The 55,934-nt window shown below is 72.1% G+C and carries 52 protein-coding genes and 1 pseudogene (1 of these 53 cut by a window edge); 27 read left to right on the forward strand and 26 right to left on the reverse strand.

Annotation, left to right across the window (positions count from 1 at the left end):
* The first annotated feature begins 11 nt into the window (after positions 1-11).
* The 6 genes from ACIP67_RS07455 (at position 12) to ACIP67_RS07480 (ending at position 5,952) form a co-directional block, all read left to right on the forward strand.
* Positions 12-1,427, forward strand: a complete 1,416-nt coding sequence (locus ACIP67_RS07455; RefSeq protein WP_401688758.1) for an aminopeptidase — start codon at positions 12-14, stop codon at positions 1,425-1,427.
* A 224-nt stretch (positions 1,428-1,651) separates the two neighbouring features.
* Complete coding sequence (locus tag ACIP67_RS07460) at positions 1,652-1,726, forward strand: putative leader peptide (protein WP_385062605.1); 75 nt, start codon at positions 1,652-1,654, stop codon at positions 1,724-1,726.
* Between the two features lie 127 nt (positions 1,727-1,853).
* A complete protein-coding gene (locus ACIP67_RS07465) occupies positions 1,854-2,945 on the forward strand; it encodes an LLM class flavin-dependent oxidoreductase (RefSeq protein ID WP_401688761.1) in 1,092 nt (363 codons plus the stop codon).
* Between the two features lie 31 nt (positions 2,946-2,976).
* Positions 2,977-4,278: an ABC transporter substrate-binding protein gene (locus ACIP67_RS07470; protein WP_401688764.1), complete on the forward strand. Its 1,302-nt coding sequence runs from the start codon at positions 2,977-2,979 to the stop codon at positions 4,276-4,278.
* Positions 4,253-5,143 (forward strand): carbohydrate ABC transporter permease, encoded by an 891-nt coding sequence (locus tag ACIP67_RS07475; protein WP_401688767.1) that lies wholly within the window; start codon positions 4,253-4,255, stop codon positions 5,141-5,143. Before ACIP67_RS07470 ends, ACIP67_RS07475 begins: the two co-directional genes overlap by 26 nt.
* Positions 5,140-5,952 (forward strand): carbohydrate ABC transporter permease, encoded by an 813-nt coding sequence (locus tag ACIP67_RS07480; RefSeq protein ID WP_401688770.1) that lies wholly within the window; start codon positions 5,140-5,142, stop codon positions 5,950-5,952. The genes ACIP67_RS07475 and ACIP67_RS07480 overlap by 4 nt, the downstream gene beginning before the upstream one ends.
* A gap of 105 nt (positions 5,953-6,057) precedes the next feature.
* Here ACIP67_RS07480 and ACIP67_RS07485 read toward each other — a convergent pair whose 3' ends face one another.
* From ACIP67_RS07485 to ACIP67_RS07495, 3 genes are all read right to left on the reverse strand, one after another.
* Positions 6,058-7,059 carry a LacI family DNA-binding transcriptional regulator gene (locus ACIP67_RS07485; protein ID WP_401688773.1) on the reverse strand — a complete coding sequence of 334 codons (1,002 nt, stop codon included), beginning with the start codon at positions 7,057-7,059 and terminating at the stop codon, positions 6,058-6,060.
* Between the two features lie 226 nt (positions 7,060-7,285).
* Positions 7,286-9,202 (reverse strand): glycoside hydrolase family 3 protein, encoded by a 1,917-nt coding sequence (locus ACIP67_RS07490; protein ID WP_401688776.1) that lies wholly within the window; start codon positions 9,200-9,202, stop codon positions 7,286-7,288.
* A 468-nt stretch (positions 9,203-9,670) separates the two neighbouring features.
* Complete coding sequence (locus ACIP67_RS07495) at positions 9,671-10,585, reverse strand: LysR family transcriptional regulator (protein ID WP_401688779.1); 915 nt, start codon at positions 10,583-10,585, stop codon at positions 9,671-9,673.
* A gap of 88 nt (positions 10,586-10,673) precedes the next feature.
* On the opposite strand from ACIP67_RS07495, the gene ACIP67_RS07500 reads away from it, so the two are divergent.
* From ACIP67_RS07500 to ACIP67_RS07515, 4 genes are all read left to right on the forward strand, one after another.
* Complete coding sequence (locus ACIP67_RS07500) at positions 10,674-11,759, forward strand: EamA family transporter (protein WP_401688782.1); 1,086 nt, start codon at positions 10,674-10,676, stop codon at positions 11,757-11,759.
* A 274-nt stretch (positions 11,760-12,033) separates the two neighbouring features.
* The gene (gene aroA / locus ACIP67_RS07505) at positions 12,034-13,275 is read left to right on the forward strand and encodes a 3-phosphoshikimate 1-carboxyvinyltransferase (RefSeq protein ID WP_401688785.1); all 1,242 of its coding nucleotides are present in this window, start codon (positions 12,034-12,036) and stop codon (positions 13,273-13,275) included.
* On the forward strand, positions 13,272-13,901 hold the full coding sequence (locus ACIP67_RS07510) for a GNAT family N-acetyltransferase (protein WP_401688787.1): 630 nt from the start codon (positions 13,272-13,274) through the stop codon (positions 13,899-13,901). The genes aroA and ACIP67_RS07510 overlap by 4 nt, the downstream gene beginning before the upstream one ends.
* 381 nt (positions 13,902-14,282) lie before the next feature.
* Entirely contained in the window at positions 14,283-14,885 is a 603-nt protein-coding gene (locus tag ACIP67_RS07515; protein ID WP_401688790.1) for an RBBP9/YdeN family alpha/beta hydrolase, read from the forward strand.
* Between the two features lie 337 nt (positions 14,886-15,222).
* Here ACIP67_RS07515 and ACIP67_RS07520 read toward each other — a convergent pair whose 3' ends face one another.
* From ACIP67_RS07520 to ACIP67_RS07535, 4 genes are all read right to left on the reverse strand, one after another.
* Positions 15,223-16,566 (reverse strand): MFS transporter, encoded by a 1,344-nt coding sequence (locus tag ACIP67_RS07520; RefSeq protein WP_401688792.1) that lies wholly within the window; start codon positions 16,564-16,566, stop codon positions 15,223-15,225.
* 172 nt (positions 16,567-16,738) lie between these two features.
* Positions 16,739-17,539 (reverse strand): sugar phosphate isomerase/epimerase family protein, encoded by an 801-nt coding sequence (locus tag ACIP67_RS07525; protein WP_401688795.1) that lies wholly within the window; start codon positions 17,537-17,539, stop codon positions 16,739-16,741.
* A gap of 30 nt (positions 17,540-17,569) precedes the next feature.
* On the reverse strand, positions 17,570-18,166 hold the full coding sequence (locus tag ACIP67_RS07530; RefSeq protein ID WP_401688798.1) for a dihydrofolate reductase family protein: 597 nt from the start codon (positions 18,164-18,166) through the stop codon (positions 17,570-17,572).
* A gap of 197 nt (positions 18,167-18,363) precedes the next feature.
* Positions 18,364-19,410, reverse strand: coding sequence for a LacI family DNA-binding transcriptional regulator (locus tag ACIP67_RS07535; protein ID WP_401688801.1), 1,047 nt, complete (start codon positions 19,408-19,410; stop codon positions 18,364-18,366).
* Between the two features lie 309 nt (positions 19,411-19,719).
* On the opposite strand from ACIP67_RS07535, the gene ACIP67_RS07540 reads away from it, so the two are divergent.
* The 8 genes and pseudogenes from ACIP67_RS07540 to ACIP67_RS07575 all read left to right on the forward strand — a co-directional run bounded on the left by ACIP67_RS07540 (position 19,720) and on the right by ACIP67_RS07575 (position 25,654).
* Entirely contained in the window at positions 19,720-20,871 is a 1,152-nt protein-coding gene (locus ACIP67_RS07540) for a Gfo/Idh/MocA family protein (RefSeq protein WP_401688804.1), read from the forward strand.
* On the forward strand, positions 20,868-22,019 hold the full coding sequence (locus ACIP67_RS07545; protein ID WP_401688807.1) for a dihydrodipicolinate synthase family protein: 1,152 nt from the start codon (positions 20,868-20,870) through the stop codon (positions 22,017-22,019). Before ACIP67_RS07540 ends, ACIP67_RS07545 begins: the two co-directional genes overlap by 4 nt.
* Before the next feature lie 35 nt (positions 22,020-22,054).
* Positions 22,055-22,855 carry a sugar phosphate isomerase/epimerase family protein gene (locus ACIP67_RS07550; RefSeq protein WP_401689274.1) on the forward strand — a complete coding sequence of 267 codons (801 nt, stop codon included), beginning with the start codon at positions 22,055-22,057 and terminating at the stop codon, positions 22,853-22,855.
* Between the two features lie 358 nt (positions 22,856-23,213).
* Positions 23,214-23,573 (forward strand): hypothetical protein, encoded by a 360-nt coding sequence (locus tag ACIP67_RS07555; protein WP_401688810.1) that lies wholly within the window; start codon positions 23,214-23,216, stop codon positions 23,571-23,573.
* Positions 23,574-23,918: 345 nt separating this feature from the next.
* Positions 23,919-24,050 (forward strand): annotated as a pseudogene (locus tag ACIP67_RS07560) (sugar phosphate isomerase/epimerase); the annotation flags it as partial.
* A gap of 199 nt (positions 24,051-24,249) precedes the next feature.
* The gene (locus ACIP67_RS07565) at positions 24,250-24,642 is read left to right on the forward strand and encodes an AAA family ATPase (RefSeq protein ID WP_401688813.1); all 393 of its coding nucleotides are present in this window, start codon (positions 24,250-24,252) and stop codon (positions 24,640-24,642) included.
* A gap of 25 nt (positions 24,643-24,667) precedes the next feature.
* On the forward strand, positions 24,668-25,135 hold the full coding sequence (locus ACIP67_RS07570; RefSeq protein ID WP_401688815.1) for an AAA family ATPase: 468 nt from the start codon (positions 24,668-24,670) through the stop codon (positions 25,133-25,135).
* Positions 25,136-25,216: 81 nt separating this feature from the next.
* Positions 25,217-25,654, forward strand: a complete 438-nt coding sequence (locus ACIP67_RS07575) for a hypothetical protein (protein ID WP_401688818.1) — start codon at positions 25,217-25,219, stop codon at positions 25,652-25,654.
* A gap of 21 nt (positions 25,655-25,675) precedes the next feature.
* On the opposite strand, the gene ACIP67_RS07580 is transcribed toward ACIP67_RS07575, so the two are convergent.
* A complete protein-coding gene (locus ACIP67_RS07580) occupies positions 25,676-26,338 on the reverse strand; it encodes an O-methyltransferase (protein ID WP_401688821.1) in 663 nt (220 codons plus the stop codon).
* 2 nt (positions 26,339-26,340) lie between these two features.
* A complete protein-coding gene (locus ACIP67_RS07585) occupies positions 26,341-26,679 on the reverse strand; it encodes a hypothetical protein (RefSeq protein WP_401688824.1) in 339 nt (112 codons plus the stop codon).
* Here ACIP67_RS07585 and ACIP67_RS07590 point away from each other — a divergent pair.
* Positions 26,657-28,078: an alpha/beta hydrolase-fold protein gene (locus ACIP67_RS07590; RefSeq protein ID WP_401688825.1), complete on the forward strand. Its 1,422-nt coding sequence runs from the start codon at positions 26,657-26,659 to the stop codon at positions 28,076-28,078. The two genes, ACIP67_RS07585 and ACIP67_RS07590, sit on opposite strands and share 23 nt — an antisense overlap.
* Before the next feature lie 283 nt (positions 28,079-28,361).
* Here the strand turns inward: ACIP67_RS07590 and ACIP67_RS07595 are convergent, their stop codons facing one another.
* Complete coding sequence (locus ACIP67_RS07595) at positions 28,362-29,630, reverse strand: DUF3500 domain-containing protein (protein ID WP_401688828.1); 1,269 nt, start codon at positions 29,628-29,630, stop codon at positions 28,362-28,364.
* A 672-nt stretch (positions 29,631-30,302) separates the two neighbouring features.
* On the opposite strand from ACIP67_RS07595, the gene ACIP67_RS07600 reads away from it, so the two are divergent.
* Entirely contained in the window at positions 30,303-31,133 is an 831-nt protein-coding gene (locus ACIP67_RS07600) for a hypothetical protein (RefSeq protein ID WP_401688830.1), read from the forward strand.
* Here ACIP67_RS07600 and ACIP67_RS07605 read toward each other — a convergent pair.
* Positions 31,123-31,347, reverse strand: coding sequence for a DUF397 domain-containing protein (locus ACIP67_RS07605; protein WP_401688833.1), 225 nt, complete (start codon positions 31,345-31,347; stop codon positions 31,123-31,125). The genes ACIP67_RS07600 and ACIP67_RS07605 overlap by 11 nt on opposite strands.
* On the reverse strand, positions 31,334-32,158 hold the full coding sequence (locus ACIP67_RS07610) for a Scr1 family TA system antitoxin-like transcriptional regulator (protein ID WP_401688836.1): 825 nt from the start codon (positions 32,156-32,158) through the stop codon (positions 31,334-31,336). The genes ACIP67_RS07605 and ACIP67_RS07610 overlap by 14 nt, the downstream gene beginning before the upstream one ends.
* Positions 32,159-32,446: 288 nt before the next feature.
* Between ACIP67_RS07610 and ACIP67_RS07615 the strand changes: the two genes are divergently transcribed.
* Positions 32,447-32,794, forward strand: a complete 348-nt coding sequence (locus tag ACIP67_RS07615; RefSeq protein WP_401688839.1) for a hypothetical protein — start codon at positions 32,447-32,449, stop codon at positions 32,792-32,794.
* Positions 32,795-32,821: 27 nt separating this feature from the next.
* On the opposite strand, the gene ACIP67_RS07620 is transcribed toward ACIP67_RS07615, so the two are convergent.
* Positions 32,822-34,039, reverse strand: coding sequence for an esterase/lipase family protein (locus ACIP67_RS07620; protein WP_401688842.1), 1,218 nt, complete (start codon positions 34,037-34,039; stop codon positions 32,822-32,824).
* A gap of 257 nt (positions 34,040-34,296) precedes the next feature.
* Positions 34,297-34,743 (reverse strand): RbsD/FucU domain-containing protein, encoded by a 447-nt coding sequence (locus ACIP67_RS07625; RefSeq protein ID WP_401689276.1) that lies wholly within the window; start codon positions 34,741-34,743, stop codon positions 34,297-34,299.
* Here ACIP67_RS07625 and ACIP67_RS07630 point away from each other — a divergent pair.
* Together ACIP67_RS07630 and ACIP67_RS07635 are read left to right on the forward strand one after the other, a co-directional pair.
* On the forward strand, positions 34,639-36,822 hold the full coding sequence (locus ACIP67_RS07630) for an ATP-dependent RecD-like DNA helicase (RefSeq protein WP_401689279.1): 2,184 nt from the start codon (positions 34,639-34,641) through the stop codon (positions 36,820-36,822). The two genes, ACIP67_RS07625 and ACIP67_RS07630, sit on opposite strands and share 105 nt — an antisense overlap.
* 241 nt (positions 36,823-37,063) lie before the next feature.
* Positions 37,064-38,353 carry a citrate synthase gene (locus ACIP67_RS07635; protein ID WP_385062554.1) on the forward strand — a complete coding sequence of 430 codons (1,290 nt, stop codon included), beginning with the start codon at positions 37,064-37,066 and terminating at the stop codon, positions 38,351-38,353.
* 786 nt (positions 38,354-39,139) lie between these two features.
* Here the strand turns inward: ACIP67_RS07635 and ACIP67_RS07640 are convergent.
* The 3 genes from ACIP67_RS07640 to ACIP67_RS07650 form a co-directional block, all read right to left on the reverse strand.
* Positions 39,140-41,398 carry a heavy metal translocating P-type ATPase gene (locus ACIP67_RS07640; protein ID WP_401688845.1) on the reverse strand — a complete coding sequence of 753 codons (2,259 nt, stop codon included), beginning with the start codon at positions 41,396-41,398 and terminating at the stop codon, positions 39,140-39,142.
* A gap of 88 nt (positions 41,399-41,486) precedes the next feature.
* Entirely contained in the window at positions 41,487-41,726 is a 240-nt protein-coding gene (locus ACIP67_RS07645) for a heavy-metal-associated domain-containing protein (protein WP_401688848.1), read from the reverse strand.
* An 87-nt stretch (positions 41,727-41,813) separates the two neighbouring features.
* Complete coding sequence (locus ACIP67_RS07650) at positions 41,814-42,491, reverse strand: TetR family transcriptional regulator (protein WP_401688850.1); 678 nt, start codon at positions 42,489-42,491, stop codon at positions 41,814-41,816.
* Between the two features lie 182 nt (positions 42,492-42,673).
* Between ACIP67_RS07650 and ACIP67_RS07655 the strand changes: the two genes are divergently transcribed.
* Positions 42,674-44,926: an MMPL family transporter gene (locus ACIP67_RS07655; protein WP_401688853.1), complete on the forward strand. Its 2,253-nt coding sequence runs from the start codon at positions 42,674-42,676 to the stop codon at positions 44,924-44,926.
* A gap of 66 nt (positions 44,927-44,992) precedes the next feature.
* Positions 44,993-46,036, forward strand: coding sequence for a zinc-dependent alcohol dehydrogenase family protein (locus ACIP67_RS07660; protein WP_401688855.1), 1,044 nt, complete (start codon positions 44,993-44,995; stop codon positions 46,034-46,036).
* Here ACIP67_RS07660 and ACIP67_RS07665 read toward each other — a convergent pair.
* The 9 genes from ACIP67_RS07665 to ACIP67_RS07705 all read right to left on the reverse strand — a co-directional run bounded on the left by ACIP67_RS07665 (position 46,017) and on the right by ACIP67_RS07705 (position 52,999).
* Positions 46,017-46,580 (reverse strand): GNAT family N-acetyltransferase, encoded by a 564-nt coding sequence (locus ACIP67_RS07665; protein ID WP_401688858.1) that lies wholly within the window; start codon positions 46,578-46,580, stop codon positions 46,017-46,019. The genes ACIP67_RS07660 and ACIP67_RS07665 overlap by 20 nt on opposite strands.
* Before the next feature lie 343 nt (positions 46,581-46,923).
* The gene (locus tag ACIP67_RS07670) at positions 46,924-47,175 is read right to left on the reverse strand and encodes a hypothetical protein (protein ID WP_401688860.1); all 252 of its coding nucleotides are present in this window, start codon (positions 47,173-47,175) and stop codon (positions 46,924-46,926) included.
* A complete protein-coding gene (gene fabI / locus ACIP67_RS07675) occupies positions 47,172-48,002 on the reverse strand; it encodes an enoyl-ACP reductase FabI (protein WP_401688863.1) in 831 nt (276 codons plus the stop codon). The genes ACIP67_RS07670 and fabI overlap by 4 nt, the downstream gene beginning before the upstream one ends.
* Complete coding sequence (locus tag ACIP67_RS07680; protein ID WP_401689282.1) at positions 47,999-48,709, reverse strand: SDR family oxidoreductase; 711 nt, start codon at positions 48,707-48,709, stop codon at positions 47,999-48,001. The genes fabI and ACIP67_RS07680 overlap by 4 nt, the downstream gene beginning before the upstream one ends.
* Positions 48,709-49,953 carry a beta-ketoacyl-[acyl-carrier-protein] synthase family protein gene (locus ACIP67_RS07685; RefSeq protein WP_401688866.1) on the reverse strand — a complete coding sequence of 415 codons (1,245 nt, stop codon included), beginning with the start codon at positions 49,951-49,953 and terminating at the stop codon, positions 48,709-48,711. The genes ACIP67_RS07680 and ACIP67_RS07685 overlap by 1 nt, the downstream gene beginning before the upstream one ends.
* Positions 49,953-50,204, reverse strand: a complete 252-nt coding sequence (locus ACIP67_RS07690) for an acyl carrier protein (RefSeq protein WP_401688869.1) — start codon at positions 50,202-50,204, stop codon at positions 49,953-49,955. Before ACIP67_RS07690 ends, ACIP67_RS07685 begins: the two co-directional genes overlap by 1 nt.
* A gap of 115 nt (positions 50,205-50,319) precedes the next feature.
* Positions 50,320-51,318 (reverse strand): beta-ketoacyl-ACP synthase III, encoded by a 999-nt coding sequence (locus ACIP67_RS07695; protein ID WP_401688872.1) that lies wholly within the window; start codon positions 51,316-51,318, stop codon positions 50,320-50,322.
* Positions 51,315-52,031, reverse strand: a complete 717-nt coding sequence (locus ACIP67_RS07700; RefSeq protein ID WP_401688878.1) for an HAD family hydrolase — start codon at positions 52,029-52,031, stop codon at positions 51,315-51,317. The genes ACIP67_RS07695 and ACIP67_RS07700 overlap by 4 nt, the downstream gene beginning before the upstream one ends.
* Entirely contained in the window at positions 52,031-52,999 is a 969-nt protein-coding gene (locus ACIP67_RS07705) for an AfsA-related hotdog domain-containing protein (protein WP_401688881.1), read from the reverse strand. Before ACIP67_RS07705 ends, ACIP67_RS07700 begins: the two co-directional genes overlap by 1 nt.
* A gap of 433 nt (positions 53,000-53,432) precedes the next feature.
* Between ACIP67_RS07705 and ACIP67_RS07710 the strand changes: the two genes are divergently transcribed.
* Positions 53,433-54,923 (forward strand): FAD-dependent monooxygenase, encoded by a 1,491-nt coding sequence (locus tag ACIP67_RS07710; RefSeq protein WP_401688884.1) that lies wholly within the window; start codon positions 53,433-53,435, stop codon positions 54,921-54,923.
* Positions 54,924-54,939: 16 nt separating this feature from the next.
* On the forward strand, positions 54,940-55,934 hold the 5' portion of the coding sequence (locus ACIP67_RS07715; RefSeq protein ID WP_401688887.1) for an aldo/keto reductase. Its footprint extends 4 nt past the window's final position; only the first 995 of its 999 coding nucleotides appear in the window; it begins with the start codon at positions 54,940-54,942; its stop codon lies off the right edge, out of view.

A 55,934-nucleotide genomic window follows, 5' to 3' on the forward strand; every position in this document is an offset into this window, starting at 1 on the left:
GGTGCACGCGCATGCGCATCGCGCTCAGATGGCTGCTGGCGCTCACCGTGCTCATAGGCACGCTGAGCGGCACGGCGGGGGCGGCCACCGCTGCCGGGCCGGACGCCACGGACATCAAGGACCGGCTGCTCTCCGTACCGGGCATGAGCCTGACCGAGGAGAAGCCGTACCCCGGCTACCGCTACTTCGTCCTGACCTACACCCAGCCGATCGACCACCGGCGCCCCGCCGCGGGCACCTTCCAGCAACGGATCACCGTGCTGCACAAGGACGTCAGCCGCCCCACCGTCTTCTACACCGGCGGCTACCACGTCTCCACCACCCCCAGCCGCCGCGAGCCCACCCAGATCGTGGACGGCAACCAGGTCTCCATGGAGTACCGGTTCTTCACCCCCTCCCGTCCCGACCCCGCCGACTGGTCCAAGCTGGACATCTGGCAGGCCGCGAGCGACCAGCACCGCATCTTCCGGGCGCTGAAGGGCATCTACCCCGGGAACTGGATCTCCACGGGCGGCTCCAAGGGCGGTATGACCGCCACCTACTACGAGCGCTTCTACCCCAAGGACATGGACGGCGTCGTCGCGTACGTCGCCCCCAACGACGTCGTCGACACCGAGGACTCGGCCTACGACCGCTTCTTCGCCGGCGTCGGCACCGAGGAGTGCCGCGACCGCCTCGAGGCCGTGCAGCGCGAGGCGCTCGTGCGCCGCGAACCCCTGGAGCGCAGGTACGCCGCGTACGCCGCGGCCGAGGGCTACACCTTCGACACCATCGGCAGCCTCGACCGCGCCTACGAGGCCGTCGTCCTCGACTACGTCTGGGGCTTCTGGCAGTACAGCCTGCTGTCGGACTGCGACACGATCCCGGCGGACGCCGCGCACGCGACCGACGACGAGATCTGGACCTCGGTCGACACGATCTCCGGGTTCTCCTTCTACACCGACCAGGGCCTGTCGCCGTACACGCCGTACTACTACCAGGCGGGCACCCAACTCGGCGCCCCCACCATCCACTTCCCGCACATCGAGCGGAAGTACATCCGCTACGGCTACCAGCCCCCGCGCAACTTCGTCCCCCGCGCCATCCCGATGAGCTTCCAGCCGCGGGCGATGCGTGACGTCGACACCTGGGTGCGGCACAACGCCCGCCACATGCTCTTCGTCTACGGCCAGAACGACCCGTGGGGCGCCGAGCGGTTCCGCCTCGGTGACGGCGCCGAGGACTCGTACGTCCTCACGGCGCCCGGCATGAACCACGGCGCGAACGTCGCCGGCCTCGTCCCCGACGAGAAGGCCCTCGCCACCGCCCGCATCCTGGAGTGGGCCGGCGTCTCGCCCTCCGCCGTCGACCGGGCCGAGCCGCTGGCGGCGTTCGACGCGCGACTGGACGCGCGGGACGTGGAACGCGAGCCAACGCTGCGGCCGTGACCTCCCGCTGACCCGACCACCGATCACGACCACCGATCACGATCACTGACCACCGACCACCGACCACGATCACGATCACTGACCACGACCACTGATCACGATCACTGATCACGATCACTGATCACGACAACTGACCACCACTGATTCACGGTCACGACGGCCGGCCGGCCCGCATGCCGGTCGGCCGTCGTGCCATCGGCCGACGGTGTGTATAGTCCCGGCCCATGGAATCCGGTGTCGAGCTCGTGAAGCGCGCGCACGTCGACCTGCTCAGGGTCGCCACCGCGCTGTGTAGCTGACCCGCGCGCCCTCCCACCGGCGCCTTTCCCCTCTTTCTCCTGCTCCTCCCTCCTGTGCCGATCCACGCCCGGGACGTCTTCCCGTCGGCGTGATGCAACGTTGCACCTCCTCCCGCTGGAGAGCCCCATGACCGTGCGCACGCACTGGTTCCTGCCCACCACCGGCGACGACCGCACCGTCGTCGGCGTGACCGCCCGCGACTCCCTCCAGTCCCGCTCCACGGCCCGCCCGCCCACGCTCGACTACCTCGCCCAGGTCGCGCGGGCCGCCGAGTCCGCCGGGTTCGAGGCCGTCCTGACCCCGACCGGCAGCGACTGCGAGGACTCCTGGCTCACCACCGCCGCCCTCGCTCCGCAGACCACCCGTCTGAAGTTCCTGGTCGCCTTCCGCCCCGGCGTCATCGCCCCGCCGCTGGCCGCCCAGATGACCGCCACCTACCAACGCCTGTCCGGCGGACGCCTGTTGCTGAACATCGTCACCGGTTCCGACGCCGACGAGCAGCGCGCCTACGGCGACTTCCTCGGCCACGACGAGCGCTACGCCCGCACCGACGAGTTCCTCCATCTGCTGCGCACCGCGTGGACGGGCGAGCCGTACGACTTCGAGGGCGCCCACTACCGGGTCGCGGGCGGACGCCTGCGCCGGCCGCCGCTGACCCGCCCGCCCGTCTTCTTCGGCGGCTCGTCGGACGCCGCGCTGCCCGTCGCCGCCCGCCACGCGGACACCTACCTCACCTGGGGCGAACCCCCGGTGGCGGTCGCGAAGAAGATCGCCCGGGTGCGTGAACTCGCCGCCGCCCAGGGCCGGGAGCTGTCGTACGGGATCCGGCTGCACGTCATCAGCCGGGACACCGCGAAGGAGGCGTGGGCGGAGGCCGACCGCATCCTGGACACCCTCGACCCGGCGGCGATCAGGGCCGCGCACGAGCGGTTCGCCGCCTCCGAGTCGGCCGGGCAGCGCGCGATGGCCGCGCTCAGCGGCGGCCGCACCGACCGCCTGGAGATCCACCCCAACCTGTGGGCCGGCTTCGGCCTGGTCCGCCCCGGCGCCGGCACCGCCCTGGTCGGCAGCCACGAGCAGGTCGCCGAGCGCATCGAGGAGTACGCCGCCCTCGGTATCGAGCACTTCGTCCTCTCCGGCCAGCCGCACCTGGAGGAGGCGATCCGCTTCGGCGAGTGCGTCCGCCCGCTGATCAGCCGTCACCTCCTGGCCGCCTGACCCTCGTTCACCCCGACGCAAGGACCCCGCCATGCCCTCGTACCTCGACAGAAGAGCCGCCCTCCGCCTGTTCGGCGCCGCCGGACTCGGCCTCGCCGCCGCCGCGTGCGCCGGACCGGGCTCCGGCTCCGGCTCGACGGCCTCCAGCGCCTCCCCCTCCGCCCTCGCCACCTCCGGCACCCCGAAGGGCACCGTCTCCTTCGCCCACTGGCGGGCCGAGGACAAGGCGGTCCTCGCCGGCCTGATCGAGGCGTTCGTGAAGAAGTACCCGGACGCGGGCGTCGAGCAGGACATCTCCCCGTCCGCCGACTACCAGTCCACCGCCCTGCGCCGCATCCAGGGGTCGAAGACCGGAGACCTGTTCACCGCGTTCCGGGGCGCCCAGTTCGAGCAGATCGTCAAGGCGGGCGTGTACGCCCCGCTGACCGGCACCGGAGTCCTCGCCCGCTACCAGGCGAGCCTGATCGGACCGGGCGCCGCCCAGGGCGTCCAGTACGGGCTGCCGTACCAGCTCGTCTTCAACATGCCGCTCGCCAACACCGACGCCCTCGACAAGGCCGGCCACGGCAGCGCCCCGAAGGACTGGGACGGCTTCCTCCAGCTCCTCGACGACCTGAAGGCCAGGGGCTACACCCCGCTCGCCTGGCCGGGCGGCGACTCGGCCAACGCCGGCCAGCTGCTCAACACGATGGTCATGAACAACGCGCCCTCCGACGACGCCTTCACCAAGATCGAGTCGGGCACGTACAAGGTGACGGACGACTGGTTCCTGAAGACCCTGGAGCAGTACGCCGAGCTGACCCCGTACCTCCAGGCCCGCGCCACCGGCTCCACCACCGACGCCGTCACCCAGCTCTTCGCCGAGGGCAAGGCGGGCCTGCTCGCCACCGGCTCCTTCCAGATGGCCGGGGTGCGCGCGCTCGGCGCGACGTTCCCCTTCGACCTCGTCGCCCCGATCACCACCACGGCCGCGCAGGCGAAGTACGAGGGCGTCTTCAACACCACCTTCGTCCTCGGGGTGAACAGCGCGTCGAAGGTGCAGCCGGCCGCCTACGCCTTCCTGGAGTTCCTCAGCGACCCGGCCAACGCCGGCACCTACGCCAACGGCACCGGCCAGCACGTCACCGTCCAGGGCGTCGAGTACACCAACACCGACCTCAAGGCCGTCGCGCCCTGGCTGACCCGGAAGACCCTGCTCGCCCCGCGCTTCCAGTTCCTGAACCTCGACATCCGCACGGCGGTCGAGAACGCGACCGTCGCGGTCGTCGGCGGCAAGAAGCCGGCCCAGGCGGCCGAGGAGGCCCAGCGTGTCATCGACCAGAAGCGGTCGTAGCCGGCGCGCGGCGCGGGCACTGTGGCTCTTCCCGGTGCCCGCGCTCGCCCTCTACCTGTTCTTCTTCGCGTACCCCACCGTCCAGGCGGTGCAGTACGCGCTGACGGACTGGGACGGCTACAGCGCCGGCTACCACGACGTGGGCCTGCGCAACTTCACCGAACTCGCCACCGGCGACGACGTGTTCCGCAACGCGGCCGAGAACAACCTCAAGCTGACGGTCACCGTCGTCCTCGCCCAGACGGCGCTGGCGCTGCTGCTCGCCCTGTACCTGGTCCGCACGACGAAGGCGTCGACCCTGCTGCGGGCGCTGTTCTTCCTGCCCACCGTCCTGTCCTCGGTGTCGGTCGCCTTCGTGTGGCGGTTCGTGTACGACCCGGACGGCGGGCTGCTCAACTCGGCGCTCAGAGCGGTCGGGCTGGACTCCTGGCAGTCCGTGTACCTCGGCGACCCGGACACCGCCGTGTTCTGGCTGGCGCTCACCCAGGTCTGGTTCCACGCGGGCCAGATGACGGTCGTCTTCGTCGCCGGCCTCCAGGCGATCCCGCGGGAGCTGTACGAGGCGGCCGAGCTGGACGGGGCGGGCCGCCTGGCCCGCTTCCGGTACGTGACCTGGCCGCTGGTGGCGCCCGCCACGGGCATCGTCGTCGCGTACACCACCGTGCAGTCCTTCAAGGCCTTCGACCTGGTGCTGGGCCTGGGCGGAAACCCTCCCGGACCCGCCCTCGACCTGCTCTCCACCCGGGTCTACACGACCTTCTCCAACAACCAGTTCGGCTACGCGGCCGCCCAGTCCCTGGTGTTCATGGCGCTGATCGCGTTGCTCACCTGGGTGCAGCGGCGGACGCTGCGGAGGGCCACATGACCAAGACCCTGCGGATCGCCGTTCTCACCCTGGGCGCCACCGCCGTCGTCCTGCCGCTGCTGGTCGTGCTGTTCGGCACCTTCAAGACGCTGCCGCAGCTCTTCGACTCCCCGCTGTCGCCGCCGTCCGCGCCGACCCTCGACAACTACCGCCGCGCGGTGGACGAGGGCGGCCTCGGACCGGCCTTCGTCAACAGCCTGGCCGTCACGGCGGGCGCGGTCGCGCTGACCCTCGCCGTGGCGGGCCCGGCCGCGTTCTTCTGCGCGCGGGTGCCGGGCCGCGCCGGCTGGCTCGTCTTCGGTGTGCTGGTGGCGGGCCTGGCCGTCCCGGCGCAGGCGGCGATCGTTCCGCAGTACGTCCTCTTCGACCGCCTCGGCCTCACCGACAGCCTGCTCGGCCTGGTCCTGGTGGACACGACGATGACCCTGCCGACGGCCGTGTTCATCCTGGGCGGCTTCCTGCGCACGATCCCCCAGGAGCTGTACGAGGCGGCCGAACTGGACGGCGCGGGCCCGCTGCGGGCCTTCCGCTCGATCGCGCTGCCCCTCACCCGCCCCGCCCTCGCCACCACCGCCATCTTCCTGTTCGTCATGGACTGGAACGACCTGCTCTACCCGCTGCTGTTCGTCCGCTCCGCGGAGCACCGCACGCTCCCGCTGGCCCTGCTGGACTTCCAGGGCGAGTTCCTCACCCGGTACCCGCTGCTGTTCGCCGGCGTCGTCATCGCCTCGGCCCCGGTGGTCGTGGTGTACGTCCTGCTCCAACGCCACTTCGTGTCGGGGCTGACGGCGGGTGCGGTACGGGGCTGAACCGCACCTGGGGTTCCAGGGCCTGGGGTTCCAGGGCCTGCGGTTTCAGGGCCTGCGGTTCCAGGGCCTGCGGTTCCAGGGCCTGCGGTTTCAGGGCCTGCGGTTTCAGGAGCTGTCCCGTACGACCAGCCGGTGCCCGGCCGGCAGCACCGGCGGAGCCGTCCGGCCCCCGATCCGGTCCAGCAGCGCGGACACCGCCAGCCGGGCCAGTTCCTGCTTGTCCGGGGCGACGGTGGTCAGCGGGGGAGCGGTGTAGCGGGCCTCCTCGACGTCGTCGAACCCGACGACCGCGAGGTCGTCCGGCACGGTCAGCCCCCGCTCCCGCGCGGCGTGCAGGGCGCCCTGGGCGAGGGCGTCGGCGAAGCAGAACACCGCGTCGGGCGGCTCGGGCAGGTCCAGCAGGAGGCGGGTCGCGGCGGCGCCGTCGGCCCGGTGGTAGGCGGCGACGGGCGGCGCGAGCTCCTCGTCGTAGCGCAGGCCGGCCTGCTCCAGGGCCTGCCGGTAGCCGGCCAGCCGGGTCGCCGAGGTCGCCGCGTGCGGCACGGTCTGGCGGCCGATCACCGCGATCCGGCGGCGCCCGCGGGCCAGCAGGTGGGCCGTCGCCGCCCGGGCCGCTCCGGTGTTGTCGATGGTGACGTGCGGGCAGGGCAGGTCGTGCACCCGCTCGCCGAGCAGCACGACCGGCGCGGTCGCCCCGGCGCGGGCGGCGGCCCGGTCGTCCAGCGCGAGCGGGCTGAGGATCACCCCGTCCACCAGCGGATCGGTCCGGCCGAGCGCGATCTCCAGCTCGACCTCCGGATCACCCCCGGTGGCCTCCACCAGCAGTATGCAGCCGTGCTCGGCCGCCTCCCGCAGCAGATGCCCGGCGAGCTCGGCGAAGTACGGCATGGTCAGCTCGGGCACGGCGAGCAGCAGCACCCCGCTGCGGCCGGTGCGCAGCCGCCGCGCCGCGGTGTTGGGCCGGTAGCCCAGCTCCTCGACTGCGCGCAGCACCCGCACCTGCGTGGCCTCGGAGAAACGTCCGGTGCCGCGGACCACGTTGGAGACGGTCCGCATGGACACCCCGGCGCGCTCCGCCACCTCCCTGAGCCCGATCCCCGCACGCATCGGCCCACCTTACGGCCGCGCCAGCGGTCACCGCCCCCGTCTTGGGCCCGGTCGTCATCAGGCGTTCACACGGCGGGTGTCCACCGGGGAGCGCGGACCGCCCGCGGACACCCGCCGGGGCCGGGCACGGCCGGTGCGCCCCCCGGTGCCGCGCGTGGGGCGGGTACGGCCGTCGTGCCTTGTGGTGTCGGGTGTGGGGCGGGTACGGCCGTCGTGCCTTGTGGTGTCAGGCGTCGGGTGGGTACGTCAGGCCGTGGCCGACCGGATACAGCACCCGCGCCGGATCGTCCGCCCGCCGCACCGGCACCGGCAGCGCCCCGCACGGCCGCACGGCTCCCGCGATCACCCGGGCCGCGGCCCGCAGCTCGACGTCGGTCCACGCGTAGGCGGCCAGAAAGGCCCGTACGGAGGGCAGGTGCGCCACGTCGTAGGGGTTGCGGAGCGCCACCGCCACCACCGGCCGCCCCGTCGCCGACAGCCGCTGCACCAGTGTCCGCTGCGGGCTCGTCCCGGTGACGTTGTACGTCCCCACCACCACCGCGTCCGCGCCGCCCGCCGCCGACACGGCCCGTTCGACGGCCGCGCCGGACGGGTCCGTGCCCGTGGACAGGGCGGTCGCCGTGAAGCCGAGGCCGCTGAGGGCGGCGGCGAGGACGGCGGTGGGCGGGCCCGTGGTGCCCGAGGGGGAGGCGGGGTCGGCGCCGACGACCAGGATCCGGGGGTGGGTCCGCGGGGAGAGGGGCAGCAGCGGGCCCTCGTTGACCAGCAGGGTCGTCGTCCGCTCGGCGATGCGGTCGGCCGCCGCGAGGTGGGCGGGCGAGCCGACGGTGCGCGCGACGCCGTCCGGGTCGGTGTACGGGTCGGTGAGCAGGCCGAGCCCGTCCTTCAGGCGCAGGATCCGCAGGACCGACTCCTCCAGCCGTTCCTCGCCCAGCTCCCCCTCCCGTACGGCCCGCAGGACGGCGTTCCAGGCGACGTCCAGGTCGGGCGGGTTGAGGAGCTGGTCGACGCCCGCCTTCAGCGCGAGCACGGGCACCCGGTCGTCGCCGTACTTCGTGCGGACGCCCGCCATGTCGAGCGCGTCGGTGACCACGACCCCGTCGAAGCCGAGCCGCTCCCGGAGCAGGCCGGTGACGACCGCGCGGGAGAGGGTGGCCGGGTCGCCCGAGTCGTCCAGGGCCGGGTGCAGGATGTGCGCGGTCATGACCGCGTCGACACCGGCCGCGATCGCCGCCCGGAACGGCACCGCGTCCAGCTCCTCCCACGTCTGGCGGGAGTGGGTGATGACGGGGAAGCCGTAGTGGCTGTCGACGGCGGTGTCGCCGTGCCCGGGGAAGTGCTTGGCGGTCGCCGCGACCCCCGCCGACCGGTAGCCGTCGATCTCCGCCGCCGTCAGCGCGGCCACCGCCTCCGGATCGGCGCCGAAGGAGCGGACGCCGATGACCGGGTTGGCCGGGTCGACGTTCACGTCGGCGACGGGGGAGTAGTTCTGGTGGACGCCCATGGCCCGCAGCTCGCGGCCCGCGAGGCGGCCGAGGGTACGGGCGTCGGCGCCCGCACCGGCGTCCGTCCGCACCGCACCGGCGTCCGTCCGTACCGTGTCGGCGTCCGTCCGCACCGCACCGGCGTCCGTCCGTCCCGTACCGGCGTCCGTCCGGCGGAGCGCCGCGCCCCCCCGCTCACCCGCGCCGATCGCCATCGCGCCCGGGAAGAGCGTGGCGGGCCTGCCGATGCGGCACACGATCCCGTGCTCCTGGTCGGTGGAGATCAGCACCGGCAGCCCGCGCGGCTGTGCCAGGGCGGCCCGCTGGATGCCGTCGGAGAGGGCGGCGATCTGCCGGGGGTCGCGGGTGTTGTGCGCCCAGGTGAAGTAGATGATCCCGCCGACGCGGTAACGGGCGACCAGCTCGGCCGCCGTCCGCACGCCCAGCTCCCTGAGGTTGACGTCGGCGTCGGCCTGGTCGGGGGCGGTCGCCGAGTGGCCGTGGACGCGGCTGACGAAGACCTGGCCGACCTTCTCCTCCAGGGTCATCCGGGAGACCAGGGCGCGCAGGCGGCGGTCGTCCGCGTGGGCGGTCCCGCTCAGGGTGAGGGCCGCGGTGAGACCGGCGGTGGCGGCGAGGACGGTACGCCTGGAGGGCATGTGCGCTCCTTCCGGAAACGGTTCCGGTGGCGCACGGTACCCGCCCGAGGGGCCGCCATCGGCGCATTGGAGGGGGGCGCGCCGATGGCGGCGTGCTGCCGGCCGCGGTACGGCGGAGAGGGTGGTCAGCGATCGCAGCCAGCAGCGAGGGCCGACACCGCACCGAGGTGACTCTCCGACAGCTTGCGGGTTGGACGAGCGGGGGGCGGCCGGGGTTCCCGTCCGCACCGGGATCCCGGGAAGTCGGGGCGGGGGTGACGGAGGGGGACGGAAGGGGCTGGTGGGGCGGCCCCCTCGGGACTCACCGACGGCTCCGGGCTCACGGTCCAGGGTTCACGGCTCCGCGCTCATGGTTTCGCATCCACGGCTTCGGACCACCGCACGCCTTCGGATGCATCGCACGGCTTCGCATTCACCGCTTCGCATTCACCGCTTCGCATTCACCGCTTCGGGTCCACGGCCTCGGACTCACTGCCCGTGCGCCGACACCCCCGGCCACCGCTCCTGGAGCACCCGGACCGTCTCCGCGATCGCCGGCCGCCTTGCCGCGCCGGCGCGCCACAGTGCGTACAGCCGCCGTACGGGCATCGGGTCGAGCGGCACCTCGACGGCGCCGCGCGGCAGCGGGCCGCGTCCGAGCCGGGGGACGAGAGCGACACCGAGGCCGGCGGCGACCAGGGCGACCAGGGTCGGGTTCTCGTCGGCCTGGTGGACCAAGTCCGGTTCGTGCCCGGCCGCGCGCAGGGTGCGTACCAGCCAGTCGTGGCAGACCCGGCCCGGCGGCTGGCAGATCCACCGCTCGCCGCCCAGCTCCTCCCGCCGTACGGCCGACCGTCCGGCGAAGGGATGGTCCTCGGGGACGATCAGGTCGCACAGGTCGTCCCCGATCACCGCCTGCTCGACGCCCGCCGGGGCGGGCAGCGGGGCGATGTCCCAGTCGTGCGCCACGGCCAGGTCCACGACGCCCTTGGCGACGAGGTCCACCGACAGGTGCGGGTCGACCTCGCTGAGCCGGGCGTCCAGGGCGGGGTGCCGGCGGGCGAGGTCGGCGAGGACGGACGGCAGCAGCCCGCGCGCCGCCGAGGGGAACGCGGCCACGGTCAGCCGCCCGGTCGGCACGCCCCGCCGCTCCTCCAGCTCGGTCTCGGCCCGCTCGACGATCGCCAGCACCTCCCGCGCCGTCGTCACGAGTTGCAGGGCCTCGTCGGTCAGCCGGACGCCGCGCCCCTCCCGTTCGAGCAGCACCGTGCGGGTCTCCCGCTCCAGCTTGGCGATCTGCTGCGAGACGGCCGACGGGGTGTAGCCGAGCGCCACGGCCGCGGCGCCGACGGTGCCGTGGACGGATACGGCGTGCAGGGCGCGCAGCCGTTGGAGATCGAGCACGGGAGCCTCCTGGAATAAGCGTTGCTTCATCCCACCTTGCAGCAATCATCGCTGGTGCTTCACGGTCCGGGTGGGTGACGCTCGACGCATGCGACCCGCTCACCTCGCCCTCGCCGTCCTCGTCGCCGCCGTCTGGGGCGTGAACTTCACCGTCATCGAGATCGGCCTCGCCCACTTCCCGCCGCTGCTCTTCTCGGCGCTGCGTTTCCTGGCCGCCGCCGTGCCCGCGGTGTTCCTCGTGGGCCGGCCGAAGGTGGCGTGGAAGTGGATCGTGGCGGTGGGGCTGGCCCTCGGCGTGGCCAAGTTCGGGCTGCTCTTCGTGGGGATGGACGCGGGGATGCCGGCGGGACTGTCCTCGCTGGTCCTCCAGATCCAGGCGGTGTTCACGGCCGGCATCGCCGCCGCCGTCCTCGGCGAACGGCCCACCCGGCTGCGGCTGCTGGGCATGGCCGTGGCCCTGGCCGGTATCGGCGTGGCCGCCGTGGACGAGGGCGCATCGGGACCGCTCGGCGCGTTCGCGCTGGTCGTGGCGGCGGCGGTCTGCTGGGGCGCGTCGAACGTCCTCACCCGCAAGGCGTCCCCGCCCGACGCCCTGAACTTCATGGTCTGGGTCAGCACGGTCCCGGTCCTGCCGCTCCTGGCCCTCTCCCTCCTGACGGAGGGCCCCTCCCGGGACCTGGCCGCGCTGCGCGCCCTGGACTGGCAGGGCGCCGGCACGGTCGTCTACGTCGCCTGGATCACGACCGTCTTCGGCTTCGGCGCCTGGGGCTGGCTGCTCCACCGCCACCCGGCCTCGACCGTGGCCCCCTTCTCCCTCCTCGTCCCCGTTTTCGGCATGTCCTCGGCCGCCCTGTTCCTCCACGAGCCGGTGACCGGCCTGCGCTGGTGCGCGGCGACGCTGCTGGTGGGCGGCGTGGCGCTGACGTCCCTGGCGCCGGCCGGGCGGGGCGGTGGCGCCGGAGGGGCGCAGGAACCCGGAGGGGCGCAGGAACCCGGAGGGGCGCAGGAACCCGGAGGGGCGCAGGAACCCGGAGGGGCAGAGACAGCCGGAGGGGCGGAGCCGGCCGGGGGTACCGGAGGCGACCGGCCGGCCGGGGCCGACGGTCCGGTGGGGGCTGACGGGGCAGGGGCGCCGGTGGCGGGCGCCGCGCGGACGGCAGCGGGGCGGCGGTGACGGCAGCGGGGCGGCGGTGACGGCAACGGGGCGGCGGTGACGGCAACGGGGCGGCGGTGACGGCAACGGGGTGGCGGTGAGGGGCCCGAGACCGGCCCGCGACCGGCCCGCGACCGGCCCGCGACGGGCCCGCGACCAGCCCGCGACGGGCCCGCGACGGGCCCGCGACCGGCCCGCGACCGGCCCGCTCCCCACCCGGGCCGGGCGCCGGACACGTCGTCCACCCCGTGGACGCGCCCGCATGGCGCGGCGCGGGCGCGGGATCATGGCGGGCATGGCCCTCGTCGACATTCCCGGTTCCAAGTCCATCACCGCCCGTGCCCTGTTCCTCGCGGCGGCGGCCGACGGCGTCACCACCCTCCAGCGGCCCCTGCGCTCCGACGACACGGAGGGCTTCGCCGAGGGCCTGACCCGGCTCGGCTACCGCGTGGGACGCGCCCCGGACGCCTGGCGGATCGACGGCCGCCCCGAGGGGCCGGCGGTCGCGGAGGCCGACGTCTACTGCCGTGACGGCGCCACCACCGCCCGTTTCCTGCCCACCCTCGCCGCCGCCGGCCACGGCACCTACCGCTTCGACGCCTCCCCCCAGATGCGCCGCCGCCCCCTGCTGCCGCTCACCCGTGCCCTGCGCGACCTGGGCGTCGACGTGCGGCACGAGGAGGCGGAGGGCCACCACCCGCTGACCGTCACGGCGGCCGGGGTGGAGGGCGGGGACGTCGTCCTGGACGCCGGCCAGTCCTCCCAGTACCTGACCGCCCTGCTCCTGCTCGGCCCGCTGACCCGCACCGGCCTGCGCATCGAGGTCACCGACCTGGTCTCGGCGCCGTACGTCGAGATCACGATCGCGATGATGCGGGCGTTCGGCGTGGAGGTCGCCCGCGAGGGGGACGTCTTCGTCGTACCGCCGGGCGGGTACCGCGCGACGACGTACGCCGTCGAGCCGGACGCCTCGACCGCGAGCTACTTCTTCGCGGCGGCCGCCGTGACGCCGGGCGGCGAGGTCACCGTGCCCGGCCTCGGCGAGGGAGCCCTCCAGGGCGACCTGGGCTTCGTGGACGTCCTGCGGCGGATGGGCGCGCAGGTCACCGTCGGGGCCGACCGCACGACGGTGAAGGGCACCGGCCGGCTGAACGGCCTCACCGTCGCCATGCGGGACATCTCCGACACCATGCCGACCCTGGCCGCGATCGCCCCCTTCGCGTCCGGGCCCGTCCGGATCGAGGACGTGGCCAACACGCGTGTGAAGGAGTGCGACCGCCTGGACGCCTGCGCGGAGAACCTCCGGCGGCTGGGCGTGGACGTGACCACGGGCCCCGACTGGATCGAGATCCAGCCCGGCCCGGTCGCACCCGGCGCGGAGATCAAGACCTACGGCGACCACCGCATCGTGATGTCCTTCGCGGTCACCGGCCTGCGCGCGCCCGGTGTCTCGTTCGACGACCCGGGGTGCGTCCGCAAGACGTTCCCCGGTTTCCACGAGGCGTTCGCGCAGCTGCGGAAGGACATTGCCGGATGAGTTCCATGCCGGAGGGGCCGGTCCTCGAGGGCGCGCTGGTGCGTCTGGAGCCGCTGGAGCACCGGCACGCGGCCGAACTGGCGGTGGCGGCGGAGGAGAACCGGGGGACGTACGCGTACACCTGGGTGCCGAGGGCCGGCGAGGTCGGCGACTACGTCGACGCCCAGCTCGCCCGCGCCGCCACCGGACGCGTCGCGCCCTACGCGCAGATCTCCCTCGCCTCGGGGCGGGTCGTGGGCGCCACGGCGTACCTGGACCCGCGTTTCCTGCTGAGCGAGGACCGGCTGGACGCCGTCGAGGTCGGCTTCACCTGGCTCGCGGGCTCCGCCCAGGGCACCGGTGTGAACGCCGAGGCCAAGCTGCTCCTCTTCCGCCACGCCTTCGAGGAGTGGGGCGTGTCCCGGGTGGATTTGAAGACGGACGCCCGCAACAGCCGCTCCCGCGCGGCCATCGCGAGCGTGGGCGCCCACTTCGAGGGCGTCCTGCGCAACTGGTCCCGCTCCTGGGCGCCGGGCGAGGACGGCCTGCTCCGCGACTCCGCGATCTTCTCCCTCACCGCCCGGGAGTGGCCCGAACGGCGGGCGCTGCTGGAGGAGCGGGTGGCGCGGTTCCGCTCCCGGCCCTGACCGGCCCCGGTTCCGGTTCCGGGAGAGGACGGCGCCCTCCCCGTTCCCGCCGCGATCAGCGGCGGGATGGGAGGCCCGCCCGGGAGGTCCGGCCACGGAGTGGCCCGGACGGGGAGGCCCGACGGGGTGGTCCGGACGGGCAGGTCCGGACGGGGAGGCCCGACGGGGTGGTCCGGACGGGCAGGTCCGGACGGGGAGGCCCGGCCGGGGAAGCCCGACGGGTAGGCGGTACGGCCGGTGTGGCCGGCCCGGGACCCGGTCACGGCCGGCCTACGGCAGTCGCCTCCCGCTCATTCCGACCGCGGTGTCCCGTGGTGGTCGAACACCCCCGTGCGGAGACCGGCTGGACCTCGGCCGCAGGTGCTGGGAATCATGCCTCCCATGACCGTGACCGCGCGCTCCTACCTCGTCCTCCACGGCTGGCAGAACCACCGCCCCCGGGACCACTGGCAGCACTGGCTCGCCGACCGGCTGACCGAACACGGCCACGCCGTCACCTATCCGCAGCTGCCCGACGCGGACGACCCCGTCCTGGAGGTCTGGCTGGACAGCCTGGCCCGGCACCTCGGCGGACTCGATGCCCGGGGCGAACGGGTCGTGATCGGCCACAGCCTCTCGGCCGTGCTCTGGCTGCACGCCGTGGCCCGCGGTCTGCCGGGAACCGACGCCGTCGACCGCGTCCTGCTGGTGGCGCCCCCGTCCGCCTCCGTCCTCGCCCGTCATCCGGAGGTCGCCGGGTTCGTCCTCCCCCCGCTCGACGCCCTCACCCTCCCCACCCCGCCCCGCCTGGTCGCCGGCGACGACGACCCGTACTGCCCGGAAGGCGCCCAGTCCGCCTACGGCGACCTCCTCGGCCTGACCGCGGAACTGCTGCCCGGCGCCGCCCACCTCGACCTGGACGCCGGGTACGGTTCCTGGCCGGCGGTGCTGGAGTGGTGCCTGGACGAGGACACGAAGTTCAGGACGCGCGAGCAGGAGGCGTAGGCGAGCCCCCCGGGCGGCGTCGGGCGGCGTCGGGGCGGCGGGCGACCGCGCGGCCGCCGCGGGGCGCGACGGCGAGGAGCACCACGGCGAGGAGCACCACGGCGAGGGGCCCAACGGCCAGGGGCCCAACGGCCAGGGGCGCGACGGCGAGGGGCCCAACGGCCAGGGGCACAACGGCGAGGGGCCCAACGGCCAGGGGCGCGACGGCGAGGGGCCCAACGGCCAGGGGCGCGACGGCGAGGGGCCCAACGGCCAGGGGCGCGACGGCGAGGGGCCCAACGGCCAGGGGCCCAACGGCGAGGCGCGCGCGGGCCCTTCGCGGTCGGAGCCGCACCGCCTAGGCCGCCGACGTCTCCTCCGCCCCCGGCTCCCCCGGCTCCCCCGGCTCCCCCGGCTCCCCCGGCTCCCCCGGCTCCCCCGGCTCCCCTGGCGCCCCTGGCGCCGGAGCGCTCACCCGCGCTCCCCGGCCGCCCCGCAGCTCCGGCGTCGTCGCCGCCACCCCCGCCACCGCCAGCAGGCACAGCAGGCCGCCCGTCACCAGGGCGGTCGCGCCCGAGGTCCGGCCGGCCACGAGGCCGGCGCGCAGGTTGCCCAGGTGCGGTCCCGCCTGGCCGACGATCGTCTCGGCCGCCGTCACCCGGCCCAGCAGCGCGTCCGGGGTGCGGGTCTGGACGATCGTCGTCCGGGACAGGACGGCCACCGCGTCCGCCGCACCGGCCAGGACCAGCATCCCGAGGCCCGCCCACGCGTTCGTCGTCACACCGAACAGGGCGAGGGCCGCACCCCACGTGCCGGAGGCGCACAGCATCACCGGCCCCGGACGGGCGAGCCGGGTGACCGGCCCGGAGAACGCGGTCGCGGCCACCCCGCCCACCGCGAGCGCCGACAGGAACAGGCCCAGCGTGTGCGGGTCACCGCCGAAGCGTTCGGCGTTCACCAGGGGGAAGAGGCCGGCCGGCATCGCCAGCACGGTCGCGGCCAGGTCGGTGAGCAGCGCGCCCCGCACCACCCGGTGCCCGGTCAGGAACCGCAGGCCGTCCAGGACGCCGTGCAGTCCGGCCCGGGACCGCTCGCCCTCGGGCGGCAGCGCGGGCAGCCCGAAGGCGCCGTAGAAGGACAGGCCGAAGCTCAGGGCGTCCAGCAGGTAGCAGACGCCGATGCCCCACCAGCCCAGCACCACCCCGGCGACGGCCGGGCCGAGCAGCATCATCGCCTGGCCGGTGACCTGGTTCAGGGCCAGACCGGCGGCCACCTGGTCCGCGGGCAGCAGCCGCGGCACGAAGACCCCCGCCGCCGGCGCGCCGATCGCCCCGAACGACGACTGCACCGCGACCAGCCCCAGCACACCGGCCACCGGGACGTGCCCGGTGAAGCCCTGCACCGCCAGCAGCAGCGAGCACACCGCCTGCCCGACGGTGGCCAGCAGGTAGACGCGGCGCCGGTCGGCCCGGTCGGCCCACGCCCCGGCGAACAGCCCGAAGCCGATCATCGGCACCGCCTGCGCCAGACCGACGGCGCCGCTCCAGACCGCGCTGTGGGTCGTCTCCCACACCTGGTACATGACGGTGACCATGGTCATGAAGCCGCCGAGCGTGGACACCGTCCGCCCGATCAGCAGCCGCCGGAAGACGGGGGAGGCACGGATCGGACGGACGTCGAGGAGGGTCCGGCCGAGACTCATGACGCCGGGGACGCGGCGGGTCGCGCGGAAGGGGCGCAGGGCCCGGCGGGCGGGAACGGCACGGAGGGCGCGGCGGGTCGCTTCACGGCGCGGACGCTAACCCGCACCCCGCCCGACCCGCCAGCCGTTTACGGCCGGCCGGCTCCGCAGCCCGGCCGCGCCCGGTCCGTGCTCAGGCCGACTCGTTCAGCAGCCGCCGGAGGTGTTCGCGTCCGGCGTCCAGCAGCCCCTCCAACGGCGCGGCGGCCTCGTACCACCGCTTCTCGTACTCCCAGCACAGCCACCCGTCCCACCCGTGGCGGGTGAGCACCTCCACGCACTCGGCGAGCGGCAGCACCCCCGCGCCCAGGGCCAGCGGGGTGGTGTCCTCGGCCGAGGCGATGTCCTTGACCTGCACGTATCCGAGGTACGGGGCGAGCGCCGCGTATGTGTCGAGCGGCTGCTCGCCGCCGAGCCAGGTGTGCATCACGTCCCAGAGCGCACCGGTCTGCCGGTGCCCGACGAGACCGAGGACGCGTGTCGCGGCGGCGCCGGTGCGATGGGAGTCGTGGGTCTCCAGCAGGACGCGGACGCCGAGCTCGGCGGCGTACTCGGCGATGGTGCCCAGGCGCCGTGCGGCGACGGCGTCCGCCTCGTCGGGGGACTGCTCCGGGGCGGCGCCCGGGAAGACGCGGACGTAGGGCGCGCCGAGGTCGTGGGCGAGGGCGACGAGCTCGCGCACCTCCTCGATCACCGGCCCGTCCTCGCCGGGCGCGGCCACGCGCGCGTACCCGGCCAGCCCCAGGACCTCCACGCCGGCCGCCTCGAACAGGGCGGCGGCGTCGGCCCGTTGCGCCGGGGACAGGCCGGCATGCACCGGCTCCTCCGGGTGGGCGCGCAGCTCGACGCCGTGATAGCCGTGCGCGGACGCGAGCCGCAGCACGTCGGGGAGCGGCAGACCGGGAACACCGAGGGTGGAGAACGCGAGCTTCATACTCGGCGACCCTACTCGCCGCCCACCTCCTCACCCCTCTTCGGCGGCGCGGTACACGCAGACCTCGGCGCCGGTCTTCGCGGCGACCGTGGACACGAGCTCGAACGGCCGCCTGCCGCCGTCCGCCGGGAAGATCGACTTGCCGCCGCCGAGCAGCACGGGCATCCGCATCAGCACGAGTTCGTCGACGAGGCCCTCGCCGAGCAGCGTCCGCACCAGACTCGGACTGCCCATGACCAGCAGGTCCCCGCCCTCGGAGTCCCGCAGCGCACGGGTCCGCCCGACGGCCTCCCCGCCGGGCACGAGCACGGTGTTCTCCCAGGTGAGGTCCGACTCGGTGAGCGTCCCCGACACCACGTACTTGCGGATCGAGTTCATCCGGTCGGCGAACGGATCCCCCGCCCGCTCCGGCCACGCCCCCGCCATCGTCTGCCACGTCCGCCGCCCGAACAGCAGCGCGGCGGCCTTCCGCAACGCCCCGTCGAAGGCCCCGCCGACGACCTCGTCGTCGAAGTACGGGTGCGTCCAGCCCCCGTGCGCGAACCCTCCGTCGGTGTCCTCCTGCGGTCCGCCGGGCGCCTGCACGACCCCGTCGAGACTGATGAACGAGCTGACCACGACGCGCATGGCGATCACTTCCTGTCCGGTCCGGTCCGGTCCCGCCGCTCCGGTGGGACCCGCGATGACGCCATGGAGACCGCGCCGCCCCCGAAAACTCATCGCTCCCCCGCACCCGGCTCCCGAGCCCCCTACTCCCGAGCCCCCTACTCCCGAGCCCCCTACTCCCGAGCCCCCTACTCCCGAGCCCCCTACTCCCGAGCCCCCTACTCCCGAGGCCCCCCGGAAGACCCCCGCACCATCAACTCCCCCCGGGCCGTGGCGATCCCGCCGGGCGGCGGTTCCTCCCGCCCCATGGCGATGCGCCCGGCCCGTGCCCCCGCCTCCGCCAGTGGCAGCCGTACCGTCGTGAGGGCGGGCACCGCGTCGATGCTGAAGGGGAGGTCGTCGAAACCGGCCACGGAGACGTCCTCCGGGATGCGCAGCCCCGATTCCCGCAGCGCCGCGCAGGCGCCCAGCGCGACGGAGTCGTTCGCCGCGACGACCGCCGTCAGGGACGGGTCCCGGCGCAGCAGTTCGAGGGTCGCCTCGTAGCCGGCCTGCCGGTCGTAGCGGCCGTGGACGGTCCAGCGCGGGTCCTCCTCGATGCCGGCGGCCGCCAGTGCCGCGCGGTGGCCCTCCAGCCGGTGCCGGGTGGTGGTCCGCTCCTCGGGGCCGGCGATGTAGCCGAGCCGGCGGTGCCCGAGCCCGAGCAGATGCTCGGTCAGCTCCCGTCCGCCGCCCCGGTTGTCGAAGGTCAGCGCGATCGCCCCGGTGTCGGGCGCGGGCGGGCGCCCGCACAGCACCACCCGGGTGCCCGCCTCCTCCAGTCTGCGCAGCTTCGCCGCCACCGCCGTCACGTGCGGCTCGTCCTCCACGGCACCGCCGGTGAGGACGACGGCCGCGGCCCGCTGCCGCTGCAACAGGGTCAGGTACGTCAGCTCCCGCTCCGGCGAGCCCCCGGTGTTGCACACCACCGCGAGCCGTTCGCCGCCGGCTCTGCCGCCCGGTCCCCCGATCTCCGACTGGATCGCGCTCGCCATGATCCCGAAGAAGGGGTCGGCGATGTCGTTGACCAGGATGCCGACCAGGTCGGACGTGGCCGCGGCCAGCGCGCTGGCGGGGCCGTTGAGCACGTAGTCCAGTTCGTCCACCGCCCGCAGCACCCGCTCGCGGGTGGACGCGGCCACGGGGTAGTTGCCGTTCAGTACGCGCGACACCGTCGCGGGGGAGACCTGCGCTCGGGCCGCCACGTCCGCCAGGGTCACCGTCATCTCGTCGTCCTCCGGTCGCACATCTCGTCGTACGTCGTCGTACGTCCTGGTAGACAGGCCGGCCGCGGCCACGGTTCCGAGCAGGACGCGGCGTGTCGAGCAGACCTTAAGGCCGTGGACGCCCGCCGTTCGCTTCCTCGAACAACTCGGGATGGACACGGTCTTGTCCGGACCGCTGCTCAGAGGCTAGCTTCTCAGGAGATAGAAAGCGCTTGCTGTGACGCTGATCAGTGCTGAGGCGGACGCGGCGCGCACAACCGCGTACGAGCGCCCACGAACGCTGCGTACGACGCCTACGAAGGGACCGACGTGACACGCAAGACGGTGCGTATCGCCATGAACGGCGTGACCGGGCGCATGGGCTACCGCCAGCACCTGGTCCGCTCCCTCCTGGCCATCCGCGAACAGGGCGGCCTCGACCTCGGCGACGGCACCGTGCTGTGGCCGGAGCCGGTCCTGGTCGGCCGCCGCGAGCACGCGCTGCGGGCGCTCGCCGAACGGCACGGCCTGGAGCACGTCTCGACGGACCTGGACGCGGTCCTCGCCGACGAGACGATCGACATCTACTTCGACGCCCAGGTGACCTCCGCCCGCGAGGAGGCGATCAAGAAGGCGATCGCGGCCGGCAAGCACATCTACACCGAGAAGCCCACCGCGACCGGCCTGGACGGAGCCCTGGAGCTCGCCCGGCTGGCGGACGCGGCCGGCATCAAGCACGGCGTCGTCCAGGACAAGCTGTTCCTGCCGGGCCTGCTCAAGCTGAAGCGGCTCATCGACGGCGGCTTCTTCGGCCGGATCCTCTCGATCCGCGGCGAGTTCGGCTACTGGGTCTTCGAGGGCGACTGGCAGGCCGCCCAGCGCCCCTCCTGGAACTACCGCGCGGAGGACGGCGGCGGCATCGTCGTCGACATGTTCCCGCACTGGGAGTACGTCCTGCACGAGCTGTTCGGCCGCGTGACGTCCGTCCAGGCCCTCACCGCCACCCACGTCCCGCAGCGCTGGGACGAGAACGGCAAGCCCTACGACGCCACCGCCGACGACGCCGCCTACGGCGTCTTCGAGCTGGAGGGCGGCGCGATCGCCCAGATCAACTCCTCCTGGGCCGTGCGCGTCAACCGCGACGAGCTCGTCGAGTTCCAGGTGGACGGCACCGAGGGCTCCGCCGTCGCCGGCCTGCGCAACTGCCGCGTCCAGCACCGCAGCGCCACCCCCAAGCCGGTCTGGAACCCGGACATCCCCGCCACCGAGGTCTTCCGGGACCAGTGGCAGGAGGTCCCCGACAACGGCGAGTTCGACAACGGCTTCAAGGCCCAGTGGGAGCTGTTCCTCAAGCACGTCTACGCCGGCGCCCCCTACCACTGGGACCTGCTGGCCGGCGCCCGGGGCGTCCAGCTCGCCGAGCTGGGCCTGAAGTCCTCCGCCGAGGGCCGCCGCCTCGACGTCCCGGAGATCGCGCTGTGACCGTCCGACTCCCCGACGCCACGGGGGCCCTGCGCACGTACGAGCCCCGTACCGAGCCCCTCGCCCTCACCACGGGCGCCCCCTTCACCTCCCGCACGGTCTTCTCGGCGGCCCACGTCGTCGCCGACCCCTTCGCGGACACGACCCCCGACTCGCCGGCCGCCGTCGACTGGGACGCCACCCTCGCCTTCCGCCGCCACCTGTGGTCCCACGGCCTCGGCGTCGCCGAGGCGATGGACACCGCCCAGCGCGGCATGGGCCTGGACTGGGCGGGCGCGGCCGAGCTGATCCGCCGCAGCGCCGCCGAGGCGAAGGCCGTCGGCGGCCGCATCGCCTGCGGCGTGGGCACCGACCAGATCGCCTCCGGCACCCTGGCCGAGGTCCGCGCCGCCTACGAGGAGCAGCTCGCCCTCGTCGAGGCGTCGGGTGCCCAGGCGATCCTCATGGCCTCCCGCGCGCTGGCCGCGACGGCGAACGGCCCCGAGGACTACCTCGACGTCTACGGCCACCTCCTGCGCCAGGCCTCCGAGCCGGTCGTCCTGCACTGGCTCGGCCCCATGTTCGACCCGGCCCTGGAGGGCTACTGGGGGTCGAGCGACCTCGACGTGGCCACCGACACCTTCCTGGAGGTCATCGCCGCGCACCCGGACAAGGTCGACGGCATCAAGGTCTCCCTCCTGGACGCGCAGCGCGAGATCGACCTGCGCCGCAGGCTGCCCGACGGGGTCCGCTGCTACACCGGCGACGACTTCAACTACCCCGAGCTGATCGCGGGCGACGACAAGGGCTTCAGCCACGCCCTGCTCGGCATCTTCGACCCGCTGGGCCCCCTGGCGGCCGAAGCGGTCCGCGTCCTCGACACGGGGAACACGGCCGGCTTCCGGGAGTTGCTGGACCCCACCGTCGAGCTCTCCCGCCACCTCTTCCAGGCCCCGACCCGCTTCTACAAGACGGGCGTGGTGTTCCTGGCCTGGCTGGCGGGCCACCAGAGCCACTTCACGATGGTCGGCGGCCTCCAGTCGGCCCGCTCCCTCCCGCACTTCGCCCGCGCCTACGAACTCGCCGACGGCCTGGGCCTGTTCCCCGACCCCAAGCTGGCCGAGGAGCGGATGAAGACCCTGCTCGCCCTGTACGGAGTGACCCAGTGAGCGACCCGGACCTGTCCCGCTTCTCCATCAACCAGATGACGGTGAAGCAGCTGTCCCTGCCCGAACTGGTCGACGCCTGCCGCGACCTGGGCGTCGGCAACGTCGGCCTGTGGCGCGAGCCGGTGCAGGCGTTCGGCGTGGAGGAGACCGCCAAACTGGTCCGCGACGCGGGCCTGACGGTGACGACGCTGTGCCGCGGCGGCTTCCTCACGGCGATCGACCCCGGCGAACGCGCCGCGGCCCTCGCCGACAACCGCCGTGCCGTCGACGAGGCCGCCACCCTCGGCACGGACACCCTCGTCCTGGTCTCCGGCGGCCTGCCCGCCGGCTCCAAGGACCTGGGCGCCGCCCGCGAACGCATCGCCGACGCCCTGGCCGAGCTGGGCCCCTACGCGGAGGACCACGGAGTGAAGCTCGCCATCGAGCCCCTCCACCCCATGTTCGCCTCCGACCGCTGTGTGGTCTCCACCCTCGCCCAGGCCCTGGACCTCGCGGAACGCTTCCCCGCGCACCAGGTCGGCGTGACCGTGGACACGTACCACATCTGGTGGGACGACGCCGCTCCCGGGCAGATCGCGCGGGCGGGCGCCGGCGGCCGCATCCACACCTTCCAGCTCGCCGACTGGACCACCCCCCTCCCGGAGGGCGTCCTCAACGGCCGCGGCCAGATCGGCGACGGCGCGATCGACATGCGCGAGTGGAAGGCGTACGTGGAGGCGGCGGGCTACACGGGCGCGATCGAGGTGGAACTCTTCAACGACGCCCTGTGGGCCCGGGACGGACGAGAGGTCCTCGCCGAGACGGCGGAGAGGTTCGCCCGGCACACCGCGTCGTAGTCCGGTCCGTACGTTCGTTCCGCCCCGCCCGGGAAGCACTGTCCGGGCGGGGCGGTTCCATGTCCGGATCCAAAGGTGAGAGTCGTCTTTACACAGGTTTTCTTTATGGCCGCAGATCAGGGTGCGTGTAAAGGGAAACTTACCTGTGATTTCGCTGTCCATTTGAGTTTCTGCGGACTGCTGGGAACCGCATCTCCGCTGGTCGTGTCTGTAGGATCGAGTCCACCGCAAGGCCGAGACGCGCGCTCGGAATTGCATGGATTCGGCTTGCTCTGCCATGAGAGGAAGCTGAGAGAGGGATTTGATGGATGGTCATCGAATCCCTCTCGGGAAACAGATGAAATCCAAGGAGTTTGCTATGAACGCACGTCTCGCCACCGTCTCCGTGGTGTCCGCCGCGCTGGTCGCCGCGGGCGCCGGCGCCGCCGTGGCCGCCCCGAAGGCCGCCACCCCCACCATCACGCTCCAGGCGAGCGCCCCCCAGGTCAAGGTCGGCCAGGCCGTCACCCTCTCCGGCAAGACCACCGGCCTGAAGGACGGCAGCAAGGTCACCCTCCAGACCAAGCAGGGCACCAAGTGGGTCGCCGTGGCCAAGACCGCCACGGTCAGCAAGAGCGCCTACAAGCTCACCGACAAGTTCACGAAGAAGGGCGTGCAGACCCTGCGCGTCGTGAACGGCAAGACCGCGTCCAAGGCGGTCTCCGTCACCGTCCGCTGAACGAACGAGCCGACGCCGACCCGGCGTTGATGTCGGCGCGCATCTCGGAGTGAACCTGCCCCACCCCGTCCGATCCGGGGTGGGGCAGGCGTCCTCGGGGCGCGACAGCGGGCCCGATGACCCCTGTCACCTGCGGTGATTCTCCAGCATCGGGGCCGCGCGGCACACCCGTCGGGGTGTGGGAAAGAAATCCGCGAGACCGTACAACCCCTCCGGCCCGGCGCGAGTCTTACTGGGTGTCGGGACTTTTGGAGGGGGATCCGGGGGGATCACGGGGGTCCCGGCACGGAGGGGGAGAGCCCGAGGGGGCCCGGTCGACGGACCGGGCCCCCGAGCAGATCGCCCGGGCGGGCGCAGGCGGCCGGCTACTCGGGCGCGATCGAGGTCGAGCTGTTCAACGAGGGGCTGTGGGCCCGGGACGGACGGGAGGCGCCGGCCGAGACGGCCGAGCGGTTCGTCGCCCACACGCGCGGATGACACGGGGGTGTGCCCGGCCCTGAGGCCGCACCGGCCGGGCACACCGTCGGCCGTAGGATCGGTCGCGATACCCGAGCGAACGGATGTCGACACGCATGCACGTCAGCCGGATCACGGTGCAGGACATCAAGTCCTTCCACGGACCCGTCAGGTCGACCTGACTCTGACCCGCCCCGACGGCAGTCATGCCGGGTGGACGGTGCTCGCCGGGCGGAACGGCTCAGGAAAGACGACGTTGCTGCGGGCGTTGGCACTCGCGCTGAGCGGGCCGGTGGCCGCACGCGGTCTTGTTCAGGGATTCGAGAACTGGATCGCCCGAGGGGCGGATTCGGGCACTGTGGTGGCCGAGATCGTCAGGCACCAGCACTTCGACGGGTTCACTGCCTCAGGCCGGACTCTGAACACGTTCCGGGCAGGGCTGAAGTGGACGGCACCGGCGGAGGGAGTCGCGAGCCGCAAGGCCGCCCAGCCTGCGCTGGAGGAGATCAGGCACAGCGCCAAGGCGGCGAGCGCCAGTCCGGCGCAGAGAGGGCCATGGGCCGAGGCAGGGCGCCGAGGAACTCAAGAACGCTGCGTTGGCAGTCCTCGGTGACGGACTGCTCCCGGACGGATATCGCGTGGAGGACGTCGTTTCCGAGGGCCTGTGGGTCACCCGCGACGGGCAACGCTTCCCGTTGCGGGAGATGAGCGACGGTTTCAGAACCGTCGCTGCGCTGGTCGTCGACATCCTGAAGCAGATCCACCACACCTTCGGAGACACGCCGTTCACCGCCCTGGGCGAGAACACACTGCTCCGCCTCGTCCCTGGCGTCGTCATCATCGACGAGATCGACGCGCACCTGCACGTGTCCTGGCAGCGCCGTATCGGTCCGTGGCTGACCGCTCACTTCCCACACATCCAGTTCATCGTCACCACGCACAGCCCCTACATCTGGGCGACGACGCGGTTCTCTCCGACCTGTTCGGTCTCGACACCCCCTATTCCGAGCGGGCCGAGCAGACGCGGGCCGAGTTCGTGGAGCTGGAGGCGGAGAGACACGACGGCGCCGCGTCCGCCGAGTCGCTCGCCCGCTACCGGGAACTGAAGGAGCGGCTCGCCAGCTCGCCGTCGGCCCGTCTGGACGAGATGAACGCGCACCTCCACCGGATCGCGGAGGAGATCGCCGATGGCACGAAAGCCGAAGAGGAACACGGCCGGATTCGACGTCGACCAGCAAGGTGCCGTACCGCTTCCCGTTGCGGAAGGCGAAATCGTCGACACCGGGCACGCGCGGCGCCTGCTCGGGCACGGCCGGCTCCGGGAGCAGGCCCAGCAGCCGCGACCGGCCCGCCTTCAACCGCAGCCGTTGCCCGGGACGGCCACCCGGTTCGACCGCAACCGCATGCTGCCACTGCTTCAGTCCGAGGCTGGAGCGGCGGTACCGCTCGCTGAGCAGGCGACCTGCTCGACGAACGTCCGCATCGGACACCGGCCGCGGTCACAGAAGAACGGCCGGACCCGTAACCGCACGGTCAGGTTCCGCCCGTTCACCGGCAGCCCGGCCAGGTCCCCCGCGACCGCCTCGACGGCCAGCCCCTCGGCGGCCTCGGTGTCGCCCACCTGAAGGACACCGACCCACCGTCCTTCAGGAAGCAGTGGGTGCGCCCACCTTCACCGACAGCTCGGTCGAGCCCTTGAGAGGCAGGGAGACGGACCGGAAGCCGTTCGCCGGGTCTCGGATGTAGTCGAGGTAGTCGGGCTCGGCGTTGTCGTTCATCATCATCGCGCCTGTCCTCAGTTGCGGTGCGATCAGCTCAACGACCTGGCGAGCCAGCGTGGGGCCTGAGCTGACCGGCCAGCCGTCGATGAGTGCGAAGTCGACCGGGCCGCCCAGATCGCGGAGTGTCTCGCGGGCGTCCCCGACGCGCAGGTCGACGAAGTCGGCCAGGCCGGCGTCGGTCAGGTTGCGCCGGGCGGTGGCGGCCTTCTCCGGGACGATCTCGGAGCCGATCACCGTCCCGCCGCCGTTGTCCCGGACCGCGGCGGCGAAGTAGAGCGTGGACACGCCGAGTGAGGTGGCGAACTCCACGGCCCTCGTCGCGCCGATCGCCCGGCAGAGCAGGTAGATGAGGTCTCCCTGAGCCGGGTGGATCGAGAAGCCGATGTCGGCGTAGTCGTGTGGGTCGCGGGCGACAGGGCCGCTGCCGGGGCCTGCGCCGGGCGGGCGGCGGCGCTGGCTGTGGAGACGGTCGAGTACCGCTTGGACCTGGGGATCCTGCAACGGGCTGGTGGCTGGCTCGGTTGGCATTCTCACTCCTCCATAAGAGACTCCGACACGATCAGTAGTATCACGATATATCGCCGCCCTGGGTTCGGGCAGTGGCAGGCGACGAAGCGCTCGCGCTGGAGGAAGAGTTGGCCGTCACCCGCCCAATCGCTCACAGCTCTCACAAACGTTACGTTCGTAATGTCGAGGCTGCCGCTGGGAAGCCGGACGGCCGGAGTGTTCCTGCCGTGGTGAAAGGGCCTTGGAAGGCTCCGGTCGGTGATCGCGTCCGGTTCTTCCTGCAAGCGGACCATCGCGGTGCCGCCGTGGTGGCACCTCGTACCAACGAAGGAGTCTGCATTGGTTGCCAGGCGGACGTTCATCGCCGGATCCGCTACGGCCGGAGCCGTGGCGGTGCTGGGCACGGCGGCCTACAGTTCGGCCGCCGAGCCGGACGGCACGCGCTCGTCGACCGCACCCGTCCAAAGCGCCACCGCCATCACCGAGGTCTTCGGCGACGGTCAGAAGCTGATCGCCGTCGCGGTCGAGTACGACCAGGACATCGACACCTCGTCCCTGACGACGTCGACCTTCGCCGTAACGGACCGGACCGTTACGAAGGTGTACGCGAACACGGCGGCCGAGCTCGCGGAGCGGGGCCGGGACGGACGCTACGTCATGGTCGAGTTGTCGGCCGACGACGAAGCGGCGGCCCTGTGGGTGACGCAGCAGGGGTCGGGGGGCGGAGCAAGCGCCTCCGCCTCCGCCTCCGCCTCGGCGTCGAGCAGTCCCAGTCCTTCGGCCAGTGCGTCGAGCGGCACGGGCGAGTCACCTGGGGGGGGCGGGCCGTCGGTCGGTGACAGCACGCCGGGCGGCACCATCGTCGCGGCGAAGGCGACGCTGGTCCAGAAGGGTACGGTCACCACCGCGCGCGGTGGCCGGTACACGGCCGACGGCACCACGCTGACCACCAGCAAGGTCGTGAACCTGATCGTCGACGACTTCCAGCAGTTCACGTTCGACGACCCCGCCACCGGTCAGACCCTGAAGTACAACCTGTTCGTCCCCAGGAACTACGACCCCCGCAAGCAGTACCCGTTGGTGCTGTTCATGCATGACGCCAGCGTCGTCAACGTCGCCACGGAGGGCGCGCTGGTCCAGGGGCTCGGTGCGGTGTGCTGGGCGAGCGAGGAGGACCAGGCGAAGCACGAGTCCTTCGTCCTGGCGCCCGAGTACGGCTCGGTCGTGGTCGATGACAACTATGAGCCGTCGACCCTGTTCGACGCCACCGTTCACCTCGTCGAGGCGGTGACGCAGAAGTACAGCATCGACGAGAACCGGCGCTACGCGACCGGCCAGTCGATGGGCGCGATGATGTCGCTGGGGCTGAACATCAAGTACCCGGACGTGTTCGCGGCGGCTTTCGTCGTCGCCGGCCAGTGGCCCTCGGACGTCGCCGCGCCGCTGGCCGACAAGAAGCTGTGGATCGTCGTCTCCCAGGACGACGACAAGTCGTACTCCGGTGAGAACGCCATCACCAAGGTCATCAAGGATGCGGGCACGAAGGTCGGCACCGCGGTGTGGGACGGTCAGTCCACCGCCGCTCAGTTCGCCACGGACGTCCGCAGCCTGGAGAAGCAGAAGGCTCCGGTCAACTATGCCAGCTTCCAGGCCGGCACTACCGTGACCTCTGGCTCCGGTACCAGCGCTCACATGGGAACCTGGCACATCGCCTATACCATCCCGGGCATCCGGGACTGGATCATGCGCCAGTCCCGGTAGACCGCGCTGTTCGTGCCGGGGAGGCTGCTGCGGAGGACCCCGAGCGCGCCGTACAAACAACTCCTTCGCGTGTGCAGCGGCTGCCGGTCCGTACAGCGGCAGCCGCTGCACACGTCCGCTAGGCGATCGCACGACAGGGCGGATGAGCTGAAACGGGCGGGCTCGGGCCCGTACGACAACGACGGCAGGGCCTCCGGGAACCGTTCGGGATGGAAGTCGCACCCCGAACTGCCAGGAGGCCCTGCCGTCGCGCGTGTGCCGCTGGACCGTTCGGCCGCTCTCGTCAGTGGTCGAGGGCCAGGTGCAGGGCGAGGAGATCCTTGCCGTAGTCGTTGCCGTTGGGTGTGCGGATGACCGCGTGGATGTGCCGCTGCGTCATCCCGGCCTCCCATCCCGCCGCCTTGCCGATGGGCCCGAGGTCCTGGGAGTCGAGTTCGATGAGCACGACGGGGCTGTGGATGCGGTAGTACATCGGCGTGTCGTCGGTGGTGGCGCCGTGCCAGGAGAAGTGGGTGTCGTCCTTGTGCTTCTTGATCTCGGCCATCTTGATCCTGGCGTGGCCTTCGTCGACGTTCCCGACGAACAGCTCGACGATCTTCCACAGCTTCGCCAGTTGCGCGGGGTTCAGCTCGGTGGCCGCGATGCCCTCGTACGGCATGACCGCGTTGTCCGAGTACGCGCCGGCCGTCAGGTCCCGGTCGCTGGTGGCGCTCGTGGTGACCGCGACCGCTTGCTGGCCCGCGCTCAGTGAGCGCAGCAGGTCGTAGCCGGCGGCGAGTTCGTCCTCGAAGCTCTTCGTGCCCTCGTACTCGCTGTCGATGCCGTAGTTGGCGACGCGTGGCTCGGTCCCCATGAAGGTCGGGGTCATGACGACCTGGTCGCCGAGGACGAAGTAGTTGATGACCAGGTGGTGGCCCTCGAACTGCCAGCCCCACGGCTCCGTGGCCGACGGGGTGCCCATGATGGTGAGCCAGTACAGCTCGTCGTTGAACTGGTCGGTGAGATCGACCAGCTGTCCGCCGTAGAGGTTGAGATGACGGACCGTGTCGGCGTTCTTCAGCCCGCGGGCGCTCATGCCCGCCTTCAGGATCGCCAGCGCCTTGAGGCGCTGGGCCTTCGTCATGTCCTGTAGGCTCAGGCCCGCGTCGCGGTCACCGTCCACGTTGGTCCACAGCCGCCACTGGTCCTGGGTGTAGTCGGTGACCTGGACGGGGAAAGTCACGGCCTCGCGCTGAGTGTCCGTGAGGGAGGCGAGCCATGCCTTGGCCGCGGCCACGCTCTCGCTGGTGGACACGCCGGTCCGGTGGATGCTGTAGAGGTCCTCGATCACGGTGCCGTCCGTGGTCACGCCCACGAACTCGTCCTTGACCCCCATGCCGCCGCCCATGCCGCCGGTCCCGCCGCTCGGGGCACCCGAGGGGACACCCGACGCCGTGGCCGACGGAGAGGCCGTCGAATCGGTCGATGACACCTCCTGCGACGCGCCCGCTCGGGACACGGCGACCATCGTGCCGAACGCGGCGACTCCCGCCGTCGCGAACGCGTGCCGCATGAACCGGCGACGCGACGCGAAACCAGGTGAACCGGCCTTGCGACGACGGTGTCCGTGCGTATCCATACCCTCACGGTCCGCGGGCTCGGTGTGTGGCTCAGTCACGGGGTGCTCCCTCTGCTGCTGTCCTCCGGCCTCACGACAGGAGGCGATCATGTGCTCTCGCCCGGGCGAAAGTACCTGCGGGACCTATGGATCAGGTGTCAGACAGCCTTGACCGCGGCGTGCGTTCGAGGAGCTGGCAGTTCCGAGCGATGTCCTTGACCGGGGCGGACAGTACCCGGCGTACAGCCCGACTCGTCTGCCGCCACCTGCGGCTTTGCCTGGGAAAGGGCCTCTGACCTGCGTCGGAGGTCCTTTCCGGTCTTTCGGGGGCTTGCTGTGTTAGACGGCGAAAAGTCCCTCGGAAGTCCCTCAGGCAGCGCTGGAAGACCCTGAAAAGTCCCTGGTGCGCAGGGGTGGATGACACCTTTGAGCTGCTGGAGCAGGCCGACGAAGCTTCGCGCTGCGGTACAAAGCGGCGGCGTCCTGCGGCCCTGGCTTCAAGCTTGCCGGACGGCACTCACGAGCAGTGTGTCCGCACTGCGCGACGTGTCGGCAAGACGCTGCAGGGTGCGGCTGGACAGATCGATGGCAGACGGGTAGACAAGCACAGGAGCTCCTGGCGGACTGGTGATCTTGGTCGTGAACCCGTCTACCAGGAGCTTTCCTCATGCCCTCCACCGGGGCGCCGACCCAACCACCCGTCAGGTCGGAAAAGGCTCACTGTCGCCGGTCACGACGGAGCTGCTGAGGGGCTACACCGACGACATCCGGCAGCAGGCCACGGAGAAGGAACGCAAGGACAGGGCGAAGGAACTCTGGGCGAATCGCCGGCAGGTCCGTCCCGCACTCGTCGCGGGGCTCGCGGAGATGGCTCCCGGCCGCGAACGCTGCATGTACTGCGGTGACGGCCAGGGCACCGACATCGACCACTTCGAGCCGAAGAGCCTCGCTCCGCTGCGTACCTTCGACTGGCTCAACCATCTGCTCGCCTGCTCGTTCTGCAACAGCAACCAGAAGCGGAACCTCTTCCCCACCGCAGCCGACGGCAGCCCTCTGCTCGTGGACCCGACAGCCGAGGACCCCTTGGACCACCTACGGCTGGTGCTCCCGCTCGGAACGTACCGGGGCCTGACCGACCGGGGACGGGCCTGTATCGAGGTGTTCGGCCTCAACGCGAGAGCGGTCCTGGTCAAGGGACGCAGGGACGCCCACGCGACGGCCAGGCACTCCATCGAGCTGTGGCGCATAGCCATGGACAAGGGGCAACGCGACAAGGCGACGGAGATCGTCCAGGTCTCCTGGAACCGCCCCCTCGTCGATGTACTGGTCGCCATGTTCCACCAGTCCGGCCATCCGGCGGCCGACGACCTGTTCGCGGGGGAGGAGGAGGTCCTCGACCTCCTCCTCGATGCCGAACTGCGCTCCGCGTTTCTGTACTTCCGGGGGCTCAGCTACTGACCCGCCCGTCCCGCACGGCCCTGACGAACGCGGCCCAGCCGCCCGCCGAGAAGACGAGCACCGGACCACTGGGTGCCTTGCTGTCGCGGACGGGCACGCCGTGGTGGCCATGGGCAACTTCGAGGCAGTCGCCCTGACTACCGCCGCTGTAGCTGGACTTGTACCAGCCGGTGAGCGTGGACGAGTCGGAGACGGTGTGCTCACTGCTGACCATGTACGTGTTCCTCCGCTGCCGCCCTGACGAGGGCCACTGACTCCTGGTGCGACAACGCGTCGCTCAGGGCAAGAGCGTAGGCCGTCTGACTGGCGGCCACCAGCGCCGGGTCGTCCATCAAGTGGCCGGTCAGGAAGCCTTCGACGTAGGCCACGGGGGCGGAGTCCTCGAAGCTCATGAGTGTGAGGTAGCTCTCCAGGAGCGCGTGCGCCCCTACACCGTACGGAAGCACATGTAGCCGCAGCCGTCCGGCCTCGGCCATGTCGGCGATCTTGTGCAGCTGTTCGGCCATGACCTGCGGGCCACCGATGCGGCGCCGCAGCACGGCCTCGTCAAGCAGTGTCCAGATGACCGGCTTCAATGGCCCGTCGAGGATCCGGGCACGCTCTGTTCGGATGACAACGGCTTCGTCAAGTTCCTCCGCCGTGTGGTTCGGCCGGTACGCGCGGAACAGGGCACGCGCGTAGCTGGGGGTCTGGAACACACCGGGAACCAGCGAAAGCGCGAACTGCTGGATCAGCGTGGCCTGTTGCTCCAACTCGGCCACGGCTGCGAAGTAATCGTTGTACTTCGACTCCAAATCCTCCAACCAGCGGGCGAAGAACCCGTCGGTCTTGAGTGCCCGGTCGATCCGCTGCGCGTCATCAGGCTTCGGGAGCCGTCTGCCCGCCTCGTAGTGACTGATCAGTGTGGGCGAGCACACGACCTGGTCGCCGAGTTCCTCCTGGGTGAGGCCCGCGGTGGTCCGCCGCAACCTCAGTTCCTCGCCGTACTTCTCCCGCTGCGTGCGCGGCGTTCGAGGCTTCGTCATCCTGCCGACCTCCAACTTGACGTGCGTGCTGTCAATCCTCAGGCACTGGAAGCGTAGCGGCGGACGACCGCACTCTGTGAGGGATTCGCGACAGAGCGCAACCGAAAGGAAGTAGGTCGATGTGTCCGTGTTCGCCAGGTCGCTCAGGCCGTTCCGGATGTTCCTCGCCCTGCGATCCAGGCGCCGCCGGGTGGCGACCGCCCCGCCCGCCTGCCCTCCGGGCCCACCGCCCAGGGCGCTAGGAGTGGGGGTCGGCTCCCTGTTCCTCCCCCATGACGGGGGCGGAGAGTGAAGGACGCACGGCTGCTGCCCTGGCCTACCCCCGAAGGCAAACCCTGCTACGTCGTCGGCGACGGCACGGGCCGTGTCTCGCGCCTCGCCGACGAGATCGAGGGCATCCAGCTCCGCATGGCCGACGAGCTCCTCCGCCACGCCGACGCGCTCCTGGCGGAGCGCGGGGTGTCCAGCGGCGAACTGACGTATCTCGTCCGTCGGCTCACGGAGTCCCTGCGGGACGTCAGGCGGGTCGCGGAGAGCCGGGGAGCACGGCTGGGGGCGGGCGGCGCGGCCCCGGAGGCGGAGGTGCGAGGCGGCGGGGAGTGCGCCGGCCCGGGAGACGCCGGCCGCCCGGGGTGAGCGGGCGGACGGCGTTGCCGCGGGGGGTCAGGCGTCGAACTCCCTCATCAGCCAGGTGCACAGCTCCTCGGTCGGGAGGGTGTGCGCCGTCGTGGTCGGCGAACAGAGGAACGCGTGCAGCCCGCTGTCGGACGGGTTCAGTTCGTCGACCCGCGCGTACAGGTCCTGCTGGTTCTCGAAGTCGCCGATGTCGACCGCGCTGACCGAGGGCACGAAACAGATCTCCGGGTGGTGCAGCTCCGTCCGGCCGTTCTTCTCCCTGATCGCCTCGTCGAGGATCCCGTACGTCGGGAGGGTGCCGCCCGGAGCGCCGTCCAGCTCCGGGAAGTCCTCGGTCGTGATCGTCTTCTCGACCGGCGGGACGAGACGGTGCAGGACGGCGGACGTCGCGTCGCCCTGGGCCTGGATGTAGAAGGTGGTGCCGCCGAAGAGCGTCAGCAGCCGCAGCGCGACGTCACCGGGTTTGACGGAGGGCAGTCCGACGCCGTCGGCCCGGCCGTTGGCCACACCGATCCGCCGGGGGATCTGCGGCCAGTTGCCGACCCGGTCGAGCTCGTCCAGCAGCGCCTTGCGCTCCGGGGCCACGTCGATCTTGCCCGTGGCGTTGTCGTAGTGCCGCCAGAGCATTTCCCGCGCGGCCGGGCTGTTCATCTGGAGCGCGAACGCGTGCTCGCCGAACGGGTACAGCAGGTACGAGAACGCCTGGACGCCCATGGGGATGGTGGCGCCCCGGTGCGGGGTGTCGAACGAGAAGTACACGCCCGTCTGGTGCTCGTCCTCGTGGAAGTCGGTCTCCATCCTGGCGAGCGTGTAGCGGGTGATGAGGCCGCCCATGCTGAAGCCGCCGACGACCAGCCGCTCGTTTCCGTCGCGGCAGTCGATGGCCTTGCGGATGGTGGCCTCGGCCGCCTTCGAGTTCTCCAGGATGGACGCGGTGCGGTCGTCGAAGCCGAGCAGGATCACGTCCCGGCCGCTGCGGCGGAGTGCGGTGAGGAAGGGATAGTCCTCGCCGTCCAGGAACTGGTAGAGCTTGTCGAGTTCGCTCCTGCCGTGGTTGAAGCCGTCGGCGATGATCACCGGCCGGGTGAGGCGGCGATCGTCACCGGCGTAGAAGACCCAGGCGAAGCCCTTGTCGATGCCCTGGTCCCACACGTCGTGATCGGGGACGTCGATCGGCTGGGAGGGCGTGGCGAGCGGATCGCCGATGCTGAACGGGCCGATCTCGCGCTCGGTCGTCTCGGACATGGTCGTACTCCTCGGGGGGGAGGGGGAGGGGACGACCACATCATGAGTCATATATCGGGCATATCGCCCGTCGGGAAATTTCCTGAAGCCGTGCAACCCTTCCCGGCCCCCGCGTGTCGTACAGGGCGTCGGGACTCTTGGAGGGGGATCCGGGGGGATCACAGGGGGTTCCGACAGCTGGAGGGGGCAAGCCGAGGGGCCTGGTCGACGGACCGGGCCCCTCGAAGCATGTCGCGGCGTCACAGCAGGTCAGCGGTTCAGGAGAACACCCCGCACCGCAGCGGCACATGCGCGTACGGCCGTGCCTCGCCCGTGCGGACCACCGGCCGCGCGTCCGCCGACAGCACCTTCAGTTCTTCGTGGGAGACATGGGCCAACCGGGTGAAGTGCCGCTCCAGCAGCCCCGCCGCCGCGGGATGGGCCTCCCGGACCTCGGTGGCCGCCGTGGCACCTTCCGTCACCAGCTCGGCGAGCAGCCCGTCCCACCTGACCGTGATGTCGGACCCCCGCTGTAGCGTCGGGGCATGACCGATCAGGCGGGGACCTCCGCGCAGGCGGGGGAGCGGCGGCTCGCGGTGCTCGAAGGCGTCCTGGAGCGGATCACCTACGCCAACGAGGAGAACGGCTACACGGTCGCCAGGGTCGACACCGGCAGAGGCGCGGGCGACCTCCTCACGGTGGTCGGCGCGCTGCTCGGCGCCCAGGTCGGCGAGTCGCTGCGCATGGAGGGCCGCTGGGGCTCCCACCCGCAGTACGGCAAGCAGTTCACCGTCGAGAATTACACGACGGTCCTGCCCGCCACCGTCCAGGGCATCCGCCGCTACCTCGGCTCGGGCCTGGTCAAGGGCATCGGCCCGGTCTTCGCCGACCGCATCACCCGCCACTTCGGCCTGGACACCCTCACCATCATCGAGGAGGAGCCGAAGCGGCTGATCGAGGTCCCCGGCCTCGGCCCGAAGCGCACGAAGAAGATCGCCGACGCCTGGGAGGAACAGAAGGCGATCAAGGAGGTCATGCTCTTCCTCCAGACCGTCGAGGTGTCGACGTCCATCGCGGTCCGCATCTACAAGAAGTACGGCGACGCCTCGATCTCGGTCGTGAAGGACCAGCCGTACCGGCTGGCGGCCGACGTCTGGGGCATCGGCTTCCTCACCGCCGACCGGATCGCCCGGTCCGTCGGCATCCCGCACGACAGCCCCGAGCGCGTCAAGGCGGGCCTCCAGTACGCCCTGTCGCAGTCCACCGACCAGGGCCACTGCTACCTGCCCGAGGAGCGGCTGATCGCCGACGCGGTCAAGCTGCTCCAGGTGGACACCGGGCTCGTCATCGAGTGCCTCGCCGACCTCGCGGCGCCCCCGGAGGAGGGCGAGGACCCCGGCGTCGTCCGGGAGAAGGTGCCGGGACCGGACGGCGGCGACGTCGTCACGGCCGTCTACCTGGTCCCCTTCCACCGCGCCGAGCTCTCCCTCGCCGCACAGGTGACCCGGCTGCTGCGCACCGGCGAGGACCGTATGCCGGGCTTCCGCGACGTGGCCTGGGACAAGGCGCTGGCCTGGCTGAAGGGCCGTACCGGCGCCGACCTCGCGCCCGAGCAGGAGGCCGCCGTCCGGCTGGCGCTCACCGAGAAGGTCGCCGTGCTCACCGGAGGCCCCGGCTGCGGCAAGTCCTTCACGGTCCGCTCGATCGTGGAGCTGGCCCGTGCCCGGAAGGCCAAGGTCGTCCTGGCGGCCCCCACCGGCCGGGCCGCCAAGCGGCTGGCCGAACTGACCGGCGCCGAGGCCTCGACCGTCCACCGCCTGCTGGAGCTCAAGCCCGGCGGCGACGCGGCCTACGACCGCGACCGCCCGCTCGACGCGGACCTGGTCGTCGTGGACGAGGCGTCGATGCTGGACCTGCTGCTGGCCAACAAGCTCGTCAAGGCGGTGCCCCCCGGCGCCCATCTGCTCTTCGTCGGGGACGTGGACCAGTTGCCCAGCGTCGGCGCGGGCGAGGTCCTGCGCGACCTGCTCGCCGACGGCAGCCCGGTCCCGGCGGTCCGCCTCACCCGCGTGTTCCGCCAGGCCCAGCAGTCGGGCGTGGTGACGAACGCCCACCGGATCAACGCCGGGCAGCACCCGGTCACCGACGGCATGAAGGACTTCTTCCTCTTCGTCGAGGAGGACACGGAGGCGGCCGGCCGGCTCACCGTCGATGTCGCCGCCCGGCGGATCCCGGCGAAGTTCGGCCTGGACCCGCGCCGGGACGTCCAGGTCCTCGCCCCCATGCACCGCGGCCCCGCCGGAGCCGGCGCCCTCAACGGACTGCTCCAGCAGGCCGTCACCCCCGGCCGCCCCGACCTGGCGGAGAAGCGGTTCGGCGGCCGCGTCTTCCGCGTCGGCGACAAGGTGACCCAGATCCGCAACAATTACGACAAGGGCAAGAACGGCGTCTTCAACGGCACCGTGGGCGTGGTCACCTCGCTCGATCCGGTCGACCAGCGTCTGACGGTGCTGACCGACGAGGACGAGGAGGTGCCGTACGAGTTCGACGAACTGGACGAACTGGCCCACGCGTACGCGGTGACGATCCACCGCTCCCAGGGCAGTGAATATCCCGCCGTGGTGATCCCCGTCACGACGGGCGCGTGGATGATGCTCCAGCGCAACCTTCTGTATACGGCGGTGACCCGCGCCAAGCGGCTGGTCGTCCTCGTCGGTTCGCGCAAGGCCATCGGACAGGCCGTGCGCACGGTGTCGGCGGGGCGGCGCTGCACGGCTCTCGACTTCCGCCTCGCGGGCTGCTGACCTCCCGTTCGGGCTCCCGCCCCCGCGCCATCGCAAAAAATGATCGATCAAATGAGTCGTGAAGGTCACAGAGCTCTTCCGCAACTGTGACGGAGGCGGCAGGATGAGCAAGTTGGCGGCACTCAGTGCCGCCGACAAGCCCAATGGTCGACCCCGAGTGCACTCTCCTGCGCCAAATGGGGGATCGTAGAGACAGTCAGGGCAACCTCGAAGAAGAGGCACAACGTCGGTGAGGGATGACGTGAGCGACAACTCTGTAGTAGTGCGGTACGGCGACGGCGAGTACACCTACCCGGTGATCGACAGCACCGTCGGCGACAAGGGCTTCGACATCGGGAAGCTCCGTGCCCAGACCGGTCTCGTGACCCTGGACAGCGGGTACGGCAACACCGCCGCCTATAAATCCGCGATCACCTACCTGGACGGCGAGCAGGGCATCCTCCGGTACCGCGGATACCCGATCGAGCAGCTGGCGGAGCGCTCCACCTTCCTGGAGGTCGCCTACCTGCTCATCAACGGCGAGCTGCCGACCGTCGACGAGCTGAGCGTCTTCAAGAACGACATCACGCAGCACACCCTGCTGCACGAGGACGTCAAGAACTTCTACCGCGGCTTCCCGCGCGACGCGCACCCGATGGCCATGCTGTCCTCGGTGGTCTCCGCGCTGTCCACCTTCTACCAGGACAGCCACAACCCGTTCGACGAGAAGCAGCGCAACCTCTCCACGATCCGGCTCCTGGCCAAGCTTCCGACGATCGCGGCGTACGCGTACAAGAAGTCGATCGGTCACCCGTTCGTCTACCCGCGCAACGACCTCGGCTACGTCGAGAACTTCCTGCGCATGACCTTCTCGGTCCCGGCCCAGGAGTACGAGCTCGACCCGGTCGTCGTCTCCGCCCTGGACAAGCTGCTCATCCTGCACGCCGACCACGAGCAGAACTGTTCGACCTCCACCGTGCGTCTGGTGGGCTCCTCGCAGGCGAACATGTTCGCCTCGATCTCCGCCGGCATCAACGCCCTGTGGGGCCCGCTGCACGGTGGCGCCAACCAGTCGGTGCTGGAGATGCTCGAGGGCATCCAGGCCAACGGCGGCGATGTCGACTCCTTCATCCGCAAGGTGAAGAACAAGGAGGACGGCGTCCGCCTGATGGGCTTCGGCCACCGGGTGTACAAGTCCTTCGACCCGCGCGCCAAGATCATCAAGGCTGCCGCGCACGACGTGCTGTCCGCCCTCGGCAAGTCCGACGAGCTGCTGGACATCGCGCTGAAGCTGGAGGAGCACGCGCTGTCCGACGAGTACTTCGTCCAGCGCAACCTCTACCCGAACGTCGACTTCTACACCGGCCTGATCTACCGGGCCATGGGCTTCCCGACCGAGATGTTCACGGTCCTGTTCGCCCTCGGCCGCCTGCCGGGCTGGATCGCCCAGTGGCACGAGATGATCAAGGAGCCGGGCTCCCGTATCGGCCGCCCCCGCCAGATCTACACGGGCGTGGTCGAGCGCGACTTCGTCCCGGTCGAGGAGCGCTGACACCTGCCGGGTGGGGGCGCCGGCCGCCCGGCGCCCCTGTCACGGGGCTCACGCCACGGCTCACGGGGCTCACGCCACGGCTGACGGGGTGATCCGTGCCGTGAGGGCGGAGGGCGCCTGCGCGCCGCGCCGTGAGGACGGAGCGCCCCTACGCGCCGCGCCGTGGAGGGCCCCGGAGGCGCGCGCGGCGACGCGTCGGACGCACGGCATGACAGAAGGCGCCCTGGTGCGCCGGTCCCCCCACGGGCCGACGACCAGGGCGCCTTCCCATGTCCCGGTGCGGATTCCCCCCACGGGATCCGGCCGGGCGTCTGTGAGGACACAGCGCCTGAATTCGCTGATGCCATATGCGGTTGTCGAGCGGGCGGGTGGTGAGCGAGGGCGGGGCGAGCCCGCCGTCCTCCCGCCGTGTGCGATCTGCCGGGACAACGCACGCCGGGAGGGCCGCTCAAAGCTTCCCGGTGTACGTGCCCCGGCAACGCATCTCTGAGGAAGTCCCCCAAGACATCCTCAGATGCCAGTTCGCGCCCCCCAAGACGCTTGCTGACACCGTCAACTTAGACCGTCGAACCCCTTCGATGGTTACGTTCACGTCACTGTGATCTGTGTCTCGCGCCCATGTCCCGTCGAATACGCGCGCGGCCGGATACAGCGATCGGGGCCCGGGCGTAAGAAGGATGCGCGAGCCTTGTGAAGAGCTTATGTGAGGCACGCTCCGGACTCCAGGGGAGTTGTTGTTTCACCTTCGCCTAACCGGCGGTAACTTCCGGGCGTCCTCACCGCGCGTCAGCGGAACGTCCGCAACCGCAGACTGTTCGTCACCACGAAGACCGACGAGAACGCCATCGCCGCCCCCGCGAGCATCGGGTTCAGCAGGCCCGCGGCGGCCAGCGGCAGCGCGGCCACGTTGTACCCGAAGGCCCACACGAGATTTCCCTTGATCGTCGACAGGGTCCGCCGGGACAGCCGGATGGCGTCCGCGGCCACCCGCAGGTCCCCGCGCACCAGCGTCAGGTCGCCCGCCTCGATCGCCGCGTCGGTCCCCGTCCCCAGGGCCAGGCCGAGGTCGGCGACGGCGAGCGCGGCCGCGTCGTTGACGCCGTCGCCGACCATCGCGACGACCCGTCCCTCGCCCTGGAGTCGCCGTACGACGGCGACCTTGTCCTCGGGCAGCACCTCGGCGACCACCTCGTCGATGCCGACCCGGGCGGCCACCGCCTCGGCCACCGCCCGGTTGTCGCCGGTCAGCAGCACCGGGTCGAGCCCCAGCGCGCGCAGCTCGCGCACCGCCTCGGCGCTGGTCTCCTTGACCGCGTCGGCCACGGCCAGCAGACCGCGCACGGCCCCGTCCCACCCGACGACGACAGCCGTACGGCCGTCCCGCTCGGCCTCCTCCTTGGCGCGGGCCAGCTCGGGCGGCAGCGGCTCGTCGGTGTGCTCGGCGAGCCGCCCCACGGCCACCTCGTGGCCCTCCACCCGTCCGCGCACGCCCCGCCCGGGCACGTTCTCGAAGTGCTCGACCCCCGGCAGCCGCCCGGTGCGCTCCTCGGCGCCCGCGGCCACCGCGCGGGCGACCGGATGCTCGGAGGCGTGCTCCAGGGCGCCCGCGAGCCGCAGCAGCTCCTTCTCGTCGGTGCCCTCGGCGGCGTACACGTCCTGGAGGGTCATCCGGCCGGTGGTGACGGTGCCCGTCTTGTCGAGGACGACGGTGTCGACCCGGCGGGTGCTCTCCAGGACCTCGGGGCCCTTGATGAGGATGCCGAGCTGCGCGCCCCGGCCCGTGCCGACCAGCAGCGCGGTCGGGGTGGCGAGGCCCAGGGCGCACGGGCAGGCGATGATCAGGACCGCGACGGCCGCAGTGAACGCGGCGGCGGTGTCGCCGGTGACGCCCAGCCAGGTGCCGAAGGTGACGGACGCGATCAGCAGCACCACGGGGACGAAGATCCCGGCGACACGGTCGGCGAGGCGCTGCACCTCGGCCTTGCCGTTCTGCGCGTCCTCCACCAGCTTCGCCATCCGGGCGAGCCGGGTGTCGGCGCCGACCCGGGTCGCCTCGACGACGAGCCGGCCGCCGCGGTTCACGGTGGCGCCGGTGACGGCGTCGCCCGGTCCGACGTCCACCGGTACCGACTCGCCGGTCAGCATCGAGACGTCCACGGCGGAGACGCCCTCGACGACGGTCCCGTCGGTGGCGATCTTCTCACCCGGCCGGACGGCGAACCGGTCGCCGACCGCCAGCCGGTCGGCCGGGACGCGCACCTCCCGCCCGTCGCGGAGCACGGCCACGTCCTTCGCGCCCAGCTCCATCAGCGCCCGCAGGGCCGCGCCCGCGCGCCGCTTGGAGCGGGCCTCCAGGTAGCGGCCGAGCAGGATGAACGCGGTGACGCCGGCGGCGACCTCCAGGTAGATCGTGGAGGCGCCGTCGGTGCGGGAGACGGTGAGCTCGAAGGGGTGCCGCATCCCCGGCATGCCCGCGTGACCGAAGAAGAGCGCCCACAGCGACCAGCCGAACGCGGCGAGCGTGCCCACCGAGACGAGCGTGTCCATGGTGGAGGCGCCGTGCCGCAGGTTCGTCCAGGCCGACCGGTGGAAGGGCAGGGCGCCCCAGACGACGACGGGCGCGGCGAGGGTCAGTGACAGCCACTGCCAGTTGTCGAACTGGAGTGCGGGAACCATCGCCAGCAGCACCACGGGCGCCGCGAGCAGGCCGGAGACGAGCAGGCGGTCCCGGAGCGCCGAGAGCTCGGGGTCGGTGCCGGCGGGGGTCTCCTCCGGCTCCGGGCGTGCGGGCTCCTCGGCGGTGTAGCCGGTCTTCACGACGGTGGCGATCAGGTCGGCGACCTCGATCCCGGCGGGGTAGGTGACCCGTGCCTTCTCCGTCGCGTAGTTGACGGTCGCGGTGACACCGTCCATGCGGTTGAGCTTCTTCTCCACGCGGGCCGCGCAGGACGCGCAGGTCATGCCGCCGATGAGCAGCTCGACCTCGGCGGTGCCGGATGCGGCGGAGGCCCCGGTTATCGGTGCCGTGGCGGTGGTACTGGGCATGTCGGTACTCCAGGGAGCGAGACGGGCCGCACCTGACCGGTGTCGACCGGTCGGTACGGCCCGATGCCGAGGGGGTGTGTCCCGGGTCTCAGACGCGTCCGACCAGTTCGAAGCCGGCCTCGTCGACAGCGGCGCGGACGGCCTCCTCGTCGAGGGCGGCGGTGGAGACGACGGTGACCTCGCCGGCGGTGGCGACGGCCTTCACCGACGTGACGCCGGGCAGTTCGGTGAGCTCGCCGGAGACCGCGCCCTCGCAGTGGCCGCAGCTCATGCCGCTCACCTTGTAGACGGTGGTGACGGAACCCGGGGTGTCGGTCTGGGCGGTCATGTCGTTACTCCTCGTCGAGGCAGGTGGGGCTGAGGGGGTCCGAGGGGGCCTCCACACCACCCAGGTTATACCCCTAGGGGGTATTTCTCAAAGAAGCCGCGCCCGGCCGTGCGCGGCCGCGCCCGCGTCGGGGCGGGCGTCCGCCAGGGGCTCCAGGTAGCGGACGAGGACGTTCTTCAGCTCCTGGACGTACGCGTCCCGCTCGCCGCCCTCGTGGGCGAGGATCAGCTCCAGCCCCGCCTTGTACAGGCCCAGGCACATGTGGGCGGTGCGGGTGAGGGCGGCGGGCGGCGTGTCGGGCAGGAGCGAGGCGAGCAGACCCTCGATGCGGGTGACCAGTCCGGCGTGCAGCGCGTCGTGCTCCTCGGTGAGGCGGCCGGGGATGTCGGGGCCGTGCATCAGGGCGAAGAGCGCCGGGTGCTCGCAGTTGAAGTCGACGAACCGGTCCACCGCGGCGTCGACCGCCTCCCGCAGGGTGGTGGCGGCGGTGGCCGGTGCGAGCGCCTCGCCGTAGGTCGTCCGCAGCTGGTGCATGAGGCGGTCGCCCAGCTCGATCGCGATGGCCTCCTTGTTCGGGAAGAACTGGTAGAGGGTGCCGGGCGAGACCCCGGCCTCGCGGGCGATGGCATTGGTGCTGGCGGCCGTGTAGCCGGTGGCGCAGAAGACGGACGCGGCGGCTTCCAGGAGCTGGGCGATGCGGCGCTCGCCGCGCGCCTGGCGGCGGCGCGGCTGTTCCTGCTCCTGGTGGGCGGCGGTTTCGGGCACGCGTTATCCCCAGCTCTCCGAACGTGATTGACAAACGCGAGCGGTCGCTCGCATTCTTGATCCAGCAGAACGCGAGCGATGTCTCGTATTTGCCAGTCTATGGGCAGTGCAGCGACCGATCCATGCTGCCTGTCCACACCGGCACGGGTCACGCCGCATCATCCTGGAGGGGACCCCGCACGATGTCCGAAGTCAACGGCCCACCGCGTGTCGGAGCCGGACCGTCCCGCCCGCCCCGCCCCGCTGGCCGGGCGGCAGCCGCGCTGACCGCCCGCCCCCAGCTGACACTCCTGGCCGCCCTGGTGCTCACCGTCCTCGCCGCACTGGCCGGCAGCGGGGTCGCCGACCGGCTGGGCAGCGGCGGCTGGGAGGACCCCGACGCCCAGTCGACGTACGCCACCCGGGCCCTGGAGCGCGAGTTCCCCGGCTCCCAGCCCAACCTGCTGCTGCTCGTCGGCTCCGGCGGGGCCTCCGTCGACGACCCGGCCGTCGCCGCCGAGGCCGCCCGGCTCGCGGAGAGCCTCGCGGGCGAGGAGGGCGTCGTCGGCGTCGGCTCCTACTGGCAGTCCAAGGCACCCGCCCTGCGCGCGGAGGACGGCCACGAGGCGCTGATCGCCGCACGCCTGACGGGCGACGAGAAGACGAGAAGCGGGACCCTCGACCGCATCGCCTCCGCCTACCGCGGCACGCACGGCCCGGTGGAGGTGCGCATCGGCGGCATGGTCGCCGTGCAGAACGAGATGCAGACGATCATCCAGGAGGACCTCACCCGCGCCGAGCTCATCGCCCTGCCGATCACCCTGGTGCTGCTGGTGATGGTCTTCGGCAGCGCGGTCGCCGCCCTGCTGCCGCTCGCCATCGGCGTCGTCGCCATCCTCGGCACCAACGCGATCCTCAGCGGCCTGGCGGCGTTCACCGACGTCTCCGTCTTCGCGATCAACCTCACCACGGCCCTGGGCCTCGGCCTCGCCGTCGACTACGCCCTGTTCATCGTCCGCCGCTTCCGCGAGGAACTCGCCGGCGGCGCCGATCCCTCGACCGCCATCGCCACCACCCTGCGCACGGCGGGCCGCACGGTGCTGTTCTCCGCGCTCACCGTGGCGGTGTCGCTGGCGGCGATGCTCGTCTTCCCCCAGTACTTCCTGCGGTCCTTCGCCTACGCCGGCATGGCGGTGGTCCTGCTGGCCGCCGCGGCCGCCCTGATCCTCCTGCCCGCGGCCCTCGCCCTGCTGGGACACCGGGTCAACTCCTGGGACCTGAGGGGCCTGCTGCGCAAGCGGCGCGGACCGTCCGGGAAGGCGGCCCCCGGCGGCGCGGCGGGCACGGGCTGGGCGCGCACCGCGACCCTGGTCATGCGCCGCGCCCCCTTCTTCGCCCTCGGGACGACCGCCGTCCTCGTCCTCCTCGGCCTGCCGTTCCTCGGCGTGGAGTTCGGCACCGCGGACGACCGCCAGCTGCCCTCCTCGGCCGAGTCGCACGTCGTGCAGCAGCACATCAGGGACGGCTTCCCGGGCAGCCCCGGCGGCGGCCTCCAGGTCCTCGCCGAGGGGAAGGCGACCGAGGCGCAGTACACCGCCTACCAGGAGCGCGTCGCCGGCCTGCCCGAAGTGGCCCGGGTGGACGGGCCGCTGGTGCAGGGCGACACCGCGTACTTCACGGTGCAGCCCGAGGGCGAGGCGGTGGGCGAGGCCGCCCAGCGCCTGGTGGCCGATCTGCGCGCCACCGAGGCGCCGTTCGACACCAAGGTGACCGGCACGGCGGCCGTCCTGGTCGACTCCCGGCACGCGATAGCCGAACAGCTCCCCTGGGCGGCGGCCTTCATCGTGACCGTCACCCTGTTCCTGGTCTTCCTGCTGACCGGAAGCGTGCTGATACCCCTCCAGGCGGTGCTGCTCAACGCGCTCAGCCTGACGGCGATGTTCGGCGCGGTCGTCTGGGTCTTCCAGGACGGCCACCTCTCCGGCCTGCTCGGCTTCACCAGCCCCGGCTCCATCGAGACGACCCTTCCGGTCCTGATGTTCTGCGTGGCCTTCGGCCTCTCCATGGACTACGGCGTCTTCCTGCTCTCCCGCATCAAGGAGGAGTACGACCACACGGGCGACCACGAGCGGGCGATCCGCCTGGGGCTCCAGCGCACGGGCGGTCTGATCACCGCGGCGGCCGTCATCCTGGCCGTGGTGATGGTCGCGATAGGCACCTCCCGGGTGACCAACACGAAGATGCTCGGCCTCGGTATCGCGCTGGCGGTCCTGATGGACGCGATGGTGGTCCGCAGCCTCCTGGTCCCGGCGATCATGCGGCTCACCGGGCGGGCCACCTGGTGGGCACCGGCTCCCCTGCGCAGGTTCCACCGGCGGTTCGGGCTCAGCGAGGGGGAGCCGGCCCCGGCCGCCGGAGCGGACCTCCGGCGGGACACGGTGGGGGCGCGCGGATAGCGTTCGCCCGGACCCCGGGACGGCCGTCCCGGGGTCCGGCCGGACGAGAGACGAGGGCGACGACACATGCGGGCTGTGGTGTTCGAACGGTACGGGGAAGCGGCCGAGGTGCGGGAGGTGGCGGACCCGCGGCCGGCGGAGCACGGGGTGGTGGTGCGCGTCGAGGCCACCGGACTGTGCCGCAGCGACTGGCACGGCTGGATGGGCCACGACCCCGACATCACCCTGCCGCACGTGCCCGGCCACGAACTCGCCGGAGTCGTCGAGGAGACCGGCGCCCGCGTCACCCGCTTCGAGCCCGGCGACCGGGTCACCGTGCCCTTCGTGTGCGGGTGCGGCAGTTGTCCGTCCTGCGCGGCGGGCGACCACCAGGTGTGCGAGCGGCAGACCCAGCCGGGCTTCACCCACTGGGGCTCCTTCGCCCAGTACGTGGCACTGGACCACGCCGACGTGAACCTGGTGTCGGTCCCCGACGGCCTCTCCTACGGCACCGCCGCCTCCCTCGGCTGCCGGTTCGCCACCGCGTTCCGGGCGGTCGTGCGGCAGGGCCGGGTCGCGGCGGGGGAGTGGGTGGCGGTGCACGGCTGCGGCGGGGTGGGCCTGTCGGCGGTGATGATCGCGGCCGCCTCGGGAGCGCGGGTCGTCGCCGTGGACGTGTCACCGCGCGCCCTGGAGCTGGCGCGTACGTTCGGCGCGGCGGAGTGCGTGGACGCGCGGGACACGCCGGACACGGCGGCGGCGGTGCGCGAGGTGACCGGTGGCGGGGCGCACCTCTCCCTCGACGCCCTCGGCTCACCCGCGACCTGCGCCGCCTCGGTGAACGGCCTGCGCCGCCGCGGCCGGCACGTCCAGGTCGGCCTGCTGCCCTCGGCCGAGGGCACCACCCCCGTCCCGCTGGCCCGCGCCGTCGCCCTGGAGCTGGAACTCCTCGGCAGCCACGGCATGGCCGCCCACGCCTACCCCGGGATGCTGGAGCTGGTCCGGACGGGAGTGCTCCGCCCCGACCTGCTGGTGACGTCCACGATCGGTCTGGACGCCGTACCGGAGGCGCTGGCGGCGATGGGGACCGCGCCCGGGGCGGGGGTGACCGTCATCGAGCCGTGGCGGTGAGGTCGGCCCACTCGCGGTCCAGGAGGGCCATGAGCACCTCGTCCACCCACACCCCGTCCCGCAGCGCGGCCTCCCGGCGCACGCCCTCCACCACGAAGCCGGCCTTCTCGTAGACGCGCCGGGCCCGGGCGTTGTCGCCGTACACCTCCAACTGGATGCGGTGCAGCCCCAGGCGCTCGAAACCATGACCGACGACGAGACGGGTCGCCTCGGTGCCGATCCCCCGGCCGCGGCCCCGAGGACCGATCAGGGTCCGGAAAGTACAGCTGCGCGCACCCGGATCCCAGTCGTACAGGACGACCTCGCCGACGAGTTCACCGGTGGCCCGGTCGGTGACGGCGAGGTCGAGCCGGTCGGGCCGGTCGGAACGGGTGGCGTACCAGGCACGCAGGCGCTCCAGGGTGAGTTCGCCGTTCGCCGGGAACGTGAAGCGGACGACCTCGGGGTCGCCGATGATCTCCCACATACCCTCGGCATCGGCCTCGGTGAAGGGACGCAGCACTGTTTTCTCGCCGGTGAGCACGGGTTTGACGGAGAAGTCCATGCGGGGCACTGTGCCTCACGCGGGGGTGGGGTACGGAACGGTTTTCACGACGGATGGTCCACTGGCCCTGTCACGCTCGCCTCCCAGGGGCACCGCTCCCGGTTCAAGGACCGGTCCGGGCGCGCGCCGCCTCGGCGGAGAAGAAAACGTCCGTCCAGGACCGGTGCCGGATCGCCGCCCTGCCTGCGCCGGGCCGCTGGCCGGAGCGACTCCGCAGGCACCGGAGCCGAGACGAGAGCCCCGGGCCCAGGACCGTGAGGTCACGGTTCCGGGGCCGCGTCCGATGCAACGTTCGCTCTCGGCTGTGTGAAGGCGAGTTCACGACAGCTGTTGCGGATGTCCGTCAGCGGCTGATCTCGGCGTTCGTCAGCACGGGGAGGGACCGCACGGTCGTGTAACGGGCCGACAGCCACGGCCCCCACGACGGGCCGCCGGCCCACGGCAACGGTGGCGTCCCTCTCTTGTGGGTGGATCCGGCGCGGGAGCCGGTGGTCTGTTCGCGGTGGAAGACGGGGGTGGGGGCGCTGCTCGCCCAGGTCTCGGAGGCGGTACGGCCCGGGTGTGTCGTACCGCCGTCATGGGGCCGGTGCTTCATGTCATGACCGCGTGCAGCCCTCCGTCGACATGCAGGATCTCGCCGGTGGTGGCCGGCAGCCAGTCCGACAGGAGCACCGCGCAGGCCTTCGCCGTCGGCTCCGGGTCGTGGACGTCCCAGGCGAGCGGCGGGCGGGTGCGCCAGATCTGCTCCATGCGGTCCACTCCGGGGATCGAGCGCGCGGCCAGGGTACGGACCATGCCCGCCGCGACCAGGTTGACGCGGATGCGTCGTTCGCCGAGGTACAGCGCCAGGTAGCGGGTGACGGACTCGAGCGCGGCCTTGGAGACGCCCATCCAGTCGTAGCCGGGCCAGGCCAGGGCCGCGTCGAAGTCGAGGCCCACCACGGACGAGCCTTCCTCCATCTGCGGAAGGCACGCTGTGACCAGGGCCTTGAGGGAGTACGCCGACACTTCGAGCGCCGTCGCCGCGTCCTGCCACGACGTGTCGAGGAAGGCGCCGCCGAGCGCGGACCGGGGGGCGAACGCGATCGAGTGCACGATTCCGTCAAGACCGCCCAGGTGGCCGACGACCGCGTCCTGCAGCGTGTCGAGATCGCCGCGCTCAGTGACGTCGAGACGGAGCACGGGTGCGGGCATCGGCAGGCGCTCCGCCATCGCCTCCGTGATGGGCAGGGCTCGCCCGAAGGAGGTCAGGACCACTCTGGCCCCTTCCTGCTGGGCGATCCGCGCCACGTGGAAGGCGATCGAGGTGTCGGAGAGCACCCCGGTGATCAGCAGCCGCTTCCCGGCGAGCAGCCCGCCCGTCGGCCGGCCGGCCTCGGTCGAGGTGCCCTCGGCCCGGGTGTCCTGCGCCGACGTGCTCATACGCCCATCCCGAGGCCGCCGCTGACGGGGATGAACGCGCCGGTGATGTACGACGCGTCCGCACCGGCGAGGAAGCGCACCACGTTCGCCACCTCCTCGGGAGTGCCGGGGCGGCCGAGCGCCGTCATGGAGAGGTACTCGGCACGCCTCTTCGGGCTGACGCCGGCCACCATGTCGGTGTCGATGAAGCCGGGAGCCACCACATTGGCCGTGATGCCGCGCCGCCCCAGCTCCCGGGCGAGCGAGCGGGCCAGGCCGGTGAGGCCCGTCTTGGAGGCCGCGTAGTTGGCCTGCCCCGGCGAGCCGAGCATCCCGGAGAAGGACGAGATGAAGACGAGCCGGCCCCACCGCCCCTCCAGCATGCCGGGGATGGCCCGCCGCGCCGACCGGAAGGCACCCACCAGATTGGTGTCGAGGAGTTCCAGGAAATCCTCGTCGGTGGTCTGCAGGGCCAGCTTGTCCCGCATGATCCCGGCGTTCGCCACCAGGACCTGCACGGGGCCGTGCTCGGCCTCGATCTTCTCGTACGCGGTGTCCAGCGACCCGGGATCGGTGACGTCGCAGCGTACGCCGAAGAAGCCCGCGGGAGGCTCGCCCGACCGGTGCCCGACGGCGACCCGGTCGCCCTGTGCGGCGAAGGTGCGGGCGATGGCCAGACCGATGCCGCGGCCTGCTCCGGTGACGAAGACGGACCGGCCTTCGGTCATCATGTGCCTGCTTTCTGGAGAACCAGGACGGCGTTCTGTCCGCCGAACCCGAAGGAGTGGCTGGTCGCGGTCTCGACGTGCTGCTCGCGCGGCGCACCGCTGACGACGTCGATGTCGATCTCGGGGTCGAGCTTGTCGAGGTTGGCGGTGGGCGGCACGAGACCGTGCTCGACGGTCAGGGCCGTGTACGCCACCTCGATGGCGCCCGCGGCACCGAGCGCGTGCCCCGTGACGCCCTTGGTGGAGGTCACCGACGGCCGGCCGACCAGGACCCGGTTGATCAGCCGGGACTCCATCAGGTCGTTCAACTTGGTCGATGTGCCATGGGCGTTGACGTGGTCGACGGCCTCGGGGGCGACATCCGCGTCGGTGAGCGCCGAGCGCAGGGCGCGTTCCACGCCCGCGCCCGCCGGGTCCGGCGCGGAGGCATGGTGCCCATCGGCGCTGGCCCCGTAGCCTGCGACCAGCGCGCGGACCGTGCCGCCTCGCGCTGTCGCGTCCGGCTCACGCTCCAGGACCAGCACGGCCGCCGCCTCCGCGGCCACGAAACCGCCGCGGTCCGCGTCGAAGGGGCGCGACGCCCCCGCCGGGTCCTCGGTGCGCCGGGACAGCGCGCCCATGCGGTGGTAGGCGGCCATCGGGGTCGGGCTGAGCGGCGCCTCGGAGGCGCCGGCCAGCACAATGTCGCACATGCCGGACTGCAGCATCTGCCGTGCGGTGCCGATCGCCGTGACACCGGAGGCGCAGGCCGTGGCGACCACGAGGTTGGGGCCGAGTGCCCGGCAGTGCATGGCGAGGTATCCGGAGATCATGTTGACCGGCCAGTTCACCATCACCAGCGGTGAGACCCGGTCGGCGCCCTCCTGGTGGTACGCGGTGTGGGCGTCCTCGTAGGAGGCGGTGCCGCCCAGTGCGTTGCCCATGACCACGCCGACCCGGGCGCCGTCCCACCGGTCCGGGTCGAGGCCCGCGTCGGACAGCGCCTCCTTGGCGGCCACCAGGGCGAGTTGGCTGACCCGGTCCAGGCGCCAGGCCGTGGAGCGGCCGAGCAGGGCGTTGGCGTCGAAGCCGGGGACCCGGCAGGAGATGTCCACCGGGAGTCCGGCGAGCGCCGGGTCGCGCTGTGCGGTGGGGCGGCCCGACAGCAGCCGCTCCCAGTTCGCCGCCACCCCGATGCCGGCCGGGGTGACGAGGCCGATGCCCGTGATCGCAACGTCTGCGTCCCGTCCTGCGCCCTCGGCCATCAGGCGTTCCCCGCCGCCGTGGTCACCAGCTCCAAGAGGTCCGAGACGGTGCCGCTGCTGTTGAGGTCCTCGGTGGGTATCACCACGCCGAGCTGCTTCTGCAGGGTCAGCGCGACCTCGATGAGCGCGAGCGAGTCCAGTTCGATGTCCTCCAGAACGGTGTCGGGCTTGATGTCCTCGCGCAGGACGCCGAACTTCTCTTCCAGGACCTGGGAGAGGATCTCGAAGGTGGGGGGCGTGAAGGTGCTCATCGCGATGGTCCCTTTCGGGTGTGGGAACCGGGCGCGGATGTGCCCGGGGTGCGTGGCGTGAACGTGCTTGTGGCGACGCGGGCTCGAGCCGCGCCCGGCTTGAACGTGCGGGTGATCAGGCGGACTTCAGCGCGGGCCAGGTCAGTGCTGTGGCCCCCCAGGTGGCGCCGCCTCCGAAGGCGGCCAGGACGACACGGGCGCCGGGAGCGAGGTCCCCCGTGCCGTGTGCGTGTGCCAGGGCGAGCGGGATGGAGGCCGCCGCCGTGTTGCCGACCCGGTCCAGATGGATCACAAGCCGCTCCACGGGGATGTCCAGTTGCTCCGCGACGGCGTGCAGGATGCGCAGGTTGGCCTGATGGCCGACCAGCCGGTCGACGTCGTCCGGCTGCCATCCGGTGTGGGCGAGGGCGGCGCGTGCCGATTCGGACATACGGGTCACCGCGTGCCCGAACACCTCCCGGCCGCGCATGGAGAAGTAGCCGTCGGCCGGATCGGCGTCGGGATGGGGGTGGGGCTGCTCCGAGCCGCCGGCCCGCACCGTGATCAGGTCGGCGAGCGAGCCGTCGCTGCCGAGGACGATCCGGCCGAGGGCGCCGGGCTCACCGGGCTCACCGGCGCGCAGCACCACGGCGCCCGCGCCGTCGCCGAACACGACGGCGCTGGCCCGGTCCTGCGGGTCGATGAGGGTGCTGAAGGCCTCGGCGCCGATGACGAGGACCTGTTCGGCGGCCCCGGACGCGATCATTCCGGCGGCGGTGGTGAGCGCGTACAGGAATCCCGTGCAGACGGCGGAGACGTCGAAGGCCGGGCGTCCGGTGAGGCCGAGGCGGCGGGCCACCTCGGGGGCGGTGGCCGGACAGGGGCGGTCGGGCGTGGTGGTGGCGAGCACCACCGCGTCGACGTCCGCCGTGCCTGCCGACTGCAGGGCCCGCGCCCCGGCCTCGGCGGCGAGGAGGGATGTGGGCATGCCGGCGGAGACGAAGTGCCGGGTGCGGATGCCGGTGCGGGTGCGAATCCACTCGTCCGAGGTGTCCATGCGGGCGGCGAGGTCGTCGTTGCCGACCACGTCGGGCGGCAGCCACGCGCCGATGCCACTGATGACGGCGGCTCTCACGCGCGGCCTCCCCGGGCGAGGACGGCTCGGTCGGCGCCTTCCGTGCCGGCGCTTGCCGCGCCCGCGGTGACCAGCGCCTCCACCCTGGCCGTGGCGTCCGCGGCGTCGGTGAAATGCACGGCGTGCCAGCCGGCTTGCTCGGCGCCCGCGCAGTTGACCGCGAGATCGTCGACGAGCACGCACTGCTCGCCGGGCACCCCGGCCCGCTCGGCGGCCATGCGGAAGATCTCCCGCTCGGGCTTGCGGCAGCCGGACTCGTACGACAGCACCACCGCGTCGAAGAGTCCCTCGGGCGGCACGGCCAGCCGCCAGTGCCGGTCCCAGGCGGGCGGCATGTTGGACAGCAGCCCGACGAACACTCCCTGTCGGCGCAACCGGTGCAGGGTGTCCAGCCAGGGCTGGTTGACCGCGCGGTCGGCGAACCAGCGCGCGGGGTAGCCGCTGAGATCGACGTGGATGCCGCTGTGCGTCGCGAGGGCCTCCTCCATCCGGCGCTCCCAGTTCTCCTGGGTGAGCAGCGGGGTGTCGAGCGGTGCCATGACGTCGTCACCGGCCCCGCAGTCGTGGGCCACCTGCCGCATGGCGGCGAGGAGCGTGGCCGAGGGCACCCCGAGCCGGGCGCAGAAGGGCTCCAACGTCTCGGCCACCGGCGGGGTCAGCACGCCACCGTAGTCGGTCCAGACCGCGCGCACACGCCCGGTCGCGAGCGCCATCAGAGCTCCTCCGCGACGCCGACGGCTATCTCGCTGACGACGGTGCCGTCCTGCCGGAAGCGCACGGCGACCTCGTCGCAGGTGCGGCGCACGGCGGCGACCCGGACCGGGGCGTCGAGTTCGGCGAACCGGGCGAACCTCGACTGGTAGCCGGTGATCCGCACGCCGGTGCCCGCCGCGAGGAGCGCGGCCTGCCGGGCGGCCTCCATGAGGATCATCGCCGTGTAGTGGTCCTGCGGGTGGTCGAAGTGCGTACGGTGCCCGGACGGCACCGCCACCACGGCGGACACCCCGCCGGCCACATGGCGGGCGTCGGCGAGCGCCACGTTGGCGGGATCGCGACGGGCTACGTCGGCGGGCGGCACGGGCGTGCCGGGCGGCACGGCGGGCAGTGAACCGGATAGCGGTGGCGCCGACCTGCGGTGGTAGCGGCGGACGATCTCCGCCTCCTCCGCGGGCGAGTAGCGGGCGGAGATGTCGCAGCGGCCGAGGACTGCGCCACCGAGCGAGAGCTCCAGGACGTACCGCGCGGCCCGCACCGTCCCGGAGCGGACCTGGCTGCGGGTGACGGCGGCCTTGATGTTCAGCTCGCGGGGCCGGTCGTGAGGCGGGAGCGGGGTGTCGCCGGTGAGGGCGAGCGCCCATTCGGTGACGTGGAAGGCGCTGTCCCTGGCGACGCCGAGGCCGCGGTGGGCGATGCAGGTGGCGAACTGCCGGCAGCACTCCAGGAGGAGCATGCTGTCGGGGCCGTCGGCTGCCGGGCCCGTGTGGTCGCCGAAGTAGTAGTGTGCGGGCGGCAGTTGGGCCGCAGCGACGTAGGTGTCCGCGGACAGGTCGGCGTAGTCGGTGAGGAAGACCTCGCTGACCGCCCAGCGGTGGACGTCGCCGCGGTCGACCGTACGTCGGTAGGAGAGGGTCGGAGCGGATGTGACCGCGTCCGGGGCGAGGGCGCTCTGGGGGAGGGGCATCGTGTGCTGCTCCTTGGGCAGTGGCCGGGCTCGTGGCTCACATTCTTCGAACGCCGGACAGCCGTCAGCCAGAGCCTTCTGCCACCTGTGCGGCTCATACCCTGGAAATCGGTACCAGTTAGCCGGGGTTCAAACACCCGATCTACCCTACTTTGAACCCGTTGACAGACCTCCGCGTCTTGTCGACGACGCATCAGCGCCGGGGCCGGACGGCTGTCGGCGACCGGAGCCGCCACCGGAATCCTTCAGGGTGGTGCAGGACTCAGGGGTATCACGCACACCACGTTCCACCCTCTGATTTCGTGCACGATGGTCATCCGGCGTGCACCGGCCGCACGAGCCGACGTGACGCCCTCTTCTCCCCCACCCCTCACCCGCACGCCCTTACCCCCGCACGCCCGTTCCCCCGAACGCAGGAGGTGTGACGCTCACCGTGGACAGCGAAGCACTGGTCGTCGGCGCAGGGCCGACCGGCCTGATGATGGCCACCGAGCTGCTCCGCCGCGGGATCGACACCAGAATCGTCGACCGCGCGGCCCGAAGGAACCCCCATGCGAAGGCGATTATCCTCCAGCCGCGCGCGCTGGAGGTGATGGCCCGCCTCGGCCTGGAAGAACGCATCCGCGACGCGGCCCTGCCGGTCGTCGCCGCCAACTACTACACCCGCGGCCGCCGCGTCGCCCGTATCAACTTCCGTGGTCTGAAAGGCAGTCGCTTCGGCACTCCACTCTCCCTCCCGCAGAACGAGACCGAGGGACTGCTGCTCGAAGCGCTGCACGAGGCGGGTGGGCGGGTCGAGTACGGCCAGCGGCTGACGGCCCTCGCGCAGGACGACGACAGGGTGGAGGCCGACCTGTCGGGGGCCGTCCACCGCACGGGCCGGCTGCTCGGCTGCGACGGTGCGCACAGCGCGGTCCGCGAGCAGCTCGGCGTCGCTTTCACCGGGCCGACCTACCCCCAGTCGTTCGTCCTCGTCGACGGGGAGTGGGAGACCCCGCTCGCACCTGCCGAGGCGCACTACTTCATGGGCCCCGCCGGCGTGCTGGTCGTCGTCGGTCTTCCCGGAGGCCTCATACGTGTCTTCGGCAGCGCCCCCGAAGGCGCCACCGAGGAGAACGTCGAGGAGACCGTGCGGGCGATCGCCGCCGAGCGCAGCCCGGTTCCCCTGGAGCTGGCCTCTGTCACCGGCTCGGGCCACTTCCAGGTGCACCGCAAGATGGCCGACCGGTTCCGCGAGGGGCGGGTGTTGCTCGCGGGCGACGCCGCGCATGTGCACAGCCCGGCCGGCGGGCAGGGCCTGAACACCAGTATCCAGGACGCTCACGAAGCGGCCTGGCGCCTCGCCGACGTGATTCGTGGCCGGCTGCCGGAGACCGCGCTCGGGGCGTGGGAGCGGGAACGTATGCATGTCGCGCGTGCCGTGGTCACCGACACCGATCGGCAGACCCGCCTGTGGACCTGGGGCGGCTGGCGCGAGCGGGCCCGTGACCTTGCGGCGTCGGCCGCTGAGCGCAGCGGTGTCCTCGACCGCGTCCTGCCGTCCCGCTTCGCGCAGATGGACCTGCGCTATCCCGCCGAGGGCCCCGCGCTCGGGCCGCTCGGCCCCGGAACACGGCTGCCGGACATCCCCCTTCCGTCCGGCGGCCGCACCCACGACCTGCTGCGCGACGGGCGGCACGCGCTGCTCGTCCTCGCGGGTCGTACCCCCTTCGCCGAGCGGGACGTGCCCGTCTGCGCGCACCTGGACGCGCGGACCGCGCGTGCCCTGGGCGCACGTCGCCCGGGAGCCGTGCTCGTACGTCCCGACGGCGTCGTCGCCGCGGCCGCCGCCCTCGCCGACACCGCCGCCCTGCGCCGCCTCGAACAGTTCCTGCCCGCCCGCCAGGGCGACCCCGGGACCACCACGTCGCCCCACCATCCGTAGCCCACGAGGAGAAGGCATGACCACCACCACACCGCACACCCTGGACCGCGTCCTGCTCGGCGGCCGGCTGGAGGTGTCCGCGATCGGCCTCGGCTGCATGGGCATGGCCGAGTTCTACGGCGACCGCGACGAAGCCGAGTCGATCCGCACCATCCACGGAGCCCTGGACCGGGGCATGGACTTCCTCGACACCGCGGACATGTACGGCGCCGGCCTGAGCGAGGAGATCGTCGGCCGCGCACTGGCCGGCGGACACCGCGACCGGGTCACGCTCGCCACCAAGTGCGGGCTGATCCGGACCCCGGACGGCGTACGGGTCGACGGGAGCCCTCGGCACATCGCCGAGGCCGTCGACGCCAGCCTCAAGCGCCTGGGCACCGACCACATCGACCTGTACTACCTGCACCGGGTCGACCCCCAGGTGCCCGTCGAGGAGTCGGTCGGCGCCATGGCGGAGCTCGTCGCCGCCGGAAAGGTACGGCACCTGGGGCTCTCCGAGGCCGGTTCGAAGACGATCCGCGCGGCGCACGCCGTGCACCCCATCACGGCGGTGCAGACCGAGTACTCCCTCGCCAGCCGCAACCCGGAGCGCTCGGTGCTGCCCACGGTGCGGGAACTCGGCATCGGCTTCGTCGCCTACAGCCCCTTCAGCCGCGGGCTGCTGTCCGGCGAGATCTCCGGGGCCGAGCTGGCCCCGGACGACATGCGGCGCGGTCTGCCCCGGTTCTCCGAGGACAACCTCGACGTCAACCAGCGGCTGGTCGCCAGGATCGGCGAGCTGGCGTCCCGACTGGGCTGCTCACCGGCACAGTTCGCACTCGCGTGGCTGGTCGCGCAAGGTGTCGTACCGATCCCGGGGGCTCAGAAGCGTACGCACATGAACGAGAACGCCTCCGCGGGAGCCGTCACCCCGACCCCCGAAGTGCTGCGGGAGGTCGACGAGATCGCGCCGCCCGGTGCCTTCGCGGGCGAGCGCTTCCCCGAGCACCTGCTCGCCATGGTCCAGGAGGA

It is taken from the genome of Streptomyces sp. NPDC088812 (assembly GCF_044750285.1).
Lineage (GTDB): Bacteria > Actinomycetota > Actinomycetes > Streptomycetales > Streptomycetaceae > Streptomyces.

What these genes read in the sequence shown, in the direction of transcription:
- ACIP67_RS07500 (WP_401688782.1), top strand. Translation starts at nt 10,674, where the DNA reads ATGCGACCCGCTCACCTCGCCCTCGCCGTCCTCGTCGCCGCCGTCTGG.
- ACIP67_RS07520 (WP_401688792.1), bottom strand. Translation starts at nt 16,566, where the DNA reads ATGAGTCTCGGCCGGACCCTCCTCGACGTCCGTCCGATCCGTGCCTCC.
- ACIP67_RS07525 (WP_401688795.1), bottom strand. Translation starts at nt 17,539, where the DNA reads ATGAAGCTCGCGTTCTCCACCCTCGGTGTTCCCGGTCTGCCGCTCCCC.
- ACIP67_RS07700 (WP_401688878.1), bottom strand. Translation starts at nt 52,031, where the DNA reads ATGGCGCTCGCGACCGGGCGTGTGCGCGCGGTCTGGACCGACTACGGT.
- ACIP67_RS07550 (WP_401689274.1), top strand. Translation starts at nt 22,055, where the DNA reads ATGACGGTGAAGCAGCTGTCCCTGCCCGAACTGGTCGACGCCTGCCGC.
- ACIP67_RS07655 (WP_401688853.1), top strand. Translation starts at nt 42,674, where the DNA reads ATGTCCGAAGTCAACGGCCCACCGCGTGTCGGAGCCGGACCGTCCCGC.
- ACIP67_RS07680 (WP_401689282.1), bottom strand. Translation starts at nt 48,709, where the DNA reads ATGACCGAAGGCCGGTCCGTCTTCGTCACCGGAGCAGGCCGCGGCATC.
- ACIP67_RS07610 (WP_401688836.1), bottom strand. Translation starts at nt 32,158, where the DNA reads ATGACGAAGCCTCGAACGCCGCGCACGCAGCGGGAGAAGTACGGCGAG.
- ACIP67_RS07480 (WP_401688770.1), top strand. Translation starts at nt 5,140, where the DNA reads ATGACCAAGACCCTGCGGATCGCCGTTCTCACCCTGGGCGCCACCGCC.
- ACIP67_RS07555 (WP_401688810.1), top strand. Translation starts at nt 23,214, where the DNA reads ATGAACGCACGTCTCGCCACCGTCTCCGTGGTGTCCGCCGCGCTGGTC.
- ACIP67_RS07585 (WP_401688824.1), bottom strand. Translation starts at nt 26,679, where the DNA reads ATGAACGTCCGCCTGGCAACCAATGCAGACTCCTTCGTTGGTACGAGG.
- aroA (WP_401688785.1), top strand. Translation starts at nt 12,034, where the DNA reads ATGGCCCTCGTCGACATTCCCGGTTCCAAGTCCATCACCGCCCGTGCC.
- ACIP67_RS07455 (WP_401688758.1), top strand. Translation starts at nt 12, where the DNA reads ATGCGCATCGCGCTCAGATGGCTGCTGGCGCTCACCGTGCTCATAGGC.
- ACIP67_RS07595 (WP_401688828.1), bottom strand. Translation starts at nt 29,630, where the DNA reads ATGCGGCACGCGTTCGCGACGGCGGGAGTCGCCGCGTTCGGCACGATG.
- ACIP67_RS07660 (WP_401688855.1), top strand. Translation starts at nt 44,993, where the DNA reads ATGCGGGCTGTGGTGTTCGAACGGTACGGGGAAGCGGCCGAGGTGCGG.
- ACIP67_RS07705 (WP_401688881.1), bottom strand. Translation starts at nt 52,999, where the DNA reads ATGCCCCTCCCCCAGAGCGCCCTCGCCCCGGACGCGGTCACATCCGCT.
- ACIP67_RS07620 (WP_401688842.1), bottom strand. Translation starts at nt 34,039, where the DNA reads ATGTCCGAGACGACCGAGCGCGAGATCGGCCCGTTCAGCATCGGCGAT.
- ACIP67_RS07485 (WP_401688773.1), bottom strand. Translation starts at nt 7,059, where the DNA reads ATGCGTGCGGGGATCGGGCTCAGGGAGGTGGCGGAGCGCGCCGGGGTG.
- ACIP67_RS07470 (WP_401688764.1), top strand. Translation starts at nt 2,977, where the DNA reads ATGCCCTCGTACCTCGACAGAAGAGCCGCCCTCCGCCTGTTCGGCGCC.
- ACIP67_RS07665 (WP_401688858.1), bottom strand. Translation starts at nt 46,580, where the DNA reads ATGGACTTCTCCGTCAAACCCGTGCTCACCGGCGAGAAAACAGTGCTG.
- ACIP67_RS07605 (WP_401688833.1), bottom strand. Translation starts at nt 31,347, where the DNA reads ATGGTCAGCAGTGAGCACACCGTCTCCGACTCGTCCACGCTCACCGGC.
- ACIP67_RS07580 (WP_401688821.1), bottom strand. Translation starts at nt 26,338, where the DNA reads ATGCCAACCGAGCCAGCCACCAGCCCGTTGCAGGATCCCCAGGTCCAA.
- ACIP67_RS07690 (WP_401688869.1), bottom strand. Translation starts at nt 50,204, where the DNA reads ATGAGCACCTTCACGCCCCCCACCTTCGAGATCCTCTCCCAGGTCCTG.
- ACIP67_RS07465 (WP_401688761.1), top strand. Translation starts at nt 1,854, where the DNA reads ATGACCGTGCGCACGCACTGGTTCCTGCCCACCACCGGCGACGACCGC.
- ACIP67_RS07490 (WP_401688776.1), bottom strand. Translation starts at nt 9,202, where the DNA reads ATGCCCTCCAGGCGTACCGTCCTCGCCGCCACCGCCGGTCTCACCGCG.
- fabI (WP_401688863.1), bottom strand. Translation starts at nt 48,002, where the DNA reads ATGAGCACGTCGGCGCAGGACACCCGGGCCGAGGGCACCTCGACCGAG.
- ACIP67_RS07685 (WP_401688866.1), bottom strand. Translation starts at nt 49,953, where the DNA reads ATGGCCGAGGGCGCAGGACGGGACGCAGACGTTGCGATCACGGGCATC.
- ACIP67_RS07510 (WP_401688787.1), top strand. Translation starts at nt 13,272, where the DNA reads ATGAGTTCCATGCCGGAGGGGCCGGTCCTCGAGGGCGCGCTGGTGCGT.
- ACIP67_RS07515 (WP_401688790.1), top strand. Translation starts at nt 14,283, where the DNA reads ATGACCGTGACCGCGCGCTCCTACCTCGTCCTCCACGGCTGGCAGAAC.
- ACIP67_RS07535 (WP_401688801.1), bottom strand. Translation starts at nt 19,410, where the DNA reads ATGACGGTGACCCTGGCGGACGTGGCGGCCCGAGCGCAGGTCTCCCCC.
- ACIP67_RS07670 (WP_401688860.1), bottom strand. Translation starts at nt 47,175, where the DNA reads ATGAAGCACCGGCCCCATGACGGCGGTACGACACACCCGGGCCGTACC.
- ACIP67_RS07640 (WP_401688845.1), bottom strand. Translation starts at nt 41,398, where the DNA reads ATGCCCAGTACCACCGCCACGGCACCGATAACCGGGGCCTCCGCCGCA.
- ACIP67_RS07575 (WP_401688818.1), top strand. Translation starts at nt 25,217, where the DNA reads ATGGCACGAAAGCCGAAGAGGAACACGGCCGGATTCGACGTCGACCAG.
- ACIP67_RS07645 (WP_401688848.1), bottom strand. Translation starts at nt 41,726, where the DNA reads ATGACCGCCCAGACCGACACCCCGGGTTCCGTCACCACCGTCTACAAG.
- ACIP67_RS07530 (WP_401688798.1), bottom strand. Translation starts at nt 18,166, where the DNA reads ATGCGCGTCGTGGTCAGCTCGTTCATCAGTCTCGACGGGGTCGTGCAG.